Source organism: Rhodococcus sp. IEGM 1302, assembly GCF_030056935.1.
GTDB lineage: Bacteria > Actinomycetota > Actinomycetes > Mycobacteriales > Mycobacteriaceae > Rhodococcus_F > Rhodococcus_F qingshengii.
Genome location: NZ_JASHKY010000005.1, coordinates 104367 through 162037, shown reverse-complemented (window position 1 = coordinate 162037; position 57671 = coordinate 104367). Strand labels below are relative to the sequence as shown.

58 protein-coding genes and 1 riboswitch (1 of these 59 only partly in view) are annotated in these 57671 nt (G+C 62.5%); of the genes, 25 read left to right on the top strand and 33 right to left on the bottom strand.

The window, feature by feature from the left end; genetic code table 11:
• The 9 genes from QM609_RS11630 to QM609_RS11590 all read left to right on the top strand — a co-directional run.
• On the top strand, window positions 1-834 hold the 3' portion of the coding sequence (locus QM609_RS11630) for an MlaE family ABC transporter permease (RefSeq protein WP_076948564.1). The gene continues 12 nt to the left of window position 1, outside the view; 834 of the gene's 846 nt are visible here — the last part of the coding sequence; its start codon lies off the left edge, out of view; it ends in the stop codon at window positions 832-834.
• The gene (locus QM609_RS11625; RefSeq protein WP_003945917.1) at window positions 831-2015 is read left to right on the top strand and encodes an MCE family protein; all 1185 of its coding nucleotides are present in this window, start codon (window positions 831-833) and stop codon (window positions 2013-2015) included. Before QM609_RS11630 ends, QM609_RS11625 begins: the two co-directional genes overlap by 4 nt.
• Window positions 2012-3022 carry an MCE family protein gene (locus tag QM609_RS11620; protein WP_283337283.1) on the top strand — a complete coding sequence of 337 codons (1011 nt, stop codon included), beginning with the start codon at window positions 2012-2014 and terminating at the stop codon, window positions 3020-3022. Before QM609_RS11625 ends, QM609_RS11620 begins: the two co-directional genes overlap by 4 nt.
• Window positions 3019-4011, top strand: coding sequence for an MCE family protein (locus tag QM609_RS11615; RefSeq protein ID WP_257217843.1), 993 nt, complete (start codon window positions 3019-3021; stop codon window positions 4009-4011). The genes QM609_RS11620 and QM609_RS11615 overlap by 4 nt, the downstream gene beginning before the upstream one ends.
• The gene (locus QM609_RS11610) at window positions 4008-5087 is read left to right on the top strand and encodes an MCE family protein (RefSeq protein WP_283337282.1); all 1080 of its coding nucleotides are present in this window, start codon (window positions 4008-4010) and stop codon (window positions 5085-5087) included. The genes QM609_RS11615 and QM609_RS11610 overlap by 4 nt, the downstream gene beginning before the upstream one ends.
• Window positions 5087-6160, top strand: coding sequence for an MCE family protein (locus QM609_RS11605; RefSeq protein WP_058227253.1), 1074 nt, complete (start codon window positions 5087-5089; stop codon window positions 6158-6160). The genes QM609_RS11610 and QM609_RS11605 overlap by 1 nt, the downstream gene beginning before the upstream one ends.
• Complete coding sequence (locus QM609_RS11600) at window positions 6157-7395, top strand: MlaD family protein (protein ID WP_042923604.1); 1239 nt, start codon at window positions 6157-6159, stop codon at window positions 7393-7395. Before QM609_RS11605 ends, QM609_RS11600 begins: the two co-directional genes overlap by 4 nt.
• Window positions 7392-7916 carry an Rv1363c family protein gene (locus QM609_RS11595; RefSeq protein ID WP_042451875.1) on the top strand — a complete coding sequence of 175 codons (525 nt, stop codon included), beginning with the start codon at window positions 7392-7394 and terminating at the stop codon, window positions 7914-7916. Before QM609_RS11600 ends, QM609_RS11595 begins: the two co-directional genes overlap by 4 nt.
• A 116-nt stretch (window positions 7917-8032) precedes the next feature.
• The gene (locus QM609_RS11590; RefSeq protein WP_007726916.1) at window positions 8033-8914 is read left to right on the top strand and encodes an iron-sulfur binding domain-containing protein; all 882 of its coding nucleotides are present in this window, start codon (window positions 8033-8035) and stop codon (window positions 8912-8914) included.
• Here the strand turns inward: QM609_RS11590 and QM609_RS11585 are convergent.
• The gene (locus QM609_RS11585; RefSeq protein ID WP_228232434.1) at window positions 8911-9936 is read right to left on the bottom strand and encodes a hypothetical protein; all 1026 of its coding nucleotides are present in this window, start codon (window positions 9934-9936) and stop codon (window positions 8911-8913) included. The two genes, QM609_RS11590 and QM609_RS11585, sit on opposite strands and share 4 nt — an antisense overlap.
• A gap of 59 nt (window positions 9937-9995) precedes the next feature.
• Window positions 9996-10907: a hypothetical protein gene (locus QM609_RS11580; protein WP_042451928.1), complete on the bottom strand. Its 912-nt coding sequence runs from the start codon at window positions 10905-10907 to the stop codon at window positions 9996-9998.
• A 224-nt stretch (window positions 10908-11131) separates the two neighbouring features.
• On the opposite strand from QM609_RS11580, the gene QM609_RS11575 reads away from it, so the two are divergent.
• Both QM609_RS11575 and QM609_RS11570 read left to right on the top strand, forming a co-directional pair.
• Window positions 11132-13819, top strand: a complete 2688-nt coding sequence (locus QM609_RS11575; RefSeq protein WP_080726703.1) for a helix-turn-helix transcriptional regulator — start codon at window positions 11132-11134, stop codon at window positions 13817-13819.
• Between the two features lie 38 nt (window positions 13820-13857).
• On the top strand, window positions 13858-14283 hold the full coding sequence (locus QM609_RS11570) for an HIT family protein (RefSeq protein WP_054187913.1): 426 nt from the start codon (window positions 13858-13860) through the stop codon (window positions 14281-14283).
• Here QM609_RS11570 and QM609_RS11565 read toward each other — a convergent pair.
• On the bottom strand, window positions 14268-15005 hold the full coding sequence (locus QM609_RS11565; RefSeq protein WP_042453393.1) for an alpha/beta fold hydrolase: 738 nt from the start codon (window positions 15003-15005) through the stop codon (window positions 14268-14270). The two genes, QM609_RS11570 and QM609_RS11565, sit on opposite strands and share 16 nt — an antisense overlap.
• Before the next feature lie 45 nt (window positions 15006-15050).
• On the opposite strand from QM609_RS11565, the gene mhuD reads away from it, so the two are divergent.
• The 3 genes from mhuD to QM609_RS11550 all read left to right on the top strand — a co-directional run bounded on the left by mhuD (window position 15051) and on the right by QM609_RS11550 (window position 16573).
• Complete coding sequence (gene mhuD / locus QM609_RS11560) at window positions 15051-15359, top strand: mycobilin-forming heme oxygenase MhuD (RefSeq protein ID WP_007726927.1); 309 nt, start codon at window positions 15051-15053, stop codon at window positions 15357-15359.
• An 88-nt stretch (window positions 15360-15447) separates the two neighbouring features.
• A riboswitch (cobalamin riboswitch) is annotated at window positions 15448-15586 on the top strand.
• A gap of 25 nt (window positions 15587-15611) precedes the next feature.
• Window positions 15612-15806, top strand: coding sequence for a CbtB domain-containing protein (locus QM609_RS11555; protein WP_003945915.1), 195 nt, complete (start codon window positions 15612-15614; stop codon window positions 15804-15806).
• Complete coding sequence (locus tag QM609_RS11550) at window positions 15797-16573, top strand: CbtA family protein (protein ID WP_073512054.1); 777 nt, start codon at window positions 15797-15799, stop codon at window positions 16571-16573. The genes QM609_RS11555 and QM609_RS11550 overlap by 10 nt, the downstream gene beginning before the upstream one ends.
• Window positions 16574-16632: 59 nt before the next feature.
• Here QM609_RS11550 and QM609_RS11545 read toward each other — a convergent pair whose 3' ends face one another.
• Window positions 16633-18468, bottom strand: a complete 1836-nt coding sequence (locus tag QM609_RS11545) for a flavin-containing monooxygenase (RefSeq protein WP_007726929.1) — start codon at window positions 18466-18468, stop codon at window positions 16633-16635.
• Window positions 18469-18608: 140 nt separating this feature from the next.
• Window positions 18609-19754, bottom strand: a complete 1146-nt coding sequence (locus QM609_RS11540) for a hypothetical protein (protein ID WP_050656739.1) — start codon at window positions 19752-19754, stop codon at window positions 18609-18611.
• 220 nt (window positions 19755-19974) lie between these two features.
• Here QM609_RS11540 and QM609_RS11535 point away from each other — a divergent pair, with 220 nt between their 5' ends.
• Window positions 19975-20754 (top strand): acetoin reductase, encoded by a 780-nt coding sequence (locus QM609_RS11535; protein WP_007726931.1) that lies wholly within the window; start codon window positions 19975-19977, stop codon window positions 20752-20754.
• Window positions 20755-20831: 77 nt separating this feature from the next.
• Window positions 20832-22100, top strand: a complete 1269-nt coding sequence (locus QM609_RS11530) for a GAF domain-containing protein (protein ID WP_007726932.1) — start codon at window positions 20832-20834, stop codon at window positions 22098-22100.
• Here QM609_RS11530 and QM609_RS11525 read toward each other — a convergent pair.
• The 3 genes from QM609_RS11525 to QM609_RS11515 all read right to left on the bottom strand — a co-directional run bounded on the left by QM609_RS11525 (window position 22079) and on the right by QM609_RS11515 (window position 24857).
• Window positions 22079-22708, bottom strand: a complete 630-nt coding sequence (locus tag QM609_RS11525; RefSeq protein ID WP_228232432.1) for a DsbA family oxidoreductase — start codon at window positions 22706-22708, stop codon at window positions 22079-22081. The genes QM609_RS11530 and QM609_RS11525 overlap by 22 nt on opposite strands.
• Before the next feature lie 91 nt (window positions 22709-22799).
• Window positions 22800-23453: a response regulator gene (locus QM609_RS11520; protein ID WP_076948562.1), complete on the bottom strand. Its 654-nt coding sequence runs from the start codon at window positions 23451-23453 to the stop codon at window positions 22800-22802.
• 48 nt (window positions 23454-23501) lie between these two features.
• Window positions 23502-24857: a sensor histidine kinase gene (locus QM609_RS11515; RefSeq protein WP_076948561.1), complete on the bottom strand. Its 1356-nt coding sequence runs from the start codon at window positions 24855-24857 to the stop codon at window positions 23502-23504.
• 24 nt (window positions 24858-24881) lie between these two features.
• Here QM609_RS11515 and QM609_RS11510 point away from each other — a divergent pair, with 24 nt between their 5' ends.
• Window positions 24882-25397: a DUF4352 domain-containing protein gene (locus QM609_RS11510; RefSeq protein WP_003945701.1), complete on the top strand. Its 516-nt coding sequence runs from the start codon at window positions 24882-24884 to the stop codon at window positions 25395-25397.
• On the top strand, window positions 25394-25876 hold the full coding sequence (locus QM609_RS11505) for a hypothetical protein (protein WP_064111334.1): 483 nt from the start codon (window positions 25394-25396) through the stop codon (window positions 25874-25876). The genes QM609_RS11510 and QM609_RS11505 overlap by 4 nt, the downstream gene beginning before the upstream one ends.
• Here the strand turns inward: QM609_RS11505 and QM609_RS11500 are convergent.
• Both QM609_RS11500 and QM609_RS11495 read right to left on the bottom strand, forming a co-directional pair.
• Window positions 25851-26285: an OsmC family protein gene (locus tag QM609_RS11500; RefSeq protein WP_007726950.1), complete on the bottom strand. Its 435-nt coding sequence runs from the start codon at window positions 26283-26285 to the stop codon at window positions 25851-25853. The genes QM609_RS11505 and QM609_RS11500 overlap by 26 nt on opposite strands.
• Before the next feature lie 98 nt (window positions 26286-26383).
• Window positions 26384-27607, bottom strand: coding sequence for a TetR/AcrR family transcriptional regulator (locus tag QM609_RS11495; protein ID WP_042923747.1), 1224 nt, complete (start codon window positions 27605-27607; stop codon window positions 26384-26386).
• A gap of 339 nt (window positions 27608-27946) precedes the next feature.
• Here QM609_RS11495 and QM609_RS11490 point away from each other — a divergent pair, with 339 nt between their 5' ends.
• The 3 genes from QM609_RS11490 to fadD5 all read left to right on the top strand — a co-directional run bounded on the left by QM609_RS11490 (window position 27947) and on the right by fadD5 (window position 31397).
• Window positions 27947-28936, top strand: a complete 990-nt coding sequence (locus QM609_RS11490; RefSeq protein WP_064075123.1) for an NAD(P)H-dependent flavin oxidoreductase — start codon at window positions 27947-27949, stop codon at window positions 28934-28936.
• On the top strand, window positions 28933-29712 hold the full coding sequence (locus QM609_RS11485) for an enoyl-CoA hydratase (RefSeq protein ID WP_003945899.1): 780 nt from the start codon (window positions 28933-28935) through the stop codon (window positions 29710-29712). The genes QM609_RS11490 and QM609_RS11485 overlap by 4 nt, the downstream gene beginning before the upstream one ends.
• A 95-nt stretch (window positions 29713-29807) precedes the next feature.
• Window positions 29808-31397 carry a fatty-acid--CoA ligase FadD5 gene (fadD5, locus tag QM609_RS11480; protein WP_042451945.1) on the top strand — a complete coding sequence of 530 codons (1590 nt, stop codon included), beginning with the start codon at window positions 29808-29810 and terminating at the stop codon, window positions 31395-31397.
• A 57-nt stretch (window positions 31398-31454) separates the two neighbouring features.
• Here the strand turns inward: fadD5 and QM609_RS11475 are convergent, their stop codons facing one another.
• The 5 genes from QM609_RS11475 to QM609_RS11455 form a co-directional block, all read right to left on the bottom strand.
• Window positions 31455-31934, bottom strand: a complete 480-nt coding sequence (locus QM609_RS11475; protein ID WP_007726965.1) for a nucleoside deaminase — start codon at window positions 31932-31934, stop codon at window positions 31455-31457.
• Between the two features lie 77 nt (window positions 31935-32011).
• Complete coding sequence (locus QM609_RS11470) at window positions 32012-34555, bottom strand: ATP-dependent Clp protease ATP-binding subunit (protein WP_003945604.1); 2544 nt, start codon at window positions 34553-34555, stop codon at window positions 32012-32014.
• A 297-nt stretch (window positions 34556-34852) separates the two neighbouring features.
• Complete coding sequence (locus tag QM609_RS11465) at window positions 34853-35710, bottom strand: esterase/lipase family protein (protein WP_076948560.1); 858 nt, start codon at window positions 35708-35710, stop codon at window positions 34853-34855.
• Between the two features lie 38 nt (window positions 35711-35748).
• Complete coding sequence (locus QM609_RS11460) at window positions 35749-36645, bottom strand: esterase/lipase family protein (protein WP_076948608.1); 897 nt, start codon at window positions 36643-36645, stop codon at window positions 35749-35751.
• A gap of 150 nt (window positions 36646-36795) precedes the next feature.
• Complete coding sequence (locus tag QM609_RS11455) at window positions 36796-37134, bottom strand: histone-like nucleoid-structuring protein Lsr2 (protein WP_003945673.1); 339 nt, start codon at window positions 37132-37134, stop codon at window positions 36796-36798.
• A 79-nt stretch (window positions 37135-37213) separates the two neighbouring features.
• Between QM609_RS11455 and QM609_RS29270 the strand changes: the two genes are divergently transcribed.
• The gene (locus QM609_RS29270; protein WP_228232430.1) at window positions 37214-37666 is read left to right on the top strand and encodes a DUF8017 domain-containing protein; all 453 of its coding nucleotides are present in this window, start codon (window positions 37214-37216) and stop codon (window positions 37664-37666) included.
• A 111-nt stretch (window positions 37667-37777) separates the two neighbouring features.
• Here the strand turns inward: QM609_RS29270 and lysS are convergent, their stop codons facing one another.
• From lysS to QM609_RS11435, 3 genes are read right to left on the bottom strand one after another with little or no spacing between them, the layout of a single operon-like run.
• On the bottom strand, window positions 37778-39289 hold the full coding sequence (gene lysS, locus QM609_RS11445; protein WP_003945834.1) for a lysine--tRNA ligase: 1512 nt from the start codon (window positions 39287-39289) through the stop codon (window positions 37778-37780).
• An 11-nt stretch (window positions 39290-39300) separates the two neighbouring features.
• On the bottom strand, window positions 39301-39804 hold the full coding sequence (locus QM609_RS11440) for an anthrone oxygenase family protein (protein ID WP_076948559.1): 504 nt from the start codon (window positions 39802-39804) through the stop codon (window positions 39301-39303).
• A complete protein-coding gene (locus tag QM609_RS11435; RefSeq protein WP_076948558.1) occupies window positions 39801-40634 on the bottom strand; it encodes an NAD(P)H-binding protein in 834 nt (277 codons plus the stop codon). Before QM609_RS11435 ends, QM609_RS11440 begins: the two co-directional genes overlap by 4 nt.
• 80 nt (window positions 40635-40714) lie before the next feature.
• On the opposite strand from QM609_RS11435, the gene QM609_RS11430 reads away from it, so the two are divergent.
• Window positions 40715-41674, top strand: coding sequence for an AraC family transcriptional regulator (locus tag QM609_RS11430; RefSeq protein WP_076948557.1), 960 nt, complete (start codon window positions 40715-40717; stop codon window positions 41672-41674).
• Between the two features lie 21 nt (window positions 41675-41695).
• Here the strand turns inward: QM609_RS11430 and QM609_RS11425 are convergent, their stop codons facing one another.
• The 14 genes from QM609_RS11425 to QM609_RS11360 form a co-directional block, all read right to left on the bottom strand.
• Window positions 41696-42118, bottom strand: a complete 423-nt coding sequence (locus tag QM609_RS11425) for a rhodanese-like domain-containing protein (RefSeq protein WP_003945445.1) — start codon at window positions 42116-42118, stop codon at window positions 41696-41698.
• A complete protein-coding gene (locus QM609_RS11420; RefSeq protein WP_007726989.1) occupies window positions 42115-42633 on the bottom strand; it encodes a cysteine dioxygenase in 519 nt (172 codons plus the stop codon). Before QM609_RS11420 ends, QM609_RS11425 begins: the two co-directional genes overlap by 4 nt.
• A gap of 261 nt (window positions 42634-42894) precedes the next feature.
• Entirely contained in the window at window positions 42895-43710 is an 816-nt protein-coding gene (locus QM609_RS11415) for a type III pantothenate kinase (RefSeq protein ID WP_007726991.1), read from the bottom strand.
• Between the two features lie 3 nt (window positions 43711-43713).
• Window positions 43714-44160, bottom strand: a complete 447-nt coding sequence (gene panD, locus QM609_RS11410) for an aspartate 1-decarboxylase (protein WP_003945761.1) — start codon at window positions 44158-44160, stop codon at window positions 43714-43716.
• 27 nt (window positions 44161-44187) lie between these two features.
• A complete protein-coding gene (gene panC, locus QM609_RS11405; protein WP_003945953.1) occupies window positions 44188-45120 on the bottom strand; it encodes a pantoate--beta-alanine ligase in 933 nt (310 codons plus the stop codon).
• Window positions 45113-46054: a Rossmann-like and DUF2520 domain-containing protein gene (locus QM609_RS11400; protein WP_003945822.1), complete on the bottom strand. Its 942-nt coding sequence runs from the start codon at window positions 46052-46054 to the stop codon at window positions 45113-45115. The genes panC and QM609_RS11400 overlap by 8 nt, the downstream gene beginning before the upstream one ends.
• Window positions 46055-46164: 110 nt before the next feature.
• A complete protein-coding gene (locus QM609_RS11395; protein ID WP_179090775.1) occupies window positions 46165-47286 on the bottom strand; it encodes a DUF6779 domain-containing protein in 1122 nt (373 codons plus the stop codon).
• 68 nt (window positions 47287-47354) lie between these two features.
• The gene (locus tag QM609_RS11390) at window positions 47355-47822 is read right to left on the bottom strand and encodes a DUF3180 domain-containing protein (RefSeq protein ID WP_153213529.1); all 468 of its coding nucleotides are present in this window, start codon (window positions 47820-47822) and stop codon (window positions 47355-47357) included.
• Window positions 47823-47839: 17 nt separating this feature from the next.
• Window positions 47840-48343, bottom strand: coding sequence for a 2-amino-4-hydroxy-6-hydroxymethyldihydropteridine diphosphokinase (gene folK, locus QM609_RS11385; protein ID WP_003945848.1), 504 nt, complete (start codon window positions 48341-48343; stop codon window positions 47840-47842).
• Window positions 48340-48705, bottom strand: a complete 366-nt coding sequence (folB, locus tag QM609_RS11380) for a dihydroneopterin aldolase (protein ID WP_003945780.1) — start codon at window positions 48703-48705, stop codon at window positions 48340-48342. The genes folK and folB overlap by 4 nt, the downstream gene beginning before the upstream one ends.
• 1 nt (window position 48706) lies before the next feature.
• A complete protein-coding gene (gene folP, locus QM609_RS11375; RefSeq protein WP_020968349.1) occupies window positions 48707-49567 on the bottom strand; it encodes a dihydropteroate synthase in 861 nt (286 codons plus the stop codon).
• Between the two features lie 5 nt (window positions 49568-49572).
• Window positions 49573-50190, bottom strand: a complete 618-nt coding sequence (folE, locus tag QM609_RS11370) for a GTP cyclohydrolase I FolE (protein WP_019746783.1) — start codon at window positions 50188-50190, stop codon at window positions 49573-49575.
• Window positions 50191-50249: 59 nt separating this feature from the next.
• Window positions 50250-52814, bottom strand: a complete 2565-nt coding sequence (ftsH, locus tag QM609_RS11365; RefSeq protein ID WP_050656734.1) for an ATP-dependent zinc metalloprotease FtsH — start codon at window positions 52812-52814, stop codon at window positions 50250-50252.
• Between the two features lie 267 nt (window positions 52815-53081).
• Window positions 53082-53729 carry a FadR/GntR family transcriptional regulator gene (locus QM609_RS11360; RefSeq protein ID WP_007727006.1) on the bottom strand — a complete coding sequence of 216 codons (648 nt, stop codon included), beginning with the start codon at window positions 53727-53729 and terminating at the stop codon, window positions 53082-53084.
• A gap of 99 nt (window positions 53730-53828) precedes the next feature.
• Between QM609_RS11360 and QM609_RS11355 the strand changes: the two genes are divergently transcribed.
• Entirely contained in the window at window positions 53829-55169 is a 1341-nt protein-coding gene (locus tag QM609_RS11355) for an SLC13 family permease (protein ID WP_003945503.1), read from the top strand.
• Window positions 55170-55197: 28 nt separating this feature from the next.
• Complete coding sequence (locus QM609_RS11350; protein ID WP_050656733.1) at window positions 55198-56607, top strand: acyl-CoA synthetase; 1410 nt, start codon at window positions 55198-55200, stop codon at window positions 56605-56607.
• 32 nt (window positions 56608-56639) lie between these two features.
• On the opposite strand, the gene QM609_RS11345 is transcribed toward QM609_RS11350, so the two are convergent.
• A partial coding sequence (locus tag QM609_RS11345) for an RDD family protein (protein WP_283337281.1) occupies window positions 56640-57671 on the bottom strand: 1032 nt, incomplete at its 5' end.

Here is a 57671-nt window from a genome sequence, read left to right as displayed (position 1 = left end):
ATCGCAATTCGTGCCAAGCGGGTCAGTTCGCGGACCGTCGACGGCCTGAGTCGACTCGGCGATCAGTTCACGTTCCACGCGCGTGTCATCACCTCGATTCCCGCAACCCTCAAGCGCTATTGGCGTGAAGTCGCCCGTCTCGTCGCCCAGGTGGCATTCGGTTCGGGCACCCTGCTCGCCGGAGGCGGCAGCGTCGTCGTGATCTTCGCGATCTCGTTCTTCGCCGGTTCCCAGATCGGACTCGAGGGCTACCGCGGACTCAACCTCGTCGGCCTCGCACCGCTGTCCGGCGTGATGTCCGCCATCGCGAATACTCGCGAGGTGGCACCACTCGTTGCCGCAATCACCCTGGCAGCCAAGGTCGGAACCGGATTCACCGCGCAGCTCGGAGCGATGCGGATCTCCGAGGAAATCGACGCGCTCGAAGTCATGGCGATTCCCTCGATGCGGTACCTGGTCACCACCCGAATGATCGCGGCGCTCATCGCGGTGGTCCCGCTGTACCTGGTCGGCCTGTTTGCTTCGTACATGGCAACGGCGCTTGCGGTGATCCGGGTCAAAGGCCAGTCGGAGGGAACGTACGGCTACTACTTCAGTCTTTTCCTCTCTCCCAACGACATCTGGTTGTCCTTGATAAAAGTCATGGTGTTCGCGGTCGTCGTGACCCTCGTGCACTGCTACTACGGTTACACCGCGACGGGTGGACCCGAAGGCGTCGGACGAGCCGCCGGACGAGCGTTGCGCACCAGCATCGTCTTCCTTGCATTCACCGACGTCGCGATGACCATTGCGCTGTGGGGACTCAAACCTCACGTACCCGGGCTGACCGGATGATCGTCACGAATTCCAGCCGAATCACCCTGGCACTGCGGGGTTTACTCGCCGTGGTCATCCTGATCCTCGCCTACGTCTTCTTGTTCAGCAGAGGTACGGACTCCACCGGTTCCACACCGCAGGTCAGTGCTGTCGTCCCCGCCAGTGCCGGTGCGCTGCGAGTCGGATCCTCGGTACAGTACCGCGGCGTCGTCGTCGGCGCTGTGGCCGAGATCGAGCCGGGCACCACCGCTTCGACTGTCTCACTCGCGATCGACGAGGGAGCGTTCGAGGACATACCGTCGACAAGTCAGGTGCGACTGATGCCCCGCAACATCTTCGGTGACTTCTTCGTAGACTTGATTCAACCTGACGGACTCTCGCGTGGTCCTGCTCTCGTGCCGGGTACCGAATTGGTATCCGATCAGTCCGAAGTCGCGGTCCAGCTCTACCAATCGATCTCACGGATCTACTCGCTCGTTTCTTCCCTCGACCCCGCCGACATCAACGTCGCACTCACGGCAGTCTCGGACGCGTTGAGCGGCAAGGGAAACCAGATCGGCGAATCGCTCGATTCAGTCCACCAAGCGTTGGTCGGTGCGCAGCCCGTCATCGACGGACTCGGTGACGACCTCGACGACATAGCCACCCTCGCCGACAGTCTCTCGACGAGTGCGCCGGACATGCTCGCCGCATTCGAGAACTCCATCACCACATCCAAGACCGTCGTCGAGAAATCCGACGGGTTGGCGGGGCTTCTGCGTGCCGGCACCAGCACGGGAGCTGCTGCCACGAGTCTGATCGGTGACAATCGCGACCGCATGATCACCTTGGTCGACGACGCCGATTCCCTGACCGGCGCAATCACTTCGCGGCCGGACCACATCACCACCTTCTACAACGGCCTGCGCAATCTCACGATCAAGCTCCCGCCCGCGTTGGCGCATGGTCCGTGGCTCAGCACCGATCTACGGCTGTCCGTCACAGATCTGTATCCGTACGGAAAGACCGACTGCCCACAGTACGACGGAACCCGCGGACCCAACTGTCCTGCCGCCGCGACCGCGTTCGGCGGAACCGTCGGCCCGGTCGGCAGCCCTGCCGAACAGTCCCTGATCTCGGCTCTCACCCAGGGCGGTACAGCTTTGGACACTCTCGTGGCGGGGCCGGTATTTCGCGGCACGACGGTGGTGGGCGGATGAGCGTGAAGAAATCTCTGATCAGGTTCGGACTGTTTGCTGCACTGTCGATTCTCGCCACCGTGGTTGTGGTGAGCACCCTGATCAACCCAGTCTCCGGGTCGAGTTCGCAGTACCGGGCCGTCTTCGTCAATGCCTCCGGCCTGGTCACCGGCAGCGATGTTCAGATCGCCGGGGTGCGAGTAGGGCGCGTCGACAGCGTCGAGCTGGTGAACAACCAAGCCGTCGTCGGCTTCGAACTCGAATCTGCACAACGTATTCCGTCCGACGGTCGCGCTGTGGTGAGGTACGCAGACCTGTTGGGAGCGCGAACAATTTCGATCGAACCCGGACAGGCCGAACGCGCAACAGGCAACTACCTCTCCCCCGGGGCCACAATTCCCGTGGAACAGACTCAGCCGGCGATCGACCTCACCGACATCCTCGGCGGATTCCGTCCCCTGTTCGACGCACTTGACCCCGCAGAAGTCAACGAGCTTGCCGCACAGGTCGTCCAGGTATTCCAAGGACAAGGTTCCACCATCGAAAGCCTGCTGGAGCGCACTGTTGCCGTCACCGAGAACTTGACGTCCCGGGACGCGATCTTGGACCAACTACTGAACAACCTCGACCGGGTCCTTACCGTGACCACGACGAATCGACCCAACTTCGTCGAGATAATCAACACGCTCGACGCACTGGTCGGCGGTTTGGCACAGGACCGCCAACAGATCTCGGCCGCAGTGGATTCCGCAGGCGCCCTGACTTCTTCACTTCAGGACTTGGTGACGGGCGTGGAACCGGACTTGGCTGGCGCGCTGACTTCGATCGATCAGTCGGCTCGCGTCGTCGTCGACAATCGTGAGTCGCTGGCGACAGGTATCACCGCTTTCGATCAACTGTTCACCCAGTTGGGGATCGCGATGAGCTACGGAAGCTGGGCGAACATCTACATCTGCAACTTCCGGCTCAGCGCGCTGGACCAATCGGTGACCCTCGGCGGCCCCGAGCGTTCGGCGGTGTGCCGATGAACTGGCTCACCGTCAAGAACCCGGTCCGCAACGGAATCATCTGCATCCTCGTCGGAGTCGGTGTGGTTCTGGCCGCACTCGTTGTCCCTCAACTGATCTTGAAGGTCAAGACCAACGAGTACCACGCCGTCTTTACCAACGCCACCGGGTTGACGCAGGACGATCCGGTCAACGTCGCGGGAGTCCCGAGCGGGGTGGTCACCTCGTTGGCGGTCAGCGGCAACTCGGTTGAAGTCACCTTCCGACTCGACGACGGCGTCACTCTCGGCGAAGACTCCCGTGCGGACATCAAGATCTCGACTCTGCTCGGCCGACGTTCGCTCGACGTCACTCCGAACGGATCGCGCTCGTTACCCGCAGGTTCGACCATCCCCATCGAGAACACGAGCGTTCCGTTCACTCTCGACGATCTCGGTCGAGGAGCACAATCCACGTCGGAAAATCTTGATCTGCAACAACTGCGAAACATGCTGACCGTGGTGTCCGACAACTCACCGGACGATCCCGAACTCATTCGCCGCTCACTCGAGGGAATCGACGCACTCTCCGGAGTAGTCAACGACAACGACGTTGCGCTCCGTTCCCTTCTCACCGGAGCGCAGCAGACGACCGCAACACTGATCGAGCAGAAGGACACTCTGGAAACCCTTCTGGGGAATGCGGATCTGGTGATGTCCACGATCGCCGACCGGCGAGATGTGCTGAATGCGCTTGTACAAGACCTGAATCAGTTGAGCACCACACTTGCCCAGTTCCTGGGCGACAACCAGGCTTTGATCGACTCGGTCATGGGAGACATCCACGTGGTGACGGGAGTTCTGTCCGAGAACGAACAATCACTGACCACACTGCTCGACAACTTCGCCCCCAGCGTCCGCTACGTCACCAACGCGACCGGTAACGGCAACTGGCTCGACCTCAACTCGCCCTCCACCCTCATCCCGGACAACTGGTTGTGCGTCGTCGGGCTCGTTCAGGGGTGTCGATGACCACGACCGTCAAGAAACTCGCCGTGCTGGCAGCGATTGTGATCTGCGCGATCGGTGCCGTCCTGTTCGTCACGCGTGACGAACACAGACTCACTCTCACCGCCGAATTCACCTCGACCGACGCTATCTTCACCGGGAACACAGTGACGATTCTGGGAGTTCCCAGCGGGAGGGTCGAGAGCGTCACGCCGGAAGGGTCCCGGGTACGAGTGGCGCTGAGCCTGCCATCCGGAACACGTATACCCGCCGACGCGCAGGCCTGGGTCCTGTCTCCCTCGGTCATCAGTGACCGCACGATCGAACTCGGGCCCGGCTACGAGGACGGTGAGTTCCTCACCGACGGCGCGGTGATCCCTCTCGAACGCACTCACTCCCCGCTGACGTGGGACCAACTCACCGCATCGGTGAACGAATTGACGGTGGCGCTCGGCCCTGGCGCCGACGGCGGCGGGATCGGTGACCTCATCGGAGAAGGCGCCCACGCGTTGGACGGCAACGGGCAAGCATTCAACGATGCCGTTCGGTCCATCTCACAGGCCAGTTCGGTACTGGCGGGTGCAAGTCCCGACATCTCCGAACTGGTGAAGAACCTGAACACCCTCGTGCAGTTGATCGCGGACAACCAGACCAAGGTCGACTCCCTGTCGAACTCGGTGACAGTCACCGCCCGCACGTTCAGCGCCCAGCGAGAAGACATCAGCGGGGCGCTCGATTCCCTGACCACGTTGCTCGGACAGGTCTCAGCGCTACTCGCCGAACACGGCGAGGCGGTCACCGCCGATCTGGGTACGCTCGCACAGTTGGCCGGTGCAGTCGCGACCAAACAGGATCAACTGCGCGAGATCATCGAAACGGCACCAACGGAATTCGAGAACGTCGCCAACCTCGTCACCGAAGAAGGCCGAGCCAGAGCACGATTGAACGTCGCCACCGATCTCTCACAGTTCGACACGACGCGAGAACTGTGCGAGAAGATGCCGATACCGCTGTGCACAGGGCCGGGAATCGTCAATCCCATCGAATTTCCTTCGGCAGGCAGCTCCGACCTGGCACGCATCCTCGGTGGGGGCAACTGATGGCGTCGAACAAGTCCGTAGTGAGCGTTGTCGTGGCACTTGTCATCGCGGCGCCATTGACCGGCTGCAGTCTCAACTTCCAGCACCTCCCCCTCGGACGCGGTCTGCCAGGAGAGTCGTACCCGCTGAACATGGAATTCGTCGACGCGTCGTTACTTCCCGTCGGCGGTGAGGTGCGGATCGGCCAGGCAGTGGTCGGCAGAGTCATGTCGATGAGCGCGCAAACCTTTGCAGCCGTGGTACATACCGAAATCGCGTCGGACATCGAACTACCTGTCGGCACCCGCGCTCGGATCGAACTGTCGACCCCGATCGGCGATGCGTTCGTCAACCTCGAAGTTCCGGTCGATCCAGCGGGCCCCATTCTCGAACCAGGTTCCACCATCGAGCGATCGGAGACCGTGCGCGGACCCGATGTCGCACAACTGCTCGGCGCCGTCGGAACTCTGTTGAACGGCAGTGGGTTGGCGCAGGTCAAGAACATCGTCAGTGAGGCTGATCAGATTCTCGACGGCAGGGAGGAGACGATCCGCGATCTGCTTGCACGCCTTGACACTTTTCTCGGAACACTTGACGACCGAAAGGAATCGATCAATTCGGCACTGGATTCACTGAACCGGCTCAGCGCTCTGATCGGAGACGAGAGCGCCACCATCGACGAAGGCTTGCGCACACTCACACCCGCATTGGGCGTGATCGCCGACCAACGACAACCGCTCCTCGATCTACTCGACGAAACCGATCGGCTCAGTACCGCAACCAATTCCGTACTCGACCAGTCGGCCGACCAGATTTCCGAGATCACCGGACGACTGTCACCCATCCTCGACCAGTTCTCGGCAATGGGGCCGACACTGGGTGAGACGATGGCCAACCTGGACAACGCAAGAGTGCTCCTCGAGCGTGCCAGCCCAGGCGATTACGTGAACATCGACCTCGACGTCGATGTCGAGGGCACCGTGACCGGAGTGCTCAACGAGATAATCCCGGGCGCCGCACCGCCACTGCCACCTCTGCCCGCCTCCGATCGGGAACTGCCGATCACGACACCCCTGCAAGGAGGAACGCGATGAAGAACCGAACCGTCTATTTCGAGATCGCCGCCTTTCTCCTCATCGCGGTGGTCAGCACGACGTACGTACTCCGGCAAGTCGGTGCCGGAGATCCGTTCACCGGAACCTTCTCGGTCATCGTCGAATTGGAGAACGCGGCCGGAATCGCTCCCGGTTCGGAAGTGGCCTATCGCGGAGTCACCGTCGGCGACGTCGAGTCGGTGGAGGTGGACTCTGCCCAGGACCTCGTCGTGATGACGTTGAGCATCGCCGCCGACAAACAGATCCCCAACGATTCGCATGTGGCCATCAGCCAGGACACCGCCGTTCCGGTATTGAAAGTTCAGTTGTCCTCGCAGACCGACGGCGGCCCGTATCTGGTTGAAGGTTCCGTCGTTCCGACTGAGCGCACTTCGATCCCGGTCGCGTTGGGAACCGTGATTGCGAATTTCAACGCTGCTGCCGACACCGTCGATCCGGCAGACCTGCGAACCCTCTCGCACGAACTCGGCGAGGGATTGAACGGATTGGGTCCGGATCTGCAGGCGCTCGTCGACAACTTCGACGTGCTCGCGCGCACTGTCCAATCCGATCAACCGCGTGTCAACACACTCGTCGAGAACTCGCGCTCACTGTTCACTGCGAACGAGGAAAATGTTGACGCTCTTCCCGAAGTTGCACTCACACTTCGCCAATTGACAGATCAGGTACGAAACTCCGATCCGCAACTGCGCACACTCCTCGATCGAAGCCCGAGTGTTCTCGACAATCAGATACTGCCTCTCATCGAACAGAGTCGTGAGCCGTTCAGTCTGCTGTTGGCCAATTCTCTCGTCTCCACTCAGATCGTCACTGCACGGATGCCCGCCGTCGATGCCTTGTTGGTGGTGGTGCCCAAAGGTTTCGAGAAGTTCGGAAGTATCGTCAAAGACGGCCGCGCACAGCTTGATCTGATCACAGCACTCGGACCGGTCTGTATCTACGACACGCCCCGGCGATCGGTACAGGACACCTCACCGACCACGCTCGACAAGAACCAACACTGCGCGGACCAGTCGGGCCGGATCCAGAATCGCGGATCGCAGAACGTCCCCACCGGAACTGGAACGATCGACGGGGTTGCTGAATACGATCCTGCCCTCGGAACGGTCGCAGCCGGTGACGGAACGTCGATTCGTCTGGGCCTCAACGGTGGTCAGAACACCGTTCTCGGTGACAACTCGTTTGCCGCACTACTAGTACAAGGAACGCAATGACCGAGACAACCGAACCCCAGACGCCCACAATCGTCGACAAGCCCAAGCGGCTTCGCAAGCAGACCGTAGCGATCGTTGCCGGCGCCCTGGTCGTGGTCGCGGCGCTCGGATGGGGCGCATTCGCGACCTGGCAGAAATCGGTCGACGAAAACGCGCGTATCAGCGCCCTGGACAGCGGACGGCAATTCGCCACTGATCTTGCGACGTACAACTTCCAGAACCTCGATCAGAATCTCTCCGTGGTCCGTGACAATTCTGTCGGCGAATTCGCCGGTCAGTACGCCCAGGTGGCAGCCAACCTTCAGAATATGATCGTGCAGTATCAGGCGACCTCGTCCGCTCAGATCATTTCAGCCGGGCTGGCGAGCAGTGATCGCGACAACGCCGAGGTTCTCGTGTTCCTCGATCAGACGATCACGAACACCAACTCCCCCGATCCGAGAATCGACCGCAACCGGATGCAACTTTCGCTGGTCCGCGAGGACGGCGAGTGGAAACTGAGTAACGTGCAGTTGTTGTGACCCGGCGGTCGGGCGTCAAAGACAGCCGAGTCGGCGACTGCCGATAAAGTGGCGTCCACAAGTCGACGTGTCCTTCGTCGACCAGGAGCACAGGTTCGAGGAGTGTGTCGGTAGCAGTGGCAGTGGAATCTTCGGTGCTGCTGAAGTGGTACTCCGAGACGGCTCGCGACCTGCCGTGGCGACGCGAGGGCGTCAGTGCCTGGCAGATCCTGATGAGCGAGATCATGCTCCAGCAGACGCCGGTGGTGCGCGTTGCGCCAATCTGGGAAGAGTGGGTCGAGCGCTGGCCGGTACCGTCGGCGATGGCAGCGTCGAGCCAGGCAGAGGTGCTTCGCGCGTGGGGCAAACTCGGTTATCCACGACGCGCGCTGCGGTTACACGAATGCGCGGGCGTCCTGGCTGCCGAGCACGGTGACGTGGTCCCGGAAGACGTCGATACCTTGCTCTCGCTACCGGGAATCGGTTCGTACACCGCCCGCGCCGTCGCGTGTTTCGCCTACGGACAACGAGTGCCTGTGGTGGACACCAACGTACGACGCGTAGTTGCGCGAGCCGTCCACGGCAATGCGGAACCCGGGAACCCGTCCAACACGCGAGACCTCGCCGACGTCGCGGCGCTGCTGCCGAGGACGCGTGCGCGCGCCGCCACCTACAGCGCAGCTCTCATGGAACTCGGTGCACTGATCTGCACGGCGCGGAACCCGAACTGCGAGAACTGCCCTTTGCCGAACTGCGCGTGGGTCGCTTCTGGCAAACCGGCACACACCGGACCACCCAAGAAGGTGCAGAAGTTCGCGGGCACAGATCGCCAGGTTCGTGGAAAATTGATGGCCGTTCTTCGCGAGAGTCACCGTCCGGTCGAGCGCGCGCAACTCGACATCGTCTGGCCGGCCGATCCGGGTCAGCGTGACCGTGCGTTGCATTCACTGCTGGTCGACGGACTGGTCGAGCAGACCGACGACGGCCTGTTTGCGCTGGCCGGAGAGGGTACGGCTTAGCCGACTCGCAGCGGGGTGCATTCTTCGGCTGTGGGTTCGTCGGTCTGGAGCGGTGCGACTTCCGGATCAGAACGCCGAAGTACAGCAGGAACGGCAGGCACCACTGGATCGCAAGGCGCAAGTGTCGGAATCTGTAGGGCAGCGCCGGGCGGGGGCCCGCTGGTGGAGGTCGCCGACTCGGCGCCGATGTTCGGGCTATCCGTGGACACCGCGCGCGACCCGTCTGGGGACAGCGCGATCAGCAACCCCGTCAACATGAGTAGAAGCGGCAGTACTATTGCCGCCGCCCACCGGACCCTGTTGACGGGCCGGGCAGCCATGCCGCCACCGGACCGAACTTCGCTTCCGCGATCGGCCGCTACCAGCGCAGCCCCTATCGCCAGTTGGGTCCGCTCGCCGAGAAACAGGAAGCCGAGACCTGCCAGTTCAGCGGCTTCCGCGGACGGCCGCCGAGAGTCTTCCTTCACGAGCATCGCGACGAGCATCTTGGGCACAGGGTCTCGTTCGGCGACGAGGAGGTCCAATGTCGCAGCAAATGTCGAGCTGTCCGCAAGCAACTCGGCCGTGTCGTAACGATGCGCCGAGTCCACGACGCCTGCTCTCGGGTCGACGGCCGCGATCACGGTCTCACTGCCGTCCGGCCAGAACGCGAGAATCGGCGAAACACCAATGAGAGCGTCGACCGTCCGCAGGTAGGCAAGCCGTGCGTCGAGACCGTTGACCAACTCGATGTTCTCGAAAGGACTGGAGGACAACGAATCCGAGACATGTTCGCGCACGTCCGCACGCTCGCACATCACTCCGACGACGGTGGGGCACAGATTCGAGCGCAGGGCTCGACCGGTGGCGACCTCGGCCGCGGAGGCGAGTGCGCGCGCCGACGCTTGCGGAGAGGGAACAGTCCCGTCTGCACCCCAGGGGTGACGGAACTCGTCGATCGAGCCCAGAAGGGGTGTGTCTGCATCTACGAGAGCTGTTGAAATTGACTGATTTTCGAATACAACGCCCAGGCTTTCACGCACTGGATCCTCCATTGACTGCTACTGACTGTTACGAGTGTTGCCATTCCTGCGAAGCTGTATCAGAACGTCAGGCCACCGACCGCCATTGCACCTGGTTCCAGCACCACTTCCACCGGCGCTCGGCCGTCGACCGTGACGCGATACGTCCCCGGTAGCAGTCCGACAAACGAGAAGTGACCCTCGAACGGTTTCACCGTCCGCGCTGTCGCGTGCCCGCATTGATCGACGCCGTCGATCACCACCGCCTCCGAGATGCCCGATGTCACCAGACCTGAGATTCGTCCATCTGCCGAGACAGCAGCCCACTGGCTTCTCTGACCACCAACAGAAATCCCGTACGGATCACACACTCCCGGGGTGGTCGCCACCCGCACCGTGACATCGCCCGACCGCACGCGAACCGCCCCCCGATCTGCGGTGACCAGTGCAGCGATCGGTAGACCGTCGGCGTCTTCCCGCTTTCCCGCAGTCATCGTCGCCGTTCGGGTGAAGTACCGGTCCGCTTCCAGATTGCCTATCAGGCAATGTAATCCGACCTCGTCGATACCCGAGCCGTCTCCGCAGTAATCAGGCACGGACGGCAGAACGAAACCTCGAGGCACCGGAAGTTGCACGACCACGTCGGAGAGCGGGTTGCCCCGGACACCGATGTCGATGACATACGTCACCGGATCACCCTCTCGGACAATGCCGTTGGACGGGCCCGAATCGAGCCCTGGACCGTCAGCGGGATCGAAGGGCGGTGCACCGTCAATCGCCGTCAGCTCGACGATGAAGGGAGGCACGAACTCTCCCTCGGCCGCCAATCGAACATCCGACTGCATCGGCAGCAAGCCGAGCGCAGCAGCACCGACCGCCAGAGCTCCGGTCACGACAACTATGCCGATACCTCGCACTCCTCGGCGCCACGCTCTCGGCCGGAGTCCGACGACAACGGCCTTCGACCGCACCTCTGACAGACGAGTTCTCACGACGCTCCTTCGATGTCTGACTCTCGGGCCTCCGACAGGCGCTCGCGGCCACATTTGGCGAATCCCGAGCTACGTTCAATAGAAGTCGCTCGAGGGACTCGAAAGCCAATGGTGACGGCGTGATTGTGTGGGTGAACTTCTCTCAGCCGGGGTGAGTTCCCGGGTGAATTGCCCGGGATGGCACGCTCTGGATTCGCACCAGCTACGCTCCTCCCTGTAGATAGATGGATCGAGACAATCCGCCCAAACTCTTCAATCATTGCGGGGCGCGAAAGCAGAAAGGGTCCGCGTTGATGTTCGGGATGGACGGCCACGACTGGGCAGCTATTCCCGAAAGGCGCACCCTCGCGACGTCGATTCCCCGGCAAGCGCTCTTCGACAAACTTGACCGACGTGCCGCGCTGACCATCGTCCGTGCACCGAACGGCCACGGGAAATCGTCGTTGATCGCATCGTGGCTGCGCGCCCATTTGGCATCCGAACGAATACTCGTCTGGGTCTCGGCCCCACGGCCCTCGTCGACACTCGAAGATTTCTGGGCCGTTGTCCTCGATCGAATCCACGCTGCCGGAATCGCACTGCCCGACGTCGACGATCTCGCCGATCCTTTCACCGCTGTCGCCAAATCCCTGAACGCCCTCAGCCGCCCCGTGCTGCTCGTGCTGATCAGGCCGGATCTGATATCGGAACCAGAGTTGGACGATCAGTTGATCGAACTCCTCGCCCTCTGCCACAACCTGGACCTCGTGGTCACGCTCTCGGGCTTCGGCATGTTCTCCGAGCCGTACCTGCTCGACACCGACCACGAGGTGATAAGCGCGAGTGAGCTGTTGTTCACGAGAGCCGATGCCGCCCATTTGCTCGCACAAGCTGACGTACACACGACTGACGGTGATGCAGAACAAATCACATCCCTGACAGGTGGGCTGCCAGCGCTGGTTCGTGTCGCCGTTCCCGCCGTCCAGACATCGGGTAGCCGCAACCGCGAGCAGATGATCAGGAAGAACATCGCGCAGGCGATCGACGACTACGTGAACAAATCCGTTCTCATGACCGCTGATCATGTGAAACAACTCGAGTTCCTGCTCGCGACGGCCTTTGCGCGATCGATCACCGTCGACATCGCCGCCATGCTGTTCGAGTCCCAACACCCTGAGGATGGCGAGACCGTTCATCAGATTCGCGTGCGCCTGGCGATACTGGAGACAGCCGGGTTGTTGTCACGGGTCGAGACCGAAGCCGAAGAAACCTGGGAGCTGCCTCCCGCCATTCGTCGATCGATACTCGCGCACCAAAAGCGCGCTGGAGTCGATCCGGCGCAACGTCTTTCGTTCCTCGCACACAACCGACTCGACCACGGTCATCACGCGTCGGCGCTGGACTACGCGGTCGAGGCACAGAACTGGACCCTGGCAGTAGACATCGTCGAGCAACACTGGGTGACGATGATCGTCCACAATCTGGACTCGGTTCGCTCTGCTCTCCAACGGATTCCGGCGGAAGCTGCGGACAAACACTCTGCCGTGGAGGCGGGGCGCGCACTGTTCACGATGCATCCGAGCGAGCGCTCGACGGTAGTCGACTTGCTACCCGAATCGCCGGCAGAACTGTGGGCTCTCGGCGCTGAATCCGGCGCGAAGGACGCCTTGAGCATTGCCTGCGTTCAATCGATCATGCTCAGGATGGCAGGCGAGTACGGGCTCGCAGCAGAAACCACCAGGCGCCTGTCTCATCTCAGTCGCAGTGCGCTGGAGAACAACCCGGAAGCGGTCAGCGCACAGCTCCCTCTCATGCGACTTCAATGGGCGATCAATTTTCAATTGAGCGGCAGGTTCACAGAATCCACGATCAAGGCTCGAATGGCGTACCACGGCGCCCTGTCTCATGGAGTCGACTTCATCGCTCGTAACTCTGCGGGAAGTGCCGCCCTGAATTGGGCGCTGGCTGGTGAGCCGCGGCAGGCCACACACTGGTCCGAACTCGAACAGAAGCATCCGGACCCCGGCGGTTGGCTCGAACCTGTGGTCAAGATCGCCGGCCTGACAGCACGGGCGCTCACTGCTCTCGACACACTCGACTTCGACGACGCACGTCTCGCATTGACCGAACTCGGTCTTCCGTCCGACACCGAGGAACTGTGGGCATTCGTCGTCTATGCGCATTGCCAATTCGCCTTGACCTCCGGCGACCACACTGCGGCACTACTGTTGCTCCACAATGCGATCGAAGCACATTCCAAGCAGTACACGGCTACATCTTTCGCGCTTCCTCTGTTGCAATCCGCAGAGATCGATCTCTTGCTCGCTCTCGGACAGGGGAACAATGCCGTAGCACTGGCCAAGGAGATCATCGATCCTGCAGCCAACCCGTGGACGCTCACGTCGGTGGCGCGTTTACGTCAGCGGATCGGCCAGAACGAGGCCGCGGTGGCGCTGTGTCACCAGTTCGACTGGTCTGGCGTATCCTATCCGCGGGCACAGATGGAATCGCTTCTGGTGCAAGCGGTTGCCCACTCCGAGCTGGGTGAGCCACGCCTCGCCTCTCAGGAGTGGTCCAGAGCGTGCAGCATCGCGGATCAGACCGGACTTCTACGTTCGTTCGCGACCATCGCATCGTCGGACGTCGAGAAACTCGAATCGATGGCCGAAACGAAATCGCGTGCACTCGCCGAATTCTCGAAAAGGGCTCCTGCGGAATCTTTTCCGGAATTCGTACATATCGTGGAGCTGACCGAACGCGAACAGAAAGTCCTCTCACTCCTGGCGCTCGGCATGGGGTCGGCTGCGATGGCCGACAAACTGTACGTGTCCGTCAACACCGTCAAGACTCAACTGCGCACTCTCTACAAGAAGCTCGACGTACACAATCGAAACGAAGCGATCACGAGGGCACGCCAACTGCGCTTGCTGTAGTCGGGGTCGGATCTGATTTCGGACTACATTCTGTAGGCATGAGCACCGATTCCTGCGTCTTCTGCAAGATCGTCGCGCTGACCGAGCCGGCGATTCTCGTTCACGAGAACGAGACAACTCTCGCATTCCTCGATGCACGGCCGGTGAGTCGCGGACACACCCTGGTGGTCCCCAAGCGTCATGCAGAGAACCTCGATGCTCTCGAAAGTCACGAAGGCGCAGAGATGTTCCGCGTCGGCACGCTCATCGCCGGAGCTCTACGCCGCTGCGACATCGCCGCTGACGGAGTCAACTTTCTCGTCAACGACGGGCGTGCCGCGGGCCAAACCGTGTTCCACTCGCACCTGCACGTCGTCCCCCGCCATCGCGGCGACAAGGCGAAGTTCGCTGCTGGACTCCTCGCCAGGCGAGCCGTCGAGCTGGAGCAGGTGGGCGCGTCGATCCGAAGTCAGCTCACGGTCTGAAGGAATTCCGTCACCACTTCGCGATAGCGCTGCGGTTGATCGTCGTGGACCAGGTGGCCTGCATCGGCAATACGTACGTACCGAGTTCCCGGCCTCTCGGCCATCTCTCGCATCTGTCCCTCAGGGGTGATGGTGAACTCTCCCTCGATCAGCAAGGTCGGCACCTCGATCGCCTTCCACTGATCCCAGAAATGCCTCGTGCCCCACTCCTCCGAGATGTCGCGGAAGGTCGACACGTCGCCGTGCAGGTACCACCCGTCGTCGCGGCGGTCGAAAGAATCGAGAAAGTACTGGCCGGCGACGGGGCCGAAGAATTCCTTCATCGCCTCCTCGGAAGCAAACGGCTGCGGCCACGCCGAGATCATCTGCGCCCAGTCCGCAGCGGTGCGTCCACGAAAGTCCGGGGCCATGTCTTCGAGGACCAGCGCACAAACCTTTTCGGGATGCGCGGCGGCGAAGCACCACGCATGCAGAGCCCCCATCGAATGACCGATCACGATCATCGGCTCCTCGATGGACGCAACCGCCGATGTCAGGTCCTCGACGAATGCCTCGGTAGTCAGTGCCGCTGGCGCCGGCCTGCCGTGACCGGCAGCGTCGAAGGTGTAGACGTGGCCGAACTCGCGGATCCACGGCACCTGGCGTCGCCACGTTCGGGAGCTGCCCATGAGGCCGTGCAACAACAGAATCGGTTGTCCCGTTCCACCTTCGTCATGCAACACGAGTGTCACGGTACGCGGTGAAGGTGCGCGGGTAATGTCGCTTGCATGGCAGTCGTGAAGATCAATGCAATCGAGGTCCCCGAGGGCGCCGGCCCCGAACTGGAGAAGCGCTTCGCAGCACGCGCTCACGCAGTCGAGAACTCCCCGGGCTTTCTCGGATTCCAACTCCTCCGCCCCACCGCCGGTGAGAGCCGCTACTTCGTGGTGACCCAATGGGAGTCCGAGCAGGCGTTCGCCGATTGGCGTGACGGCCCCGCCCGTGAAGCCCATTCCGGCGAGCGCGCGAAGCCCGTCGCTTCGGGTGCGTCGTTGCTCGAATTCGAAGTTGTCCTGGACGTCGCCGCAAAGAGCTGATCTCGAGCGATTGTGCCTGCCTTGGCGGGCACAATCGACGGTCATCTCGGCTTCACGCGTTGACACGGTGCGGGCTGTAGTGCAAAAGTTCGCATGTAAACGCGATGGTCCGACAGGAATCCGGTGAAAGCCCGGAGCGGTCGCGCCACTGTAATTCGAGGTGAAGTGCCTTTTTCGGCACGACAATTTCGACAGCCAGACACTTCGGCCATCGCATGGACCTAGGGGACGCGAAAATCCCAGGAGGCTTCGATGGCTCTCGCCTATTCTCCCGATACGTCGATCGATTCGACTCGTCTTGCTTTCCTCGCCGCTGCAGTAGTTCTGTTCGCGATGCTGGCTCTCTACCTGGTCGGATTCGACCAGGGCGCTATCTCTCGCACCGGCATGTACATGCATGAATTGATGCACGACGGTCGACACTTGATGGGCCTGCCGTGCCACTAGCCGACAATTTCACGAAGCTTCTCATTCGTGGTTTGTTGGCTGGTCTGATCGCAGGCATCCTTGCCGGCGGAGTTGCATTCGTGCTGGGTGAACCGCACGTCAACGCTGCCATTGCGATCGAAGAAGCCAACAGCGCCACCGGTGAGGTTTCCGGCGAAGCCGCTGGGCATTCGCACGGTGACGAAGAAGAACCACTGGTGAGCCGCGACGGGCAGCGCGCCGGGCTGTTCCTGGCCACGGCGCTTGCCGGACTGGCACTCGGGGCGATCTTCTCGGTCGTTGCCAATTACGCTCGACGACTCACCGGAATGTCCGGGCCGTTGTTGGCGATCACCATCGCCGTCGGTGGTTGGCTGGCTATCGAGGCTGTCCCCTTTTTCAAGTACCCGGCCAATCCGCCGGCCGTCGGAGATCCCGACACCATCAACCAGCGCACACTGCTGTGGCTGGCCGCCGTGATTCTCGGGCTGCTGTCCGTCACCGCGGCAGCAGCGGCGGCAAAGGCAGTTTCCGGGCACGAGTTCCTCAGCGTGCGCATCGCTGCTCCGGTGGCTGCGTTCCTGGTGATCGCCACGATCGGTTACGTCTCGCTTCCCGGCATCAACGAGGTGGGCGAGGACTTCCCGGCAACTCTGCTGTGGGAGTTCCGACTTTCCTCGCTCGCTACGCAGGCGACGCTCTGGCTCGTACTCGGGTTGGCATTCGCCTTCCTTACCGAGCGCGCGACCAAGAACACCGAAGTAGCAAAGAAGTACGCCCTTCGCTGAACCTGCTGTGCGCCTTTATTAACCTCCCGCGGTTAATAAAGGCGCACAGCAGTTCTTTTTCAGCTCAGATGATGCACTTCTTGCAGTCCGTACACCGGCGTCGGGATGCCCTCGTAACGCGCCTTCAATTGCAACGCCAAGTACAGCGAGTAGTGGCGCGACTGATGCAGATTGCCTCCGTGGAACCACAGCGCTTCCTGCTGCGTCGGCTTCCACATGTTGCGCTGCTCGCCTTCCCACGGTCCCGGATCCTTGGTGGTGTTCGACCCCAGGCCCCACACCTTGCCGACCTTGTCGGCGGTGTCCTGACCGATCAGGTCCGCCACCCAGCCGTTCATCGAGCCGTAGCCGGTCGCGTAGACCACCACGTCGGCAGGCAATTCCGTACCGTCTTCGAGAATCACGCTGTTCTCGGTCAGCTCACGAACATTGCCGTGCGCGAGCTTGATGTCTCCATTGGCAACCAGTTCGGCAGCGCCGACATCGATGTAGTAGCCCGAGCCACGGCGTAGGTACTTCATGAACAGGCCCGAACCGTCGTCGCCCCAGTCGTGCTCGAAGCCCGCCTTCTCGAGGCGATCGTAGAAATCCTTGTCGCGCTCACGGATTGCGTCGTAAACCGGGATCTGGAATTCGTGCATGATCCGGTACGGCAGCGAACCGAACGTGAGGTCCGCCTTGTGTGTCGTCATGCCGGCGGCCAGTGCTCGCTCCGAGTACAGATCGCCCAAGCCCAAATCCATCAGCGAATCCGACTTCACGATGTGCGTCGAGCTGCGCTGCACCATCGTGACGTCGATACCGTTCTCCCACAGTGCGCCGCAGATGTCGTGCGAGGAGTTGTTGGCCCCGATCACGACGACCTTCTTGCCCACGTACTGATCCGGGCCGGGGTGCTTGCTCGAGTGGTGCTGATCGCCGAGGAACTTGTCCTGCCCGGGGAACGTCGGAACGTTGGCCTTGCCGGACATACCCGTCGCCATCACCAACTGCTTGGGACGCAACGTCAACTTCTCGCCGTTGCGGTTGACCTCGACGGTCCATTCCTGGGTCTTCTCGTCGAACGACGCCGAGGTGCAGGTCGTGGAACTCCAGTACGGAACCTCCATGACCTTGGTGTACATCTCGAGCCAGTCGCCGATCTTGTCCTTGGGCGCGAACACCGGCCAGTTGTCGGGGAACGGCATGTAGGGCAGGTGGTCGTACCAAACCGGATCGTGCAGGCACAGGGACTTGTAGCGTCCGCGCCACTGATCGCCGGGTCGCTCGTGGCTGTCGATCACGATGGCCGGTACTCCGAGTTGGCGCATCCGGGCACCGAGGGCGATGCCGCCTTGGCCCCCGCCGACGATCACGACGTAAGGCTGTGTGGTGTAACCGAGTTCGCGGTCTTCGATCTCCTTCTGCTCGGCCCACGTGATGCGGTTCGGGTCTGCCCCATGCTTGGCGCCGCGCGGACGACGAGTGCCCTTGCCTTCTTCGTGTCCCTTCAACTCCTGCAGCGACGTCAGCAGGGTCCAACCTTCATCTCCCTTCAAACGAAGGTGCCCGTGCGCGCGACCGGTTGCAGTCTCGAACTCGATCCAGGCTGACGTGACGCCGTCGGCCTCGTCGGGTGTCTCGGTGGTCCGGAATCCCGAAGGATCGGTGTCGTCGAGTCGCGCGGAGAGCATGTCGGCGATCTGCTCGCGACCCTCGACGGTCTTGATGTTCCAGGTGAACGACACCAGGTCTCGCCAGAAGCTGTCGAGTGCGAATTTGCCTGCCACACGCTCGATGTCACGAGCCGCGAGGGCCGACTCGAAATCCGCCAGCCAGGCGTCGACGCGCTCCTGAGGTGTCACCGCCGTCAACTTCACCTCGGGGGTGACTGCGGAATCGATGGTTTGCGTCATCACTTCTCCTTGTTTGTGAATGTGACACACAGCACATCCCATAAGTGTCCCCGGTCACAAGCGTTGCAGTCTGTTGCAATCAGTGGACGCGGTGCCGGCGTCCGATACCGGTTACCCGCACCGAGGTGCGGGCAACCGACTCACCCCTCAGCAGGCTTGAATCTGCCGAGTCCCAGCGACTGAAATCCCACGACGTAGAACAGCGTCCACAACACGGCCCAATCCACGAAACCCAGTGCATTGCCGTGCAATCCGTCGACAACTGCCGGCTCGTGAAGAATGTACTCTGCCGCAAAGCGGTAATAGAACAAGAATGTGACCACCGCGAGCGCAAACGTGAGCAGCGCGCGGATCGCCAGGTTGACCCCGTCCGCAAAGCCCGTGGGCTTGTTACCGAAGGCGTTGGCCCAGAAGATCATCCAGAAAGCCCAGCACACCCCGAGCTGCGCCGGGAATTGATGGATCACACCGCCCAACTCGGCAACGGCATCGCTTCCCACCAGCGTCTTCACGACCGGAAGTGCCACGAAGTACAAGCCGGTTCCCACGGCGAAGTTACCGATCGTGGCTGCGAGCGCCGTCTTACCCCCGCCGCCGAACAGTCGCCACGGCCAGTTGTCGAGCGTCTGGCCAGTCAGGATCACGACCACCACGACGCAGTAGAACCACCCGAGCACGGTGTCGACGGTCATCAACGGATCCGTGGCGGACAGCGACACGGACGGCAGACCGAACACGAAGTACAGCGCCAGCGTCGGGACGGCGACAAACGCGATCTCACACAAACCCACCAACGGCTGCTTCATCCCCAGGGAAGTCCACGGCCAATGCTGCCAGTTCAGGACCACCATCACCCAGGTCCCGAAGCCGAAGAGCACGAACAGCGCACCCGCGAAATATCCGAGGCCGCCCTCACGATCGGCCGCGAAATCCGGGTACAAACTCCCCAAGCCGTTTGCCAGGAGCCACGTCACCACGACGGCGAAGACCGCGGTCGCGACCATGATCGCCAGGCCTTTCGCCGGCTGCGGGAGTCGGTCGAAGCCGGCGAACTCGCAATTGAAGCCGATGAACACCACAAAAAGGATTGCCCAGAAAAGCGCCGCGTTGAACGGCAGAGGATAGAAACTCCAGGGACTGGTGGTCGGATCGGCCAGAAGGTACCAACTCGCCACGGCCAGCACGAGAACGATCACGAGGTTCGCGATCCCGAACCCGATCCAGCGGCGTGACGGTTGTCGGCTCGGCGTGGCCGGTTCCGTGGGTGTGTCGACTGTAGCGGTCATGTGCCCTCTTCCAGATTGTCTCGCAAGATGATTCGCGAAGTGGTGGCGCAACTATGGAGCCGTCGCGCGGGATACCGGGAGGGTTGCCGAGGGTTGCAACCGCTGCCCCATTCTGCGGAATTGCAACACGGTGCAACCCTTCCGCATTGTGGTCGCCGTCACATACAAATCACTCACCGGTTCCCAGGCAACCGGTTCACTGCTTACGAGGAGAAACTGCATGAGCATCACGGGCAAGGTAGTACTGGTCACCGGCGCCGGCCAAGGCATCGGACGCGGAATCGCTCTCCGCCTCGCCCACGACGGCGCCGACATCGCGTTGGTCGACCTCGACCAAACCAAGCTGGATGCGGTTGCCGACGAGATCAGACGGATCGGCCGTCGTGCAACGACGTTTGTCGCCGACGTCAGCGATCGAGCGCAGGTCAACGCAGCCGTCGAACATGCACACCAGGAATTGGGCGGATTCGACGTCATCGTCAACAACGCGGGAATCGCTCTCGTCGGCCCGATCTCCGACGCGACGCCGGAAGAGGTCTCCAAGATCTGGAGCGTCAACGTCGACGGTGTCCTGTGGGGAATTCAAGCTGCAGCAGCAAAGTTCCAAGCTCTGGGTCAGCGCGGAAAGATCATCAACGCGTCGTCCATCGCCGGCCACGACGGGTTCGCCATGTTAGGTGTTTACAGCGCAACAAAATTCGCGGTCAGGGCCCTCACTCAGGCTGCAGCCAAGGAATACGCGTCCTACGGAATCACCGTCAACGCGTACTGCCCCGGCGTCGTGGGCACCGACATGTGGGTGACGATCGACAAGAGGTTCGCCGAATTGACCGGTGCACCAGAGGGCGCCACCTACGAGAAGTTCGTCGGCGGAATTGCGCTGGGTCGAGCTGAAACCCCCGACGATGTCGCCGGTTTCGTCTCGTACCTTGCCGGGCCCGATTCCGACTACATGACCGGTCAGGCCGGTCTCATCGACGGCGGCCTCGTCTACCGCTGACCGCGGTGTCTTCACTGAAAGCGGTGTCTTCGCTGAAAACGGTATCTTCGCTGAAAAAGCGGTTGCCAGAGCCTGCGATGCCGCCCGGCGAGGATCCTCGCGACTACGCGAGGACCCTCGCCGCGGTGTACGACGCGACGATGGCCGGAGACCGCGCACCGGCCCGCCCGAGGGACGTGGTTCGCCAATCGTGGCAGCGCCTGCGCGAACTCGGTATCGATCCCGAGCACAGCCGGGTCGAACCGTCGATGGACGTCGCCGAACTCGATCTCCGTCGTCGTGAGTCCGGACTGTACGACGTCCTCGACGACGTGACACGCGGACTCGAATCGGTCACCGCGAGCGGTGAGAACATCATGGTCGTCGCAGATCTTCGCGGAACTGTACTGTGGCGCAGCGGTTCCCATCGCGTACTGGACCAAGCTGCGCGTCTGGGATTTGTCGAAGGGGCGAACTGGGCGGAGGACAACGTCGGCACCAATGCCATCGGAACGGCATTGGTGTCACGACAGGCGGTTCAGATCTTCTCGGCGGAACACTATGCGCGCAGCCATCATCCGTGGACGTGTGCGGGGGCGCCCATCCGCGATCCGCGGGACGACCGTGTCATCGGCGTCGTCGACATCAGTGGTCCTGCCAAGACCGTCCATCCCACGACGCTCGCTCTGGTCGACGCCGTCGCACGCCTCGCTCAATCACACCTGCGCGACAAGCATCGGGACAATCTCGATCAATTACGTTCTGTTGCAGGGCCGATGCTTGCACGTAGCGGATCACCGGCATTGGTGATCGATACTCATGGCTGGGTAGCGGCGGTCGATGCGCTACCTCATCGCTCGCGCGTGCTGCTCCCCGCGGCTTTGGCTCCCGGCAGGACGTGGTTCCCCGCTTTGGGTCTGTGCGAACTGGATCCACTTCCCGGCGGGTGGGTGGTCCGGCCGATCGCCACCGGCGAGAAAATCAGTGCACCCACGGTGCATATCGATCTGCGCGATTCCGAGAACATGTCGGTGACCGTCACGTCGGGGTTGGGCGAATGGGCTTACTGCCCGACCCAGCGGCATGCGGAGATTCTGTTTCTCCTCGGATCCGAGAGGCGTGGACTGACCGCATCGCGGTTGGCGCAGGATCTTTTCGGTGACCCGGCCCGCACGGTGACCGCGCGGGCCGAGATGTCGCGTCTGCGCAAGAACCTTGCCGGAGTTGTTGCAGCGCAGCCGTACCGGTTCGTCGATGCAGCGCACGTCACGCTTTCCTGCCCCGACGACGGTGCACATCTGTTGCCGTTCTCGAACGCCCCGGCAGTTCGTGCCGCTCGCCTTACTCAGGCCGGTTCGGAGGCCTGAGTAAGCAACTGCAGAAACACCTCTTCGGGTTGAGCGCCGGATACTGCGACCGCACGGTTGGCGACGAAGAACGGGACGCCGCTGACCTGCAGTTGGCGGGCCATGGACAGATCTTCGCGAACAGCCTCGGCTGCGGCATCGGAGCCCAGTTGCTCGCGCACGACGTCGGCGTCGAGGCCGACGCTCACGGCCAGCTCGACCAGCACCTCACGGTCGTCGATCACCTTGCCGTCGCTGAAGTGCGCTTTGAACAGCGCTTCGAGGAGTTCGTTCTGCCGCTCACCCGCGAGATGCAGCAACCTGTGCGCATCAAAGGTGTTGGCGGCGATCACGGTGTCGAAGTCCAAGGTCAAGCCGACCTCGGCTGCCGTCGCGCTGACGTGGGCGAACATCTGACGTACCTGTTCAGGCGCCATCCCCTTCATCTCGACCAAGGCGTCGAGTTCGGTTCGTCCCTCTCCCACCGGGGTCTCCGGAGCGAGCTGGTACGAGCGCCAGATGACGTTGACGCGGTCCTTGTTCTCGAAACGATCCAGAGCCGAAAGGAACCTGGTCTTTCCGATGTAGCACCACGGACAAGCGACGTCCGACCACACTTCGATGGTCACGTCTTGGTCAATCACGATTTGATCAGTCACCGAAGGTGCAACAACGAACAGGGTCGGGATTAGTCCCGGCTCACGTCACGAGGTCACAGAATCACGTCACAAGGCCACACCGGAACGCGATCAACGATGCACTCACGCGGTTGGGCACACCCAGCTTGCCGAACAGCGAAGAGATATGCGTCTTGACGGTGGTCTCACCGAGGTACAGCCGCTCCGCGATGACGCTGTTGGCCGCGCCTGTCGCCAGGATTGTCAACACTTCGCGCTCACGCTCGGTGAGCGAAGCGAGGGGAGTCAGGTCGGGTGCTTGCCGACGCGGTGCCGAGGCCACGATGGCACGTAGAGAATCGGAGCTGAACAACGAGTGGTCCGACGCCACCACCCGTACTGCCTGCTGGAACGCCTGTGGGGCCGCGTCCTTGCTCAGAAAACTGTGCGCGCCCGCCTCGACCGCCTGCACGACCATGTCGTCGACGTCGAAGGCGGTCATCGCAATGACCTTCGGCGGATTGCTCATGGTCATCAACTCTCGGGTGGCCTCCAAGCCACCGACCCGTGCCATCTTCAGATCCATCAGCACCACGTGCGGACGAAACCGAGTGACTTTGGCTGCGACCTGATCGCCGTCCTCGGCCTCGGCAACCACCACGATGTCCGGCGCTGCTTCCAGGATGTCCTTCATCCCGCGCCGAACCCAGGCGTCGTTGTCGACGATCAAAACTGTGATGCGCGAGTCAGCGTCCATAGTGCGCTCAGATTACCCAGAGCCCCCGACAGTTAGAGGGTGGGAGGGTTACGACGACCAGGGCACCCAGCAACTGACGAGGAAATCGTCCCCCAGCGCGCCTGCCTCCACCTTGCCGCCGATCTCTCTTGCCTGTTCGGCCAACCCGCGTAGGCCGGACCGTGAACCGATCGACGTCATGGGTGCAAGCTCGCTCAGCTTGTTGCGTGCGAGGATACGAATTCCGTCGTGCGGCGACCCGGTCACCGAAATGACGAGCATCTGGTCGCTCGCGTACTTCTGGACGTTGGTCAACGATTCCTGAACGACGCGATAACAGACGTGGCCCGCCAGCATTCCGACATCACCCGGGAGCAACTCCGATTCGAGACGGCAGTGAATGCCCGCGGCGCGTGCACCGTTGACCAGATCGCCGATCGCGTCGATCCCCTGGTGCCCGCCGTGTTCGCGGCGATCACCGCTTCCCCTGAGCACTCCGACGATTCCCTTCAATTCGTCCAAAGCCTCGTGCGCGGTGGTTCTGATCATCGCAGAGGTGTTGACGACCTTCTCGGGATTGTCTGCCGCGCTGACCTGTAACCCACCGGCGAACAACGAAATCCGGCTCAGACTGGCCGCGATCGTGTCGTGCATGTCGCGCGCGATCCGCGTTCGTTCCTCGGTGCGAATCATCTCGTCGCGCATCACGTCTGTTTTCTCGGTGGCAAGATCCCGTACGTGTTCGGCCTCGACGAGTTCGGTTCTGGTCCGAATCAGGAGCGAGAGCGCCACGACGATGCCGACCATGACGGCTGCGACGAGCCACGGGATCCAGATGGCGACGTCGTATTGAACAACCGCCGAACCATCCTTGGGTTTCATCGTTCCCATCGTGAGAACGGAGTACTCACGATTGCGAAAAGCGTCGTAGGTCAACGAAATTCCGCACGCGACGAAGACAGCTGCCGCAGCGGCAGCAAGCCGAGGCCCACGCGCGATCCGAGCAACGGCGAACAATGCGATGAGCGCCGCCGTCGCATCGGTGGGGAAGAACAACGGGCCGACCAGCGTGATCGCCAGAACCACCCAGGGATACTGATGGCGCCACACAAGCGATATCCCACCGGCCACGCCCAGGACGAACCCGATACCGACCAATACCGGTGGCATATTTCCCGACGCGCCTGCGATGCCCACCGTCATGAAGGAACAGAAAAGGCTGAACGCGACAGCGGCGGTAGTCCATACGCGTCGTCGCACAACGGTTCCTTTGGTGGTGATCACCGAGCAAGCGTATCCACCGCCACCGACGCCTCGAATCAGCCGAACGGGTGGACGAACCGCCAGGCTCCGACCGAAAGGATGAGGCGGACCGATCTTTCGACCGAAGCGGTGAGCAGTCCTCACATCGTTGACTTGTGCCATACCAACTCTCGAAAGGCGCACATCATGCGATCACTCCGCACTCCCCTCGCCCTCCTCGCCGTCGGCGCAGCCCTGTTCGCAACCATCGCCTCGGGCGAGACCGACGAAGCGAAGAAGGTCGACGACAACGGTTCTTCCGCCGCACCTGCGGCCGCCTTCGGAATCGGTGACGTCGTCGAACTGGGCGACTGGCGCGTCCAGGTACACGGCGTCGTCGATCCCTACGTCTCGACCAATCAGTTCATCACCGCTGATCCCGGAAACCGCTACGTCGTGGTCGACACCGAGGTCACCAACAACAGTGACAAGCCGTCGACGGTCTCGTCGATGATGTGCTTCGAACTGCAGGACTCGGCAAACAAGTCGTACAACATCACGTTCACCGACAGCAGCACTTCGAGTGTCGACGGAGAGCTCGCGCCGGGCGCTGCCAAACGAGGCGAATTGGCGTACGAGGTCCCCGAAGCCGCCACCGGTCTGCGCCTTCAGTTCAAGTGCGATCTGTTCTCGTCCGGCTCGGCAACCATCAACCTGTCGTGAACCGTCCGGGCGATCTGCTGCTGAATCCGTGGGCACTGGTCTCGGTGGCCGTCATCTTGATCAACGACCACGTACTCAAAGGGGCATTCGGGAACACGATGACGGGCAAGCTGTCCGACGTTGCCGGTGTGTTCCTGCTTCCCCTGCTTCTGCTCTCGGTTCTCGAGGTGCTCAGGCGAAGTCTGGTGGGGCGAGCAGCGATCGCCTGGTCCATCGCAGTCACGGGGATCGGCTTCGCCGCCGTGAAGGTGATACCGCCGATCGGCGACGCATACGAGTGGGTGATCGGGTTTCTCCGCCTGACCGCAGGAGGATTCCGCGGAGATCTCTTGCCGATCCTGGTCTATCGCGATCCCTCGGACCTGTGGGTGCTCCCGATCCTGTTCGCGAGCTACCTGGTCGTCACACACAACCGCACTCGGGCGCCGGAGGGGGCGCCCGAGCGCGAGATGATCAGTCCAGGGCCGCATCCAACGTGATGTCGACGCCGGTCAGCGCCTTGCTGACCGGGCAGGTTTCCTTGGCCGCCTGGGCAACCTTGGCAAAACCGTCGGCGTCGAGGCCGTCGACCTCGGCGCGAACGGTGAGCTTGATTCCGGTGAGCTTGAATCCGACCGTGTCGGGGCCGAGTGACACGTCCGCGGTGATGTCGAGGCTCTGGGGGGTCCCGCCGGCCTCGGCGATCAGGGCCGACAACTGCATCGCATAGCAGGACGAATGCGCCGCGGCGATGAGTTCCTCGGGGCTGGTGGTTCCGCCGGCCTCCTCAGCTGCGCGCTTGGGGAACGACACGTCGAAGGTGGCGACGCCCGAGCTGGTGAGTTCCACCTGTCCCGATCCGGCCTCGAGGGTGCCGTTCCAGGCGGTGCGTGCGGTACGAGTTGGCATTGCTGTCCCTACTTCCGTCTTCACATGATTCGGTGAACGCCTTGCGATCACGAACCTACCCGCGATACGTGAAGTCACACCTACTGTTTCGGGCGGGACTACCCGAGGAGCGTCGCGGACAGCAGTTTCTCGACGCGGGCCTGCGCGGAGTTCTCCGAGGAAAAGTGCACGATTCGGCCGATGTCGAAGACCAGTCCGAGCGCCGCGTGGACGAGAAACCGCGCTTGGACGATCGACAACTCCGGACGCGCCTCGACACACAAGTGCGCCCACTCCTCGACGTTCAAACGCTGAATGTTGCGCAACTCGGTCCGTGATCGATCCGGCAAACTGCCGATCTCGGCAAAGTACACGGCCAACAGTTCGCTGGTTCCGAACGAAACCTCGACGTACATCTTCGCCAACGTCTCGACGGCCGCGAGAGGAGTCTCCGACTCAGCCAACGCCGAGCCCAACGTCATAGTCAGACGATCGGACGCACGGTGGAAGGCCGCAGCAAGAAGGTCGGCCTTGCTCGCGAAGTGCCGATACACACTCGACGCGTTGATACCCGCCGCGGCACCGATCTCCTCGATGCTCACGTCGTGGTAGCCGCGCTGATAGAACAGCAACACTGCTTCCTGAAGCAGCACTTCGCGTTTCGACGTCCGTACGAGGCCTGTTTTGCGTTCGGACGCCCCTGCCCTCGCGCCGTCCTCCTCGGCAGCGGGCAATTCGACGCCGATGACGGACCAGCATGCCGCAAGAATCAGCGCTTCGATCTGCTTGGCGGACAACGCGGATCGATGACCGGTGATACTGGCGATCACACTGAGCACGGCGGGCGCGATGAGTTCTACATCCGCCGGGTCGAGTTCCGGACGAACCGCTGCCAGCGGCTCGGCGATCCGAAGATTGAGCGTGCGCATTCCCACCCGCAATTGCTCACGATCCTCGTCGACCAGGTACCTGCCCTCCCATCGGTAGAGCCCTCCCCGGCGCCGATTCTCGATCGTCGCGCGGATGACACCCACCATCGTGGAGTTCAACTGCTCGCGTGGATTTTCGTTTCCGTGCACAGCTGGATCGCTGGCATCCAACAACGCCTGCGTCAGGTTGTTCACGGTGTAGACGAACAGGGCGTATTTCGTGGGGAAATGACGATAGAGGGCCGGACCGGAAATTCCGACCTTCGCTGCGATCTCGTCGATGCCCACCGCGTGGTAGCCACGTTCGCTGAATGCTTCCGCAGCAGCGGCCGCGATTTGCGCCTTCCGATTCTTCGGACGCGTCCGTGGTGCAGGGTCGCCGCCACGCACGGAGACGCGTGTCTGTCCGGGCACCTGACCCTCCACTTCCGTTGCTTTCTCTTGCACTGCCTTCGTCCGCTGCACCGCACTTCCACGGGCGCGAGTCCGAACGGATCATGTTAACCGTCGCGAAGGTCGCAATTCGCGCCCGGTACTGCTTCACCCGAAACCCTACAACGCAGTTGTAGCGGCGGACGGATTCCGGAAAAAGAGTCTTGACACCCGCTCTCTCAGCGGTGTTATGTTAGTGACGATTCGCACAACCTCGCACGTAGTCCGCTGGCGGGCTCGTTCCCTGCGGCGTGAAGTTTTCTTCGCCCGCAAGAGGGTTCGATGCCGAATGACCGACCGTAAGAAAGTAGTTGTGAGCAGATGATTCGCACTCGCTTCACCGAAATGTTCGGCGTTGACCATCCCATCGTGCAAGGGGGCATGATGTGGGTGGGACGGGCAGAACTTGTTGCGGCCACGGCAAATTCCGGCGCCCTCGGGTTCTTGACGGGCCTCACTCAACCCACACCGGAAGACCTCGTCAAGGAAATTGCTCGAACCCGCGATCTCACCGACAAGCCTTTCGGCGTCAATCTCACTATTCTGCCGTCGATCACGCCGCCGCCGTACGCCGAATACCGCCAGGCGATCATCGAATCCGGGATCAAGATCGTCGAAACCGCCGGTTCCAATCCGATCGATCATCTTCCGCATTTCAAGGACGCGGGCGTGAAGGTTATCCACAAGTGCACTGCAGTTCGACATGCGGTCAAAGCCGAGAGACTGGGCGTCGACGCCGTCAGCATCGACGGCTTCGAATGCGCCGGGCACCCAGGCGAGGACGACATACCAGGGCTCATTCTGATTCCGGCGGCCACGCAGCAACTCACGATTCCGGTGATCGCTTCAGGCGGAATCGCAGATTCACGTGGACTCGTCGCGGCGCTTGCGCTCGGAGCAGACGGCGTCAACATGGGAACTCGCTTCATGTGTACCGCGGAATCCCCTGTCGCACAATCGGTTAAAGAGCAGATTGTCGCAAACACCGAACGCGACACCAAGCTGATCTTCCGGACGCTTCACAACACCGCGCGCGTAGCCGCGAATGCGATCAGTGCCGAGGTCGTCGACATCGAAGCACGTGGCGACGCGCAGTTCAGCGACATTCAGCATCTGGTAGCCGGAGCCCGCGGACGCAAGGTCTTCGAGGACGGCGACCTCGATGCAGGCATCTGGTCCGCCGGACAGAGCCAAGGATTGATCAACGACATCCCGACCGTCGCCGACATGATCGACCGCATGGTCTCGGAGGCCGAACACCTCATCACCTCACGGCTTTCCGGATTCGTCACGGCTGTGAGCGCGGCATGACCGCCACCGCCGAGACGGGCTTTCGCTCCGAAATCACCGACGGTGTACTGCGATTGACCTTCGACCGCCCGAAGCGGATGAACGCGATCGATCTGCCCACGATGACTGCTTTCGCAGCTGCCGTCCACGACGGCGGCGCAGACCCGGCCGTTCGCACCATCGTCATCACCGGATCCGGTCGAGCGTTCTGCACCGGAGCCGACCTCGCCGCAGCGGCCGTCAACCCCGCAGACCCGAAAGTCGTCATGGATGCGGCGACGTCGCTGATTCGCGCCATCACCAGCGCCCCGGTCCCGGTGATCGCCGCGGTCAACGGCCCGGCCGCCGGCGTCGGCGTGTCCATCGCTCTAGCCGCGGACCTGACGTACGCCGCATCGAGCGCCTATTTCCTCCTCTCCTTCGTCAACATCGGCTTGATGCCCGACGGCGGCGCCAGTGCGTTGGTACCGGCAGCGATCGGACGCGCCCGAGCGGCCGAGATGGCATTGCTGGGCGAGCGAGTTTCCGCCGAGGACGCAGAGCGGTTCGGGCTCGTGTCCCGCACCGTCGCCGACGACGCGTTCGACGCACTCGTCGACTCCGTCGTCGATCGCACGTCGAAGGCTCCCCGACGCGCCCTCGAACTCACCAAGCGCGCACTCAATGCGGCGACACTGGACCGCCTCGATGCTGCGCTGGAGCTCGAAAATACCGGTCAGGCAGAACTTCTCACTGGCGAGGACTTCAAAGAAGGCGCGATGGCGATGCTGCAGAAACGCGCGCCCCACTTCAAGTAATCACTGCGAATTTTCGTTAACAAAACCACTGTACGAATCGACGGCTCACTGTAGCCTGAGTCACACAATCACCCACGCATGAGAGGAACCCATCGATGGCCTCCACCGATGCAGTCTCCGAGGCGCAGCGTTCACGCCGCACCAACTGGAACAATCAGATCGCCAGGCATGCGCAGATGATTCCCGATCGCACCGCACTGCGATTCCTGGGCGATTCCATCACCTGGAGCACCCTCGACGCACGCGTCGAGAAGCTGGCGGACGCTCTTGCCCGACGCGGCGTCAGCTTCGGCGACCGCGTGCTCATCCTGATGCTCAACCGCCCCGAATACCTCGAGGTCGTGCTCGCGACCAACGCACTGGGCGCCATCGCTGTTCCGGTGAACTTCCGTCTGACACCACCCGAGGTCGCTTATCTGGTAAACGACTCCGGCTCCAAAGTCATTGTCGCCGAAGGACCGTTGGCTCCGTTGGCCGGAGCTGCGCGAGCCGCGTCCGAGGGTATCGACATCTCCATCACCGTAGGCGCCCCCGCCGAGGGTGACAGCCTGAATTACGAGGACTTGATCAGCGAAGAGGGCGAGTCGCACGCGTTCGTCGACATCCCGGACGACACTCCTGCACTCATCATGTACACCTCGGGAACCACCGGTCGCCCCAAGGGCTCGGTGCTCTCCCACTCCAACCTGTCTTCGCAAGCATTGACCTGTATCAGGGCCTTCCACCTGTTCAATGCCGATTCCATCGGCTTCTGTGCGTCGCCCATGTTCCACATCGCAGCCCTCGGTTCCATAGCGCCGAGCCTGCAACTCGGCACGACCACGGTGATCCATCCGGTCGGCGCATTCGACCCGGGTCAACTACTCGACATTCTGGAAGCCGAGAAGGTCACCAGCTTGTTCCTCGTGCCCGTGCAATGGCAGGCCGTGTGCGCAGTACAGAAGGCGCAACCTCGAGCACTGTCGCTGAAGAACATCTCGTGGGGCGCCGCACCGTCGTCCGATACGATCCTGCGGGCAATGGCCGAAACCTTCCCGGACGCATTCAATGTCGCGGTCTTCGGTCAGACCGAGATGTCGCCCATCACTTGCGTTCTCGACGGCGAGGATGCGATTCGTAAGCTCGGATCCGTCGGTCGGGTCATCCCGACCATCTCGGCCAGGGTCGTCGACGAGAACATGGACGACGTGGCACCCGGTGAAATCGGTGAAATCGTCTACCGCGGGCCCACGATGATGAGCGAATACTGGAACAACCCCACCGCCACCGCTGACGCCTTCCACGGTGGATGGTTCCACTCCGGCGATCTCGTTCGAGTCGACGACGAAGGCTTCGTCTACGTCGTGGATCGCAAGAAGGACATGATCATCTCCGGCGGAGAGAACATCTACTGCGCGGAGGTGGAAAACGTTCTCTACGAACACGAATTGATCGTCGAAGCGGCCGTCGTCGGCCGCCCCGACACCAAGTGGGGCGAGGTGCCGGTAGCGATCGTCGCGATGGCGCCAGGTTCAGCCGTGGACCTGACCATCGAGGAGCTGAGCAGCTTCCTCAACGATCGTCTCGCGCGCTACAAGCACCCGAAGGACATCGTCGTCGTGGAAGCACTGCCGCGCAATGCAAGCGGCAAGGTCGTCAAGGGTGAACTGCGAGAGAAGGTTCGAGCGGTCGACGCAGTTTCCTGACTTCACACGCAAACGGGCGGCACCTCCAGCGAGGTGCCGCCCGTTTGTGTGTGCCCGTCAAGCACTCGGCGAATGCAACTTCCGATGCAGTTCTCGCACCAGCGGAACCAACTCCGGCACCGGGCCTTCGACCGGGACGTTCGGCGCAACCTCGTTGACGGACAGAGACTTCACCGGCGCCGGGGACACACCCCACTCCGCGAGCCAGTCGCCGAGTTGAGCCGAAGAGCAGATGTAGACGATACGTCCGAGGCCCACCCACGCGTGCGCGGCCGAACACATCGCGCAGTGCTCTCCCGAGGTGAATACCGTTGCCGTCGAACGCTCGTCCGGCGTCAGGTACTGAGCCGCCCACCGAGCCAGCTCGAACTCGGGGTGGCGAGTGTTGTCGCCGCCCGCGATCCGGTTTCGGTCCTCCGCCAGAAATGTTCCGTCGGCCGCTGCCAGGACGGAACCGAAAGGTTCGTCGCCGGCATCCAATGCTTCCGTTGCCAATTCGACGCAACGGCGCAGGTGACCCAGTTCGATGTCGTTCATGTGTACGCCCTCTCCCGTGATACACGAAACGGGCGGCACCGGTGAGGTGCCGCCCGTTCGTTACCTACTCTGCTGTACTACTCTGCTGCGCTTTCGCTTTCGCCGGCCTTGGTCAGCTCGATCGGCGGTGCGTCCGGCACGTCGATCGGCTTCTTGGTGGGCGTGAACGTGAACTTCGCGTCCTCACCCGAGCCTTCGCCGTCCCAGTTCTCGACGTCGACGAGCACGATGTGGCCGGGTCCGATCTCTCCGAAGAGGATCTTCTCGGACATCTGGTCCTCGATCTCGCGCTGGATGGTGCGACGCAGCGGTCGTGCACCCAGTACCGGATCGAATCCGCGCTTGGCCAGAAGCGACTTGGCCTTGTCGGTGACCTCCATGGCCATGTCCTTGTTCTTGAGTGCCGCCTCGACGCGAGCGAGCATCAGGTCGACCATCTGAACGATCTGCTCGTTCGTGAGCTGATGGAAGACGACGATGTCGTCGATACGGTTCAAGAACTCGGGACGGAAGTGCTTCTTCAGCTCGTCGTGAACCTTGAGCTTCATGCGCTCGTAGTTCGACTCCGTGCCCGTTCCCGAGCTGAAGCCCAGGCCGACTGCCTTGGAGATGTCCGACGTACCGAGGTTGGACGTGAAGATCAGCACCGTGTTCTTGAAGTCGACGGTACGTCCCTGACCGTCGGTGAGACGGCCGTCCTCGAGCACCTGCAGGAGGGTGTTGTAGATCTCCTGGTGTGCCTTCTCGATCTCGTCGAACAGCACGACGCTGAACGGCTTGCGGCGCACCTTCTCGGTGAGCTGGCCACCCTCTTCGTACCCGACGTACCCGGGAGGGGCACCGAACAGACGCGAAGCGGTGAAGCGGTCGTGGAACTCGCCCATGTCGATCTGGATCAGAGCGTCGTCGTCGCCGAACAGGAAGTTGGCGAGCGACTTCGCGAGCTCCGTCTTACCGACACCGGACGGGCCGGCGAAGATGAACGAGCCCGAGGGACGCTTGGGATCCTTCAGACCTGCACGCGTACGACGGATCGCCTTCGAGACGGACTTGACCGCCTCTTCCTGGCCGATGATCCGCTTGTGCAGTTCCTCTTCCATGCGGAGCAGACGAGTGGTCTCCTCCTCGGTGAGCTTGAAGACGGGGATACCGGTCCAGTTGCCCAGAACCTCGGCGATCTGCTCGTCGTCGACCTCGGCAATGACGTCCAGGTCGCCCGCACGCCACTGCTTCTCACGCTCAGCGCGCTGAGCAACGAGGGTCTTCTCCTTGTCACGCAGGTTCGCAGCCTTCTCGAAGTCCTGCGCGTCGATCGCGGACTCCTTCTCGCGACGCGCGTCGGCGATGCGATCGTCGAATTCGCGCAGGTCCGGCGGTGCAGTCATCCGACGGATACGCATTCGCGCGCCCGCCTCGTCGATGAGGTCGATCGCCTTGTCCGGCAAGAAGCGGTCGTTGATGTAGCGGTCGGCCAGCGTCGCCGCTGCCACGAGAGCACCGTCCGTGATGGAGACACGGTGGTGAGCCTCGTAGCGGTCACGAAGACCCTTGAGGATCTCGATGGTGTGCTCGACGGTCGGCTCGCCCACCTGAACGGGCTGGAAACGACGCTCGAGAGCAGCATCCTTCTCGATGTACTTGCGGTACTCGTCGAGCGTGGTGGCACCGATGGTCTGCAGCTCACCGCGAGCAAGCTTGGGCTTGAGGATGGAGGCCGCGTCAATAGCGCCCTCGGCCGCGCCCGCACCCACGAGGGTGTGCAGCTCGTCGATGAACAGGATGATGTCGCCGCGGGTGTTGATCTCCTTGAGAACCTTCTTCAGGCGCTCTTCGAAGTCACCGCGGTAACGGCTGCCGGCCACGAGCGACCCGAGGTCGAGCGTGTACAGCTGCTTGTCCTTGAGGGTCTCGGGGACCTCACCGTTGACGATTGCCTGAGCCAGGCCCTCGACCACAGCGGTCTTACCGACACCGGGTTCACCGATGAGAACCGGGTTGTTCTTGGTACGACGCGAGAGAACCTGCATGACACGCTCGATTTCCTTCGAGCGGCCGATGACCGGGTCCAGCTTGCCTTCGAGGGCAGCTTGCGTCAGGTTGCGACCGAACTGGTCGAGCACGAGCGAGGTGGACGGCGTGCCGGCCTCTCCGCGGGTGCCACCGGTTTCGGTGGGCTCTTTGCCCTGGTAGCCCGACAGCAGCTGGATGACCTGCTGGCGGACGCGGTTGAGATCGGCACCGAGCTTGACCAGAACCTGGGCTGCTACGCCCTCACCCTCACGGATGAGACCGAGCAGGATGTGCTCCGTACCGATGTAGTTGTGTCCGAGCTGCAGCGCTTCGCGCAGACTCAGCTCGAGGACTTTCTTGGCGCGCGGTGTGAAGGGGATGTGACCGGACGGAGCCTGCTGGCCCTGGCCGATGATCTCCTCGACCTGGCTGCGGACTCCCTCGAGGGAGATACCCAACGACTCCAACGACTTGGCTGCGACACCTTCGCCCTCGTGAATGAGGCCGAGAAGGATGTGCTCCGTGCCGATGTAGTTGTGGTTGAGCATCCTGGCTTCTTCTTGAGCCAGGACAACAACGCGCCGCGCGCGATCGGTGAACCTCTCGAACATCGCTCTCCCTCACACTCTCCGGCGGGCAGGTTCGAGACCGGATGTCTCGTCCCTGGTCGCCGCGTTTCGCTCCGGCACTACAGACTGATCGCCTCGCCGGTCAGCGGACTGACGTCCACGAATCGACAAAGGTTGCACGACCCCACTTATTACTCTAGAGGGCGCGAAGTCCACCTGCTGCTCCTCCACCCGATTGGCGGCGGAAGCCGGACTGCTTACCGTTCACAACGTCGCAGCTGAGGGAATCGTTTCCCGGTTCCTGTACGCCTGAAGCGAACAGCGATTTTCGACGCCTGATCAGCCGAATATCGGGAGTACCCGAGCGCACGGCACCTCACGCGGATTCGACGGATCCAGCGCGTTGAGCGTCAGAGTCGCCGTTCGCTGCGACGCCACCAGCACGATGTGATCCGACAGGTCCTGCTCGCAACCGTCCTGAACAACTATGTTCGACGCGTTCGACGCGGCCAGTATTCCGCTGCTGTACGGAACGACCACTTGATCGAACCGAGTCACGATGTTGGTGTACTCGACGTCATCGGAGTAGACGCCCGCGTCGCGCAGTTCGGTGACGAAGCTGGCGTTGTCGAAATCCGGTCCCCCGACGCCTTCCGGCGGGCCGACCTCCGAGCCGTCCCACAACGGAGCGATGGAGACGATCTTGGAAACGTGCGTGTCACCGCCGAGGAACTTGGCGTAGTAGGCACTGACCGTCGTCCCCTGGGAGTGCCCGATCAGGTCGACCTTCGAGGCACCCGTCGCAGAGAGAACGTCGTCGACGAAGTCCGACAGCTGCCCTGCGCTGTCTCCGAGTGGTGCGAGACCGCCGGCTGCGGAAATCGGCCACGGCTGGTCCGTTCGATTCCCGAAGGTGAGCGCAAAAACGCAGTATCCCTCGTTGGCTAGTACGGGTGCGAGTACGCCCCAATTGGTCTGACGGTTGGCCGCCGTCCCGTGCACCAGGACGACTGGATCAGGATGAGCAGCGGAAGGCGTGCACGAGAAGTCGTTGGTGCCAGGGGCCGATCCGCCCGGGCTGGTCGCTTCGAGGGCGATTCCACTGAGGAAACCGGACGGAACGGGTAGAGGTTCGTTCGCCGACGCAAGAGACGGCGCGGACACGGCCACGGCTCCCGCCACAGCGAGAGCGCCCACGCATGTTCGAATCCCCACCGAAGGCCTCCGCATAGTGATCAACCCACGACGGGCAATACCGAGTTGCACGGTACCGGCCGCTGATGCGCGGGGTCGAGTGCATTGAGAGCAAAAGTCGCGGCGCGCAGCGATGCCGCGATGGCGAGGTGATCGGAGATGTCTTGCTCACAACCGTCCTGGACGACGATGTTGGTGGCGTTCGGCCCAGGCTCCAGCCCATTTGTATACGGCAGCACCAGTTCGTCGTAGCGGGTCGTGATGTTCGTATAGTGAACACCCGGCGCGTAAACGCCTCCCGCACGGAGATTTTCGATGAACTCCGAGCCTGCCCCCATGTTCAGACATGCCTTGCAGATCGGGAATCCGGCCTGCGCTGCCTCGGATACCCCGAGTTCGCGAAGGCTGCGGCCGACACTTACCTGCTCGTTTCCGAGCGTTCCCTTCCACAGCGACGCCACCGAGACGATGTTGTCCACTTTATCGGCACCACCGAGGAACTTCGCGTAGTACCCGTTGATGATGGTGCCCTGGGAATGTCCGATCAGATCTACCGATGTAGCACCCGTGGCATCAAGTACCTTATCGACGAAATTCGACAATTGTACTGCGCTGGAAGGAATTTCCTGCATTCCACCGATGGCCGACAACGGCCAAGGCTGCTCGGGGAAGTTGCCGTATGTCAGCGCGAAGACGCAGTAGCCCTCGTTGGCGAGCAACGGCGCATAGGTGGCCCAGTTGGTCTGCCTGTTTCCACCCGTTCCGTGAACGAGCACAACCGGATTGGGATGTTCGGCAGTCGGTTTACACGAAAAGTCATTGGATCCAGGAGCTGAACCGCCAGGATTTCCCAACTCCTGAGGAACACCGGCAAGGAAGGCATTGGGCACGGGCAACGGAGCCTGAGCCGAAGCCACGGAGGTGAACCCGACGAGCATCAGAGCGGCAAGAACCACGCCCCCGAACAACCTGTTTCTGTGCACGACCGACTCCTCTACGAGAGATGCGAACCGTGCAGACGCTAACAAACTAGAACGCGTTATCAATCCGTTTCGGCAAAATGCGCCCGAATCCATTCGCGATCCATTTCAGACGGCCTTTTCGTAGGCTCGGCGCACCTCGGTGGAAATACGACCGCGGGCCGAAATCTCGAAGCCGGCACCCTTGGCCCATTCGCGGATGGCGGCACTCTGATCGCGGTCCGCAACGGGACGGGATTTGGTCACCGCTCCGTTGACTGATTTGGCGGAATTCGACTTTCTCGCATGAGGAATCCACTTTTTCAGTGCATCGCGCAGTTCCGCGGCGTGGGCGGCGGTGAGATCGATTTCGTAAGCAACTCCGTCGACGGAAAACTCCACAGTTTCGTCCGCGGGCGATTTTTTGTCCAGATCGTCAACCATCGTGACAACAACCTTTTTCACCACGACCATTCCTCCCCAGATCCTTCGATAAGCAGCGACAATAGCACCTGGACAAACGTCCTGTCTCGGCTCGTCAGGATGATTGGGACTTCTCGCCGCCGGGTATGCCGGTCGACTTGTCTTGCGACAAAGACAGTGCCGATACACTCCTCGCGACGCATCGGGGGATGCATCCAGACTGGGGAATCATGACAGACGACGACTCGAGAAAAGACCTCTACCGAGCGCAATCTTCGCCTCCAAGAACGGCACTCTCGCCAGTATCGCTTACGGCGGACCCACGAATTTCACCATCTCCGGACGCCCGGCGATCCGGTACACCGCAACCGTCACAAATATCCCGGCGGACAACGAATGCGATCCGCCCTCAGCACAATTCGATGTCGTCACCACACCCGGATACTCCACAGCCGAGGTCATGGTCTTCCTTGTCCAGTCGGATCAGGGACTACCTGACGCACTCAACCAGGGCACGATCGACCAAATCATCGCAACAATTCGAAAGTCCGAAACTCAGGCGACCGCGCATGGATGAATCCTTTGTCGCAGGCGAATGTCGTTGGGAACTAATCGAATACCTTGGGAGCGCCTCAACTGAAAAAGGTTCGGCCGCAACATGTGCGGCCGAACCTTGATCGAAGTAAGGCTAGCGAGCGGACGGACGAACGATCGGGAAGAGGATCGTCTCGCGAATACCGAGACCCGTCAAAGCCATCAGCAGTCGATCGATTCCCATGCCGGTGCCGGTGGTCGGCGGCATGCCCTGTTCCATCGCGGCGAGGAACTCCTCGTCCAGCACCATCGCTTCGTCGTCGCCTGCCGACGCGAGGCGCGCCTGGTCGACAAAGCGCTCACGCTGGATGACCGGGTCGACAAGTTCGGAGTAGCCTGTCGCCAACTCGAATCCGCGGATGTACAGGTCCCACTTCTCGGTGACACCCTTCTTGCTGCGGTGATCACGGGTCAGGGGCGATGTCTCGACCGGGAAGTCACGGACGAACGTCGGCACGTACAGCTGATCGCCGCACTGGTGCTCCCACAGCTCCTCGACAAGCTTGCCGTGGCCGTAACCCTTGTCCTTGGGAACCTCGAGGCCGACCTTCTCCGCCAGAGCGAGAAGCTCGTCGACCGTTGTATCCGGCGTGACCTCGGTGCCGATGGCAGCCGACAGCGACGGGTACATCTCGAGAACCTGCCACTCGCCACTGACGTCGTACTCGGAACCGTCGGCGAGGGTGAGGACCTGCGTGCCGAATGCTTCCTGCGCAACTTCCTGGACGAGTTCACGAATCATCTTCGCGGAATCGTCGTACGTGCCGTAGGCCTCGTACGTCTCGAGCATCGCGAACTCGGGCGAGTGAGTGGAGTCGACGCCCTCGTTGCGGAAGTTGCGGTTGATCTCGAAGACCTTCTCGATACCGCCGACGACGCAACGCTTGAGGAACAGTTCCGGCGCGATACGCAGGTACAGGTCGATGTCGAGGGCGTTCGAGTGCGTGACGAACGGGCGAGCTGCCGCGCCGCCGTGCAGCGTCTGCAGCATCGGCGTCTCGACCTCGAGGAAGCCGCGGCTCTCGAGTGCATTGCGCAGCGCACGGACAACTGCGACGCGCTTGCGGGCGTTGTCCCGAGCCTCGGGGCGAACGATCAGATCCGCGTAGCGCTGACGCACCCGGGACTCTTCGCTCATTTCCTTGTGAGCAACCGGCAGGGGGCGCAGCGACTTGGACGCGATCTGCCACGCGTCGGCCATCACGCTGAGCTCGCCGCGACGGGAGCTGATGACCTCACCGTGGATGAAGACGAAGTCGCCGAGGTCGACGTCGGACTTCCAGGCAGCCAGTGCCTCTTCGCCGACGCCGGCGAGGCTGATCATGGCCTGCAGCTGGGTACCGTCGCCTTCCTGCAGAGTCGCGAAGCACAACTTGCCGGTGTTGCGCATGAAGATGACGCGGCCGACGACGCCGACCAGCACGCCAGTCGCCGTGTCCGGCTCGAGTTCCGGGTACTCCGCGCGGATCTGCGCGAGCGTGTGGGTGCGATCGACCGAAACCGGGTACGCCTCCTGCCCCTGCGCCAGGATCCGTTCACGCTTCTCGCGCCGGATACGGAGCTGCTCGGGGGTGTCGTCGACTGGCTGGGCTTCTACATCACTCACGGGGTACAAGACTACTGGGCCGTGTCCACCGCGTTTGTTGCTGGTAGCACCGCGGCAACCGCGAGCACGATTCCCGACAGCAGGTACAGCCCGACCCGAACGTGATTCCACACCGTCCAACCCACCTCGTACGACGCCCATGCGGCCGCGTCGGTAGTGCTGACCGAGGCAAACGCGTCGTTGCGAGGGACGTGGTAGATCGCGGTCACCGCGAAGGACACGAGCACCCCGACGCAACCGACGACAGCAAGGACCCAGCCGTCCGGTCTGGAGATCGCTGCCCAGATTCCAGCGGCGATCGCGGTGAGCGCCGATCCGACCAGCGGCAGCATCAACGCACTACGCGGCGCTTCGACGTTGATCGCCTGCATCGACGTGATCGCGGTATGTGCATCCACCGACCGCAGGGCGGGCATCACGAAGGAAGAGAAGGCAAACAACGCACCACCGGCAACGAGCGCGCCGAGCGCAGTCACCCCGAGCAACAGCTCCAAGAAGATCTCGGATTTCTTCACGACCAGACCCCCGTTCGGGCAGCCTCGCCGGCAAAAGTGGTGAAATCTCGAGCGGGTCGTTCCAGGACCTCTTCGACGACGCCGGTCACACTTTGATTTCGTCCGTCGAGAACCTCGGCAAACAGGTACATGAGTAACTCCACGACGTCACTCGGGACGCCGACCTCCGCCATGCCGTCGGAAAACTGTTTGAGTCCAATTCTTTCGAATGTCACGAGACGACCCGACGCCGTCGAAATCGCATCCACCGCCGCCGCGAAAGTGAGCAACTCCGGACCTGTCACCTCGAGAACTCGGCCGAGGAGGTGGGTTCGAGTCAACGCGGCCACCGCCACGTCGGCGAGATCGTCGACGTCGATGAACGGCTCCCCCACCTCACCGACCGGAAGTGCCAGGTGGCCTTCCCGAATCGGATCGAGTAGGTACCCCTCACTGAAGTTCTGGGCAAACCAACTGGCCCGCACCACAGCCCATTCCAGACCGCTGTCGGCGAGAACCTGCTCGGCTTTCTGCGCCGCCGGTTCACCGCGCCCGGACAGGAGCACCATGCGACGAACCCCTTCGCGGTACGCAAGCTCCGCGAACTCCTCGATGTGGGCGCTCGATTCCGGAACAGCCAGATCTGGCGCATACGTCACATATGCCACGTCGACGCCGGACACTGCTGGCTGCCACGTCGTCTGATCGTTCCAGTCGAAACACGCCCCGGATGTTCTCGATGCGATTCGGGTACGGATTCCCACCGCCGTCAGCCTCTGCGCAACGCGCGCACCGGTCTTGCCGGTACCACCGATCACTACTGCCGATTGAATGTCGCTTGTTGTCGTCATGCACTCATTCGACCGCGGAGCGTCAATACGATCCATAGCCGAAGGTCGCAAAAACATACGCCAGCGTCTACCGTCGAAGCATGGATGCATTGTCGATGATGCTGGCCGGATCGCGGGCGGAGGGCGCTTTTCTACTGCGCTCGCTGCTCGATCCACCGTGGTCATTACGTATCGAGGACCACGCACCGATCACCGTGCTGGTTCTGGTTCGAGGCAGCGCGGTCGTCGTCTCCGACACCGGACAGACAGAAGATCTCGAGGCCGGCGACGTTGCACTGTTGCGCGGCCCCGATCCGTATACGGTCGCCGATCACCCGGACACACCAGTCCACGTACTGATCGACGAAGCACAGAATTGCGCCGCGGTCGACGGCACAGCACTCGAGGACATGTCGGTTCTCGGCGTTCGCACCTGGGGCAACTCGACCAGTGGTCAGACCGTCATGCTCACGGGCACATACCGTTTGGACTCCTATGTCAGCCGTCAGATCCTCGACAGCCTGACACCCGTCGCGGTAGTACGACGCAGCATCGAAACCGCGCCGATGACAAACCTTCTGGAACAACAGATCGCCGCCGACGGGCCCGGACAGGAAGTGTTGTTGGACAGGCTCCTCGACCTGGTTCTGATCTCGGCGGTCCGTACCTGGTTCGCGGCGAACCCGGATCGATCGCCGCGATGGATCAAGGCCTACGAGGATCCCATCATCGGGCATGCCTTGCGGCTCATACACAATCGGCCGGAACACCCCTGGACGGTCGCGGCTTTGGCCCAGGAGGCCGGCTGTTCGCGAGCGGCCTTCGCGCGCCGGTTCACCGGTCTCATGGGGATCGGACCGGTTGGCTACCTGACCGAGTGGCGCTTGTCGGTGGCGGCAGATCTGCTCGCAGACCCGGCACGAACGGTGTCGTCGATCGCGCGAGAAGTGGGTTACTCGAGCCCCTTCGCCCTCACAACCGCGTTCACCCGTCATCACGGAATGAGCCCGAAGATGTACCGCCAGACCCGCTGTGCGCCTTTATTAACCGCCCGCGGTTAATAAAGGCGCACAGCAAATACCTCAATGAGCTGACACAGCCGCCAACTCGCGGGAGCAATGACGCACTCCGCTGAGCGCACCGAGCAGGCCGGCGGCCTTGATCGCCTGGTATCCACCCACGAGATCGGTGGCCTTGTGCAGACCCAACTGCTGCAACGACGCTGCGGCCAGGCTCGAGGTGTAACCCTCGGAGCAGACGATCACCCACTCGACGTCGTGGTCGGTGGCCAACGCGAGGTGTGCGCTGCTGGTGGGGTCGAGGCGCCATTCGAGCACGTTTCGCTCGATCGCGAGTGCACCGGGAAGAGTTCCCTCGATGGCGCGCTGCGCCTGCGGGCGAATGTCGACGAAGATCGCGCCGCGGTGGAAGGCTTCGGTGAGCTGGAAGACGTACATACGATCGATCTGTGCGCGAGCGTCGTCGAGCATTTGGTCGATGGTCATTTGGTGCCCCCCTCGGGCAGGTCGGTCAGCTCGGTACGGGTGCGGCGAAGTGTCCGGTGATCCGTCACTTCGTAGAAGGACATTGCCGTCAGCGGCGGCGAGTAGGCGTGAACGCTCAGAGTCGGTGCATCAGAGCTGATTTCGATCGGAGCACCGGGAGCATCCGTCGAACGCACGACATCGTGAACCCATCCGAGCGGGAACGAAGCCTGATCGCCGGCGTCGAGCTGGCGTTCCACCAGGGCGTCACCGGCCCAACGGAATTCGGTGAGCGAACCACTGAGGACGGTCAAGGCACCGAACGAGCCTGCGTGGTCGTGCAATTCGGTGTTGCGTTCGGGCACCCAACTGATGAGCCACACATCGACGTCGTCGTCCGCGTGCAAGCGGGTGGACCAACGGTCGAGCGTCGGGAAGGTGTCGGGGATGAGGTGATCGAAACGGCCGTCGAGCACGCCGTTTGCTCCCTCGTCGGTCAGACGCAGCAGATCGGCCGGGCGAAGGCGGGTAGGCAACGACGCACCACTCGGGCGACGTCCGGACGCCCCACGGTTAGCGCTACGACCTGCGGAAACAGCACGGTCAGCAGTAAGAGTCGGGGCCAAAACAGAGAGATCTGCAGAATATGTGGATAGCACGAGCTAGCTCCAAGGAATGTGAATTGGTCAAGGCAGCGGTCAGCCTCGACAACACTCCTGAGCACCCATGCAGCGATTCACGAGCACCATTGTGGCATAACTTTTGCAATCGCGAAACCGCTGGAACGAAACCATCGATCAGGCGACGGGTCGTCGACCGGATCCACGACGCGCCTGATTGCGCTCGAAGACCAACCTCAGCCCCTCGAGGGTGAGGTCCCGTTCGAGGTGATCGATGGTGTCGGACTCGGGAATGATCAGCGGTGCGCTGTCCCCGGTCGCGATCACGGAGACGTCGTCACCACCGAACTCCGGTAGTTCGTCGCGGACGCGGTTGACCAATCCGTCGACGAGGCCCGCAAAGCCGAATACCGCACCGGACTGCATGCATTCGACGGTATTCTTGCCGACCACCGAACGCGGGCGCACCAATTCGACCTTGCGCAGCGCCGCGGACTGCGACGCCAAGGCATCGGTCGAGATCTCGAGTCCGGGCGCGATGCAGCCGCCCAGAAACTCACCCTTGGCGGAAACGACGTCGACACAGGTCGACGTACCGAAGTCCACGACAATGCATGGCCCCTCGTAAAGATGATGAGCGGCAAGGCTGTTGACGATCCGGTCGGCTCCCACCTCTTTGGGGTTGTCCACCAGCAGTGGCACACCGGTGCGAATACCCGGTTCGACCACCACATGGGGAACGTGACCCCAGTACCGCTCGAGCATCACACGGATTTCACGCAAGACGGACGGCACTGTCGACAGCGCCGCAACGCCGGTGATCTGATCGACATGAGAACCCAACAGCCCACGGAAGGTCAACGCCAACTCGTCGGCAGTCATCCGAGGATCGGTTCGCATTCGCCAGTCCTGCAACAGCTTCGAATACTCACCAGTCCCGGAGAACAGACCGAGAACGATGTTGGTGTTCCGGACGTCGACCGTGAGCAGCATGGATTACACCAGGCTGGATTCGCGCGAGGCCTCGAGCGTCGACAGCATGCGTGGGGTGATCAGACCCGAACCCTCCGGCGCGTGAGCCGGGTCGGAACCGAGTTCGATCTGCTTGTTGTCGGCATCGACGAAGACTACGCGCGGGGAGTACTCCTTGACTTCCTGCTCGTTCATCACGCCGTAGGCGATGAGGATGACCAGGTCGCCTGGCTTGACCAGATGCGCTGCCGCACCATTGATTCCGATGACACCGGTTCCGCGCTCGCCGGCAATGACATACGTCTCGAGACGCGCACCGTTGTCGATGTCGACGATGCACACCTGTTCGCCTTCGAGGAGGTCTGCGGCGTCCATCAGATCCTGGTCGACGGTGACGGAGCCGACGTAATGCAGGTCGGCGTGAGTCACGGTGGCGCGGTGGATCTTCGACTTCATCATCGTGCGAAACATATCCAGGTCCTTACTCGTGAAAAGTGCTCAGTGAGACAGCAGGTCGTCGATGGCGTCGGCGGATGGGTCGGTGTCACGCTCGAGGAAGCCGGTTCCCACCGCGACACCGACGTTGTCGATCAAACGGGTGGTTCCGAGCTTGGCGGCCACCAACAGTCGACCGTCACCTCGCTCGGGCGCGGGGCCCAGATCGACGCCCCGAACCTCGAGGTAGTCGACCTCGATTTCCGGAACAGCTGCCAGAACAGCGCGTGCGGTTTCCAGGATTGCTTCCGCTCCCCCAGCCGCCGCGTGTGCACCGGCGATCAGAGCGGCGGACAGCGCGACCGCTGCCGCGCGCTGGTTCTCGTCGAGGTAGCGATTGCGAGAGGACAACGCGAGGCCGTCGAACTCGCGAACCGTCGGAACTCCGATGATCTGTACATCGAAGTTGAGATCCCACACCATCTGACGGATGAGCGTCAGCTGCTGGTAGTCCTTCTCACCGAAGTACGCGTGATTGGGTGCCGCGATCTGCAGCAGCTTCGCCACTACCGTCAGCATTCCCGCGAAGTGAGTGGGGCGCGCTCCGCCTTCGAGTTCGCTACCCAACGGGCCCGGCACGATGGTGGTGCGCTGACCACGCGGGTACATCGTCTTGGCGCTCGGCGCGAACACCAATTCGACGCCCTCGGCGCGCAACAGGTCGAGATCCGCATCGAGAGTGCGCGGGTACGCATCCAGATCTTCGCCGGCACCGAACTGGAGCGGGTTCACGAAGATGGAAACGATCACGACGGCGCCGGTGACCTTGGCCTGACGAACCAGTTCGATGTGGCCGGCATGCAGCGCACCCATCGTCGGAACGAGCGCCACCTGACGCCCGACACCTCGCAGTGCCCGCGAGACGCGCCGAAGCTTGTCCGGATCGTGGTGCACCGTCAGTTCGCCGCGCTTGTATCCGCCCTGCAGATCACTCACGACGGTCACCTCCCGTTTCAGTCAAGATGTCGAACAATTCGGTGGGGGCGCCCACCCGCTGGGCCGATCGCAAGGACATCGCCCGATAGCCGGCAGCGAGCTCCGGATCCAGGTCTGTCAGTACGCGCAAATGTGTGTCGACAGCAGCAGCGTCGCCGCGTGCCACCGGGCCGGTCAACGCCGAGGGACCGCGTCGTAGCGCGTTGTCCAAGGCCGCCGACAGCAGCGGCTGCAGGACTCGCTCGGCCACTCCACCCGGATCGCCGTCGACCAACTGCTGACCGAGCAGCTCGTCACCTTGCAACGACGCTCGCAGGGCCTCGACGGCGTCGACCACGAGCGTGACCAGGTGATTACTGCCGTGAGCCAGTGCGGCGTGGTAGAGCGCGCGGTTCTCCTCGCGCACTCGGACGGGCTCGCCGCCGATCTCGAGGACCAGTGACTGCGCGATCGCGTAACCGATGTCGTCGGCAGCGGTGATTCCGAAGCATGCCGACGACAGCCGTGCGGTGTCCTCGTCGTGACCGGTGAACGTCATCGCCGGATGGATAGCCAGGGGTAGTGCGCCCAGTTCGGTGAGTGGAGTCAGGATCGCGATCCCGTTGGCACCGGACGTATGGGCGACGAGCGTGCCCGGCTTGACGGCATGGGTGGCCGCCAGACCTCGAACAAGATCCGCAAGCTGATCGTCAGGAACGGCGAGAATCAGCAACTCGGAACGAGCTGCGACGTCGGCAGCCGGAAGAATTTCGGTATCGGGAAGCCGCTTCACAGCGCGGGCAACCGAGGCGCTGGAGACGGCGGAGCAAGCGCTGACAACATGACCGGCTCGCTCCAATGCGGCACCGACAGCTGTTCCGACCCGGCCTGCTGAGACAATTCCTACCGTCAATCGCGCAGGTGCAGGTCCATTAGTGATCCCGAAGGAAGTCACCGGATTCCTCTCGTTCGTTCCAGTCCCGCTCGGCGGGTACCAGACGTTCTGCGTCCGAGGATATCCTTCGCCCGAACCGTCATGCCATGGCCGGGCGAGTGATCTGCGACTCAGTCCTCTCGGCGACGGCGTCGACCGGAGCCTTCGGACGGGTTGTTCGAACTCAGGTTTGCCATGATTTCGGCGACGGTCAATCCGTTGGAATGAGCACCACTGGCGGCATCTTCCGGGGCAGCACGGCGACGACGTCGCGGCTCCGCGTCAGGCTCCGCAGCGGATTCGGGTTCAGCTTCCGCGACAGCTTCGGGAACAACCGCGGGAACAACCTCGGGCACCTCTTCGACGACAGCGTCTTCGATGACGGCATCTTCGATGTTCGGGGCCTGGGCGGGAGCCTTGACTTCAGGCTCGACCGGCGCGACCGGCTCCGAATCCTTCTTCACCGAAACGTCTTTCACCGTTCGTGTCGGCGAGGAACTCACCGGAGAACTCGGTGCTTGGTTCCCGCTCTGGGGCTTCTGCGTCTCTTGTGGCTTCTGCGTCTCTCGAGACTTCTGGGTCGGGATGACGCGCGGCGCCACGAAGCTGCTGTCACGCCACGACGTCTCCGCGAACACGACGGTTGTCTCAGCAGTCACCGGATCGTCGTTGGGCGAAGCCAAGCCGCCGACGTTCGGTGCCGGTTGGCTGGGCCCGCTCTGGCCGGCGCCGGGAACGTACAACCCCGACGGTGCCGGCTGGTACGCGCCGTACGAACTACCGCCAAGTTCCGGCACTCGCGTCGAATCGGTCTTGAGCGCGGTCTGTTCGGGCAGCAGCCCACCTTCGAACAGTGCTTCGAGGTTTCGGCGCAGCGCCACCAATTCGGCGCGCAGGCCGGCCAGTTCCTCCGCGTCCGCGGTCACCTCACGTCGCACGCGACCTTCGACGCTCAGTTCGTACTCGCGTCGAGCAGAAATTTCACGTTCGAGCTGCAGTTCGTACACGGTCTGCAGATCGGCAACCTTGGCTTTGTCCAGTGCCGACTCACGCCGATACTTGGTCATGGCGATAGCGCCGAGGGTGGCTGCCCACAGAGCGACGACCAGACCCACCCGAAGAAGCTGAACGCTGTTGCTGAAAATCAGAAACAGCGAAGCAATGACAGCAAGTGCCAGAAGAGCAGCAATGATCATCTGGCTCGCGCTGCGCTTGCTTCGGCGCGCAGACTTCGATCGACCAGAATTTGTCATGGTTGCCAGGGTACTTGCCGAGACCGGGGTCGCCACGTACCTCGGTGGGTGATTTGCCGACCAGGCTGTCAGTGCGCAGGCTCGTCAGGTGTATCTTCCGGCGTCTTGCAACAATGTTCGAGCCACAGAGCTGCCGCTACCAGCGCAATTGCGGCGCCCAACCCCACCCACGCGCCCGGCGTGTCGGAGGCTGCAGCCTGCAGAACCGAGCGCTGTGGGATGAGATACACCAGCACTCCGACCCAGACACCGACGGTAGCTGAACCGACCAAAGCGGATGCTTTGGCCAATGCCAGCGCTCGGGCGGCGGTGATCGGATGAAGCTGTCTGAGCCCGTCGCCGACCTGCCGGTTCTTGACGCGTGAACGAATGACAAAAGCGAAGACGGCCTCGGCAACGGCCACGAAGTACAGCGACGCTCCCGCATAAACAGGGATGGGCGGCATCGAACCGTAGAACACGCGAATCAGAATCCAGGTGGCCACGGCCGCCACTGCGGCGAGTACCGCGAGTTCACTGATCCGGGTCGGCTTCAAACCCTTGTCGTTTTCGGTCACCGCGCAAGCACCACATCGGTAGTGCGGACACCTTCGCGCTCAGTGCGATCGAGACCGTCGAGAATTTGTGCCACCGGCAACTTCTGGCCGTCGACGATCAGCGTCGCGTCAGGCTCGACGTCCAGCCAGGGAACGAGAACGAATGCCCGAAGATGCGCGCGCGGATGCGGAAGTGTGAGCACGGGATCGGAACTGACGACGCCTTCGCAGTCGACTACGTCCACGTCCAGGCTCCGTGGCCCCCACCGCTGTTCGCGCACCCGGTCTGCGGCTTCCTCGAGAGCTTGCGAGCGGCGAAGCCATTCAGCGGCATCGGCTTCGGGATCGTCGACCACCACCACCGCGTTGTAGAAATCCTGCTGCTCGACGCCACCCCACGGCGCGGTCGAGTAGACCGGTGAGACAGCAACGACGGCGCTGCCCAACCCGTCGACAACGGACTGTAGGTGAGCCACACTGTCGCCGATGTTGGAACCGATCGACAGAACAGCGCGCGTCATGCCGATCTGGTCCGATGTGCGACGACGGCGACGTCCGCAAAAACCAGCGGAATCGGTGCCGACGGTTTGTGGACAACAACCTCGACGCTCTCGACTCGCGAATCTTTCATGACGTCGTCGGCGATCTCAGCGGCGACGGTCTCGATGAGATCGCGCGACGGGCCGGCGACTATCGCTGCGGCGGCTTCCGCCAACTCGCCGTAGTGCAGGGTCTGCGTCAGGTCGTCCGACGCCGCGGCGGGAGCCAAGTCCATCCATACGGTGATGTCGATGAAGAAGTCCTGACCGTCACGCTTCTCGTGGTCGAACACTCCGTGATTGCCGCGAACCTTCAGTCCGCGCAATTCGATTCGGTCCCCCATGTCAGGCCCTTTCTCGTCCACGGTTCCAGGCGTCGACCACGGCAATGGCGTCGAGCGAAGCTTGTGCGTCGTGCACCCGAACTCCCCAGGCGCCTTCGCGCGCTGCAAGGGCGGAGACCACGGCCGTCGCAGTCTCGCGGCCACCAGGTGGACGCGGATTGCCGTCGGGATCGCTGAGCAGAGACCCGAGGAACCGCTTTCGGGAAGCGCCGACCAGTACCGGGAATCCGGTCGCGTTGAACTCGGGTAGTGCACGCAACAGTGCCCAGTTGTGGTCGGCGTTCTTAGCGAACCCGAGGCCGGGGTCGAGGATGATCGACGACGAATCGACCCCCGCCTTCAACGCCAGATCGACCTGCGACAGCAGTTCGTCACGGACATCGCGGACCACGTCGTCGTAGTGATCGGCGCTGCCACGATGGACATAGTCACCGGCCGAGCGCCAATGCATGAGGATCCAGGGCACTCCGGCGTCGGCCACAACGGAGGCCATGTCGGGGTCTGCGCGACCACCCGATACGTCGTTGACGATGCCTGCGCCCGCTTCGATCGCGGCGGCGGCGACGGAAGCACGCATCGTGTCGACGCTGACGCGAATTCCGGCTGCCACCAGTTCTTCGATCACCGGGGCAATTCGGTCCGCCTCGAGTTTCGGATCGACGCGGGTGGCTCCGGGACGCGTCGACTCGCCGCCGACGTCGACGATGTCGACGCCGATGCGTTGCAGTTCGAGTCCGCGAGCGATCGCCGCGTCACGATCGAGAAATTGACCACCGTCGGAAAACGAATCGGCGGTGACGTTCAGAATCCCCATCACGACCATCCGGGCCGGATCGCTGCCTGCAACGGGAGCCGCGGACATCTTGCTCACTTACGCAGGATGAGGTCCAGCGCTTCGGACCGCGAGGCCGCGCTGGATTGCAGGAGCCCACGAACCGCAGACGTGGTCGTGCTGGCTCCGGGCTTGCGGATACCGCGCATCGCCATGCACAGATGCTCGGCTTCGATGACGACGATGGCTCCACGCGGGTCGAGCTTGCGCATCAAAGCATCCGCGATCTGACTGGTCAGGCGTTCTTGAACCTGCGGACGCTTGGCGTACAGGTCGACGACGCGCGCGAGCTTCGACAAACCGGTGACCTTGCCCGACTTTCCCGGGATGTAGCCAACGTGAGCAACACCGTGGAAGGACACCAGGTGGTGCTCGCACGTCGAGAACATCGGAATGTCTCGCACGAGCACCAACTCCTGGTGACCCTCGTCGAAAGTTGTGTTCAACGCGTCGTCGGGTTCGGAGTACAGACCCGCGAAGATCTCCTTGTACGAGCGCGCAACCCGGGCCGGCGTATCGAGCAGGCCTGGGCGCTCCGGATCTTCACCGACCGCGATCAACAATTCCCGTACGGCAGCCTCTGCCCGCGCCTGATCGAACGGGCGGCCCGTTCCGAGCGACACCAGTTCACTGGCCACATCATTCACCGACAACCGAACTCTCCTCGAGAATTGTTCACAGGTCCCCCGCCGCAGAGCCTAGTGGCGCAAGGTCAGCGAGATCCGTCCGGTCCGTCCCAGCGAACGGTGCTCGGTCCCTCGTCCTCAGCCGAATGGTGCGGCGGAGGAGTTTGCGGCTGTTCCGGTGCGGGGCTCTGCCACTGGTTTTCACCCGACGGGTTTCCCCGGTTCGGATCGGCGAAAGGTCCACTGTCCGGGTACTGCACCGGGTAATCGGGCTGCGCGGGGTAACGGCGGCCGGGATGCGGCTGCTCCGGGTACGCCTGCTGCCCCGGGTGCGGCTGGCCGTACTGCCCCTGATCGGGCTGGGGCTGACCGTGTTGGGGCTGACCGTACTGGCCCTGCGACTGGTTCGGCGGGGTCGGATTCTGTCCACCGGTGTACCCACCCGACTGCTGTCCGGGGTACGTCGGCGACGGGTTCTCACGCGGAGGCCAACCCGGTGCCGACCATCCGGCGGGCGCTCCGTAGTCGGGTGTTCCCGGTTGCGGAGTCTGCTGCGGAGCACTCGGCTGCGGGTACGAAGGCTGTGCGTAGCCGTTCGAGGGCCCCTGGTTGCCGTTGTTGGGGAGACCACCGTTGTTGGGGAGACCACCGTTGGGTGCACCGCTGTTGGGTGCACCTGCCTTGACGAGAACAGGTGCGGCAGCGGGCTCCGGCCAGGTTTCGCCGCGCTCGATCGCGAGTTCGCGAGGAGTCTTCACCGGCGGACGATCCGAAGGCGTGCGCCCACCGAAATCGTTGAAAGCCGTGATGCGCGGACGCTTTTCGACGCCGGCAAGGATCTTCTCGAGGTCCTTGCGAGTCAACGTCTCACGCTCGAGCAGTTCGGTAGCGATGAGGTCGAGCGCATCGCGGTACTCGTTGAGGATTGCCCACGCTTCGGTGTGCGCTGCCTCGATGAGGTTGCGCACCTCTTCGTCGATTTCACGGGCGATCTCGTGTGAGTAGTCGGACTGAACGCCCATCGAACGGCCGAGGAACGGATCCCCGCCCTCCTGTCCGTAGCGAACCGCGCCGAGCTTGGCACTCATGCCGTATTCGGTGACCATCGCGCGGGCGATCTTGGTCGCCATGTCGATATCGGACGACGCTCCGGTGGTGGGCTCGTGGAACACCAACTCCTCGGCGGCGCGTCCACCCATTGCCATGACGAGACGAGCGATCATCTCCGAACGCGTCATCAAACCCTTGTCGTCCTCGGGCACGGTCATCGCGTGGCCGCCGGTGCGTCCGCGAGCGAGGATCGTGACCTTGTAGACCGGCTCGATGTCAGGCATTGCCCAAGCAGCCAGCGTGTGACCGCCCTCGTGGTACGCCGTGATCTTCTTCTCGTGCTCGCTGATGATGCGACTCTTACGCCGCGGTCCACCGACAACACGGTCCACCGATTCCTCGAGCGAGGCTTCGGTGATGACGGTTCCGTTTTCGCGTGCGGTGAGCAGCGCAGCCTCGTTGATGACGTTGGCGAGATCAGCACCCGACATTCCGACGGTCCGCTTGGCGAGACCTTCGAGGTCGGCGTTGGGATCGATCGGCTTGCCCTGCGAGTGCACGCGCAGGATCGCGCGGCGACCGGCGAGGTCGGGGGCGCCGACCGGAATCTGGCGATCGAAGCGTCCCGGACGCAGCAGTGCGGGGTCGAGGATGTCGGGGCGGTTGGTTGCGGCGATCAAGATGATGCCGGTGCGATCACCGAAGCCGTCCATCTCGACGAGCAACTGGTTGAGCGTCTGCTCGCGCTCGTCGTGTCCGCCGCCCAGGCCTGCGCCGCGCTGACGACCGACGGCGTCGATCTCGTCGACGAAGATGATGCAGGGGCTGTTCTGCTTGGCCTGCTCGAACATGTCGCGAACACGCGAAGCACCGACACCGACGAACATCTCGACGAAGTCCGAGCCGGAGATGGTGAAGAACGGGACGCCGGCTTCGCCTGCGACAGCGCGAGCGAGCAGCGTCTTACCGGTTCCGGGAGGGCCGTACAGCAGCACACCGCGCGGAATCTTGGCGCCGAGCGCCTGGTAGCGAGCCGGGTTCTGCAGGAAGTCCTTGATCTCGTACAGCTCTTCGACAGCCTCGTCCGCACCGGCGACGTCGGCGAACGTGGTTTTCGGCATGTCCTTGGTGAGCTGCTTGGCCTTCGACTTACCGAATCCCATGACTCCGCCGCGACCACCGCCGCCCTGCATCCGGTTCATGACGAAGAAGAAGATGCCGAACAGAATGATCATCGGCAGCACGAATAGAAGGATCGACGTCAGCCAGCTCTCCTGAGTGACCGTCGTGTTGAACTTGTCCGCACCGGCGCCTTCGACCTTGTCGAAGATCTGCTCCGACGCACTCGCGGGGTACTTCGCCAGGATCTGCGTCTTACCGTCGGTGGCGTCGTTGCCGTTCTTGAGCCACAGACGAACCTGCTGCTCACGGTCGTCGATCTGCGCCGACTCAACGTTCTTGGCGTCGAGTTGGGAGATCGCGACCGAGGTGTCGACGGTCTTGAAGTCGCGGGTGTCGTTGCTGAAGTAGCTGAAGGCATAGATCACCAACAGCACGACGGCTACGAGTAGCACGTTACGGAACACAGTCTTACGGTTCATACAGGTCGGCCGATGTGGCCGGTCCTTTCGAGAGTGCGGGTCTGCCAGGTCGCCTTCCGGCTGCCAACCGGACACCTGCAGGTTACCGCGATCGGCCCCATCGATGCCCGCCAGCGGCCGTGCCGCTTGGTTGGAACGGTCGTCACTGTGTTCAACGTGCGCATTGCCGATCAGGTTCCCGGGCTACGTCGCAGCACAGTTTCCTGTGAGCGAACATGCTCATAGTGGTTATCGTGCGCTTTTCCGACGCTCGTCCGTCGTTATTCGTCAGGCCGTTTCGGAGAGGATTCCCGCAACAGCGTCAGCGGCGCCCGATTGGTCACCGTCGATGATCCGGTGGGCGAGCTGATCGAGTCGCGCAGACAGTCGCGCCGAGGACTCGGGCACGTCTGCCTGCTTGGCGATGGTGTCGTCGAGATCAGCCAATAGGCCGCCACCGGCCAGGTGCCTGACGCAGCGCCATGTCTCGGCGAAGTTTCTCGCGGTCCCGTCGTCGGTCAACATCGCGACCCGAAGCGCAGCGTTGGGATTCGACGCCGCCGCCCGAGCCAGGCCGGCCATGATCGCCTCCCTGGCAGCAGTCAGTTCATCGACGGTTCGGTCTTGCAACCGCACTCCCGAGTCTGCAGACCTACCCGCGTCGGGCGTCGGAGCTTCGCGAATCACCGCACCGTTACCGTGCTGGATTTCGACTCTGCCCCGAATCTCGAGGGCCACGAGCGCTTGAGCCAGCGACGCTCGACTGACGCCGAGTTCGGCAGCCAGGCTGCGTTCGGGAGGAAGCCGATCGCCGGGCGAAAGGCCTTGAGCCTCGATGAAATTCGAAATGTGCTCGGCCAACTGCTCATACAGACGCGGACGCTTCAATCGTCCGGGCAGGCCCGAGCGCGAGCCGGGCGATGACGTCGAATTCATGCCTCGGAGTGTACTTGACAAATGGAGCAGTGGCAGAGAGGCTAGGCCAATTCCAAGTGATGCAGACCACAAGCTGGTCGCGAACGGATTGAGAGTTCGATGGCAAATGTCATAGCCCTGTCAGTACTTGTCCTGGTGTTCGTCATATCCACCGTGAGGTCGGTGAACATGGGTGCGCTCGCCCTGGTGGCTGCCTTCGTCGTCGGAACACTGGTCTTCACCGTCGATACCAGCGAGATCCTCGACGGCTTCCCGGCCAGCCTCTTCGTCATCCTGGTCGGCGTCACCTACCTGTTCGCGCTGGCCAGAAACAACGGCACGGTCGACTGGATCATTCACGCGGCAGTCCGCGCGGTCAGAGGACGAGTGGCCCTCGTGCCGTGGGCGATGTTCGCGGTGTGCGCAGCCGTGACCGCCATGGGCGCGGTCAGTCCCGCTGCCGTCGCCATCATCGCGCCGGTGGCAATGGGCTTCGCCACCCGCTACCGGATCCACCCCATGCTGATGGGCTTCATGGTCGTCCAGGGCGCAACTGCGGGCAGCTTCTCCCCTATCGGAATCTTCGGCGTGATCACCAACGACGTCATGCGTCAGAACGGCCTCCCGTCGAGCCCGGCCTTGCTGTTCGTCTCGACCTTCGCGGCCGCGGCCGTTGTTGCCGCAATCGCGTACGTCTCGTTCGGCGGTCGCGCATTGATTGCACGCGGCGCCTCGGAGCGCGTGCTCGTCAGCGCAGTCGGCAACGCGTCTGGCGGTGGCGACACCATCACCGGTTCGGGTTCCGGCGACAGCTCGAAGGGTGGCGGCAAGTCCTCGGGTGGGACCGCTCCGCACGAGGGAGCACTCAACCTCGAGCGGCGACTCACCCTGCTCGGACTGGCGTCGCTTGCACTCGGCGCCTTGGTGTTCGACCTCGACGTCGGATTCACCGCACTGACCGTCGCGGTACTTCTCACCCTGATCTTCCCTGCCTCCGCCCGCGGCGCCGTCGACAAGATCAGCTGGGGCACCGTGCTCCTCATCGGCGGAATCGTCACGTACGTCGCTCTTCTGCAGAACCAGAACACCGTCCAGTGGCTCGGGGATTCTGTTGCACACGTGGGGATTCCACTTCTCGCAGCCTTCTTGATCTGCCTGATCGGCGCGATCGTGTCGGCGTTTGCATCCACCACGGGAATCCTCGGCGCACTCATCCCTTTGGCAATTCCATTCCTCATGACCGGTCAGGTCAATGCAACCGGTCTGGTCATCGCGCTGGCAATCTCCTCGTCTCTGGTCGATTGCAGTCCGTTCTCGACCAACGGCGCGCTGGTGGTCGCGAACGCCGCTCCGGAAGAACGCGACGTGGTGTTCGGGCTGACGATGCGGTGGGGCATGACCATCATGGTGGTGACGCCGATTCTCGCCTGGCTGCTGTTCGTTGTTCCATGGTCCGTCTGAATCTTCGCTCAAAGAAAGGGAACTCGCGATGAACAGCGAATCCACACTTCTGCGCTCCCTCGACCCCCGCATCTTCGACGATCACGGAGCGGCGGTCAGTTTCGGCGAAGGCGCAACCCTCTCTCGCGCCGACTTGTTTGCCGCCGCCACCGCGGTCGCCGATCGAATCCACGGTGCACAGCGAGTGGCAGTACAAGCCGCCGCCGGCCTCGAGACAGTGGTCGCCGTCGCCGGCACACTGATCGCCGGTGTTGCCGTGGTCCCGATCCCGCCGGACTCCGGCCCGCTCGAACGTCAGCACATCATCGCCGATTCCCAGGCCGAACTGATACTCGGAGACGGACCGTCGGATTCGAGTATCCCGTTGATTCCCATCGATATTCACGCGCGATCTGCGACGTCCTATCCCGAACCGAGCGCGGCAGCTACCGCACTGATCATGTACACCTCAGGAACCACCGGAGCTCCGAAAGGCGTTGTCCTCTCGCGAGCATCGATCGCAGCGGATCTCGACGCGCTCGCTCATGTGTGGAATTGGACGCCAGAGGACACACTCGTCCACGGACTGCCCCTCTTCCACGTCCACGGGTTGATTCTCGGCGTGTTGGGCGCCTTGCGCGTGGGTTCGCCACTGATTCATACCTTCAGACCAACTCCGGATTCGTATGCCGCAGCGGGTGGCTCGTTGTACTTCGGTGTTCCGACCGTCTGGTCACGCGTGTGCGGTGATCCCTCGGCGGCAGCAGCATTGCGATCCGCGCGCTTGCTCGTGTCCGGAAGTGCACCACTTCCGGTTCCATTGTTCGAGCGGATGAAATCGCTGACCGGGTTGGCTCCCGTCGAGCGCTACGGAATGAGTGAAACCCTCATCACCGTCAGCACGACGCACGACGGCGAACGTCGCCCGGGTTGGGTCGGGCACGCCGTTCCGGGAGTCAGGACGAGGTTGCGCGGCGAGAACGGCCAATTGTCGGCGCACGACGGAGAGCAGCTTGGGCAACTGGAAGTTGCGGGCGCCGTTCTCTTCGACGAGTACCTCGGGAACCCCTCGAAGACAGCGGAATCCATGACCGAAGACGGCTGGTTCCGCACCGGCGACATCGCGGTGATCGACGACAGCGGATTCCACCGCATCGTAGGTCGCGAGTCGGTCGACATGATCAAGTCCGGTGGATACCGCATCGGTGCCGGCGAGGTGGAACAGGCACTTCTGGCATACCCCGGCGTTCGCGAGGCCGCCGTCGTCGGTATGCCGGACGACGATCTCGGCCAGCGCATAGTCGCCTTCATCGTCGGCGACGTAGCCGACTGCGCTGTGGTTTCGGACTTCGTCGCCGAATCACTGTCGATCCACAAGCGCCCACGCCAGGTTTGTCTGGTGGACAGCTTGCCGCGCAACGCTATGGGCAAGGTCCAGAAGAAGCTGCTGACGCCCTGAAGGTGTGCTTGTTTCACTCGAAGCGTGCTCGCTCACTGCCTGGTGACCACGACGACGGCATCAGCCATCCGATCGTGGAAGCCGCGGACGTCCGGTGCGCTACTGATCGAAACGATGATCGCGATCGAAATAGCGACTGTTACCAGAGAACCGAGAATGCTCGCGACACTGCCCAACGACATCGAATTCAGCATGCCGACGAGCTCGTCACCACTACCGAGCATGGCCAACGCCGAAACAGCCGATCCGAGGTACATGGGGATCACGAATGCATTCCGTTTGAAGGACTGCGCCAGGGCCGGACGCGCACCTCCTACCGAGCGAACGCCTATTCCGAGGGCGAGTTTGCCCAGGGTTACCCCGAATGCCGACTCTCCCCATACGAAGTACACGATCGAACCGATCCCGATCATGAGGCCGATCAGACCCGAACTTGTCCGGTAGGAATCGAAGTCGAATCCGTTTCCGAGCGTCGCGGTGGAGATCATTCCGCCGACGACCGACACAACTGCGAGAATGGCAAAATCGATGAACCGCGCGGCAACTCGTATCCCGGCTCCGGCCGGCCGAAACCCACCAGGCCGGAGTGGAACGCCGGTCGGCCCATACCCCGGGTCCGGTGGCGGCACGGCAAATTGCGGCACGGCCGATCGCGGTGCGAACGGTTGCACAATTTCGCCGCTGGAGCTGGACTCCGGTCCGCTCGAAATGAACGTCTCGGTCGCAGGTTCAGGTTCAGGTTCAGGTAGACCGAATTGCCCAGCAGCCCTTCGGTCCAACGCCACATCCACAGCCGGATCACCCAGCGCTTCGAGCCACGTCACAAGATCGTCGTACGTCGACGGATTCGCAGCAATCGCCGGCCGCAACTCCGGCGAACTCGACGCAATCTCGAACAGCACCGCCGCCGGAGTCCGCGGATCCGCAGCCTCGAGAGCACGTCTCGAAGACTGCACGGGCACGGGCACCGGCGCAGGCACGGGCACGGGCACACGGCCAGGTTCAGGTTCAGGTTCAGGTTCAGGTTCAGGTAGACCGAATTGCCCAGCAGCCCTTCGGTCCAA

What these genes read in the sequence shown, in the direction of transcription:
- QM609_RS11620 (WP_283337283.1), top strand. Translation starts at nt 2,012, where the DNA reads ATGAGCGTGAAGAAATCTCTGATCAGGTTCGGACTGTTTGCTGCACTG.
- QM609_RS11435 (WP_076948558.1), bottom strand. Translation starts at nt 40,634, where the DNA reads ATGACGACAACAAGCGACATTCAATCGGCAGTAGTGATCGGTGGTACC.
- QM609_RS11350 (WP_050656733.1), top strand. Translation starts at nt 55,198, where the DNA reads ATGAACAGCGAATCCACACTTCTGCGCTCCCTCGACCCCCGCATCTTC.
- QM609_RS11625 (WP_003945917.1), top strand. Translation starts at nt 831, where the DNA reads ATGATCGTCACGAATTCCAGCCGAATCACCCTGGCACTGCGGGGTTTA.
- fadD5 (WP_042451945.1), top strand. Translation starts at nt 29,808, where the DNA reads ATGGCCTCCACCGATGCAGTCTCCGAGGCGCAGCGTTCACGCCGCACC.
- QM609_RS11425 (WP_003945445.1), bottom strand. Translation starts at nt 42,118, where the DNA reads ATGACCATCGACCAAATGCTCGACGACGCTCGCGCACAGATCGATCGT.
- QM609_RS11360 (WP_007727006.1), bottom strand. Translation starts at nt 53,729, where the DNA reads ATGAATTCGACGTCATCGCCCGGCTCGCGCTCGGGCCTGCCCGGACGA.
- QM609_RS11355 (WP_003945503.1), top strand. Translation starts at nt 53,829, where the DNA reads ATGGCAAATGTCATAGCCCTGTCAGTACTTGTCCTGGTGTTCGTCATA.
- QM609_RS11545 (WP_007726929.1), bottom strand. Translation starts at nt 18,468, where the DNA reads ATGACGCAAACCATCGATTCCGCAGTCACCCCCGAGGTGAAGTTGACG.
- QM609_RS11535 (WP_007726931.1), top strand. Translation starts at nt 19,975, where the DNA reads ATGAGCATCACGGGCAAGGTAGTACTGGTCACCGGCGCCGGCCAAGGC.
- QM609_RS11515 (WP_076948561.1), bottom strand. Translation starts at nt 24,857, where the DNA reads ATGGCACAAGTCAACGATGTGAGGACTGCTCACCGCTTCGGTCGAAAG.
- QM609_RS11490 (WP_064075123.1), top strand. Translation starts at nt 27,947, where the DNA reads ATGATTCGCACTCGCTTCACCGAAATGTTCGGCGTTGACCATCCCATC.
- QM609_RS11500 (WP_007726950.1), bottom strand. Translation starts at nt 26,285, where the DNA reads ATGCCAACTCGTACCGCACGCACCGCCTGGAACGGCACCCTCGAGGCC.
- folK (WP_003945848.1), bottom strand. Translation starts at nt 48,343, where the DNA reads ATGACGCGCGCTGTTCTGTCGATCGGTTCCAACATCGGCGACAGTGTG.
- QM609_RS11475 (WP_007726965.1), bottom strand. Translation starts at nt 31,934, where the DNA reads ATGAACGACATCGAACTGGGTCACCTGCGCCGTTGCGTCGAATTGGCA.
- QM609_RS11395 (WP_179090775.1), bottom strand. Translation starts at nt 47,286, where the DNA reads ATGACAAATTCTGGTCGATCGAAGTCTGCGCGCCGAAGCAAGCGCAGC.
- QM609_RS11595 (WP_042451875.1), top strand. Translation starts at nt 7,392, where the DNA reads ATGACCGAGACAACCGAACCCCAGACGCCCACAATCGTCGACAAGCCC.
- folB (WP_003945780.1), bottom strand. Translation starts at nt 48,705, where the DNA reads ATGGGGGACCGAATCGAATTGCGCGGACTGAAGGTTCGCGGCAATCAC.
- QM609_RS11510 (WP_003945701.1), top strand. Translation starts at nt 24,882, where the DNA reads ATGCGATCACTCCGCACTCCCCTCGCCCTCCTCGCCGTCGGCGCAGCC.
- QM609_RS11520 (WP_076948562.1), bottom strand. Translation starts at nt 23,453, where the DNA reads ATGGACGCTGACTCGCGCATCACAGTTTTGATCGTCGACAACGACGCC.
- QM609_RS11555 (WP_003945915.1), top strand. Translation starts at nt 15,612, where the DNA reads ATGGCTCTCGCCTATTCTCCCGATACGTCGATCGATTCGACTCGTCTT.
- QM609_RS11485 (WP_003945899.1), top strand. Translation starts at nt 28,933, where the DNA reads ATGACCGCCACCGCCGAGACGGGCTTTCGCTCCGAAATCACCGACGGT.
- folP (WP_020968349.1), bottom strand. Translation starts at nt 49,567, where the DNA reads ATGTCCGCGGCTCCCGTTGCAGGCAGCGATCCGGCCCGGATGGTCGTG.
- QM609_RS11530 (WP_007726932.1), top strand. Translation starts at nt 20,832, where the DNA reads ATGCCGCCCGGCGAGGATCCTCGCGACTACGCGAGGACCCTCGCCGCG.
- QM609_RS11600 (WP_042923604.1), top strand. Translation starts at nt 6,157, where the DNA reads ATGAAGAACCGAACCGTCTATTTCGAGATCGCCGCCTTTCTCCTCATC.
- panD (WP_003945761.1), bottom strand. Translation starts at nt 44,160, where the DNA reads ATGTTTCGCACGATGATGAAGTCGAAGATCCACCGCGCCACCGTGACT.
- QM609_RS11605 (WP_058227253.1), top strand. Translation starts at nt 5,087, where the DNA reads ATGGCGTCGAACAAGTCCGTAGTGAGCGTTGTCGTGGCACTTGTCATC.
- mhuD (WP_007726927.1), top strand. Translation starts at nt 15,051, where the DNA reads ATGGCAGTCGTGAAGATCAATGCAATCGAGGTCCCCGAGGGCGCCGGC.
- QM609_RS11615 (WP_257217843.1), top strand. Translation starts at nt 3,019, where the DNA reads ATGAACTGGCTCACCGTCAAGAACCCGGTCCGCAACGGAATCATCTGC.
- QM609_RS11610 (WP_283337282.1), top strand. Translation starts at nt 4,008, where the DNA reads ATGACCACGACCGTCAAGAAACTCGCCGTGCTGGCAGCGATTGTGATC.
- QM609_RS11570 (WP_054187913.1), top strand. Translation starts at nt 13,858, where the DNA reads ATGAGCACCGATTCCTGCGTCTTCTGCAAGATCGTCGCGCTGACCGAG.
- QM609_RS11540 (WP_050656739.1), bottom strand. Translation starts at nt 19,754, where the DNA reads ATGACCGCTACAGTCGACACACCCACGGAACCGGCCACGCCGAGCCGA.
- QM609_RS11460 (WP_076948608.1), bottom strand. Translation starts at nt 36,645, where the DNA reads ATGCTCGTCGGGTTCACCTCCGTGGCTTCGGCTCAGGCTCCGTTGCCC.
- QM609_RS11470 (WP_003945604.1), bottom strand. Translation starts at nt 34,555, where the DNA reads ATGTTCGAGAGGTTCACCGATCGCGCGCGGCGCGTTGTTGTCCTGGCT.
- QM609_RS11415 (WP_007726991.1), bottom strand. Translation starts at nt 43,710, where the DNA reads ATGCTGCTCACGGTCGACGTCCGGAACACCAACATCGTTCTCGGTCTG.
- ftsH (WP_050656734.1), bottom strand. Translation starts at nt 52,814, where the DNA reads ATGAACCGTAAGACTGTGTTCCGTAACGTGCTACTCGTAGCCGTCGTG.
- QM609_RS11575 (WP_080726703.1), top strand. Translation starts at nt 11,132, where the DNA reads ATGGATCGAGACAATCCGCCCAAACTCTTCAATCATTGCGGGGCGCGA.
- QM609_RS11430 (WP_076948557.1), top strand. Translation starts at nt 40,715, where the DNA reads ATGGATGCATTGTCGATGATGCTGGCCGGATCGCGGGCGGAGGGCGCT.